The sequence below is a fragment of the Paenimyroides marinum genome, assembly GCF_900108395.1.
GTDB lineage: Bacteria > Bacteroidota > Bacteroidia > Flavobacteriales > Flavobacteriaceae > Flavobacterium > Flavobacterium marinum.
In genome coordinates this window covers 1-57671 of record NZ_FNXE01000011.1, presented here as the reverse complement: position 1 = coordinate 57671, position 57671 = coordinate 1, and the positions used below count along the sequence as shown (strand labels likewise).

54 protein-coding genes and 1 pseudogene (1 of these 55 running past the window's edge) are annotated in these 57671 nt (G+C 33.5%); 25 read left to right on the top strand and 30 right to left on the bottom strand.

The window, feature by feature from the left end:
• From BLW20_RS05435 to BLW20_RS05400, 8 genes are all read left to right on the top strand, one after another.
• On the top strand, positions 1-71 hold the 3' end of the coding sequence (locus BLW20_RS05435) for a DoxX family membrane protein (RefSeq protein ID WP_091097178.1). 523 nt of this gene lie to the left of the window's left edge; only the last 71 of its 594 coding nucleotides appear in the window; its start codon lies off the left edge, out of view; its stop codon occupies positions 69-71.
• Between the two features lie 371 nt (positions 72-442).
• A complete protein-coding gene (locus BLW20_RS05430; RefSeq protein WP_177165034.1) occupies positions 443-1390 on the top strand; it encodes a histidine kinase in 948 nt (315 codons plus the stop codon).
• Entirely contained in the window at positions 1377-1670 is a 294-nt protein-coding gene (locus BLW20_RS05425; protein WP_091097174.1) for a 2TM domain-containing protein, read from the top strand. The genes BLW20_RS05430 and BLW20_RS05425 overlap by 14 nt, the downstream gene beginning before the upstream one ends.
• 5 nt (positions 1671-1675) lie before the next feature.
• Positions 1676-2407, top strand: coding sequence for a LytR/AlgR family response regulator transcription factor (locus tag BLW20_RS05420; RefSeq protein WP_091097172.1), 732 nt, complete (start codon positions 1676-1678; stop codon positions 2405-2407).
• 41 nt (positions 2408-2448) lie between these two features.
• The gene (locus tag BLW20_RS05415) at positions 2449-2949 is read left to right on the top strand and encodes a thioredoxin family protein (RefSeq protein ID WP_091097170.1); all 501 of its coding nucleotides are present in this window, start codon (positions 2449-2451) and stop codon (positions 2947-2949) included.
• A gap of 119 nt (positions 2950-3068) precedes the next feature.
• Positions 3069-4277, top strand: coding sequence for a diaminopimelate decarboxylase (gene lysA, locus BLW20_RS05410; protein WP_091097167.1), 1209 nt, complete (start codon positions 3069-3071; stop codon positions 4275-4277).
• Positions 4278-4360: 83 nt separating this feature from the next.
• Positions 4361-5779, top strand: coding sequence for an alkaline phosphatase (locus BLW20_RS05405; RefSeq protein WP_091097165.1), 1419 nt, complete (start codon positions 4361-4363; stop codon positions 5777-5779).
• 14 nt (positions 5780-5793) lie between these two features.
• Positions 5794-6360: an anthranilate synthase component II gene (locus tag BLW20_RS05400; RefSeq protein ID WP_091097163.1), complete on the top strand. Its 567-nt coding sequence runs from the start codon at positions 5794-5796 to the stop codon at positions 6358-6360.
• A 79-nt stretch (positions 6361-6439) separates the two neighbouring features.
• On the opposite strand, the gene BLW20_RS05395 is transcribed toward BLW20_RS05400, so the two are convergent.
• The 8 genes from BLW20_RS05395 to BLW20_RS05360 all read right to left on the bottom strand — a co-directional run bounded on the left by BLW20_RS05395 (position 6440) and on the right by BLW20_RS05360 (position 13911).
• Entirely contained in the window at positions 6440-7984 is a 1545-nt protein-coding gene (locus BLW20_RS05395) for a hypothetical protein (RefSeq protein WP_091097162.1), read from the bottom strand.
• 64 nt (positions 7985-8048) lie between these two features.
• The gene (locus tag BLW20_RS05390) at positions 8049-8486 is read right to left on the bottom strand and encodes a DUF1456 family protein (RefSeq protein WP_091097160.1); all 438 of its coding nucleotides are present in this window, start codon (positions 8484-8486) and stop codon (positions 8049-8051) included.
• 49 nt (positions 8487-8535) lie between these two features.
• A complete protein-coding gene (locus tag BLW20_RS05385) occupies positions 8536-9288 on the bottom strand; it encodes an LVIVD repeat-containing protein (protein WP_091097204.1) in 753 nt (250 codons plus the stop codon).
• Between the two features lie 2 nt (positions 9289-9290).
• The gene (locus BLW20_RS05380; RefSeq protein WP_091097158.1) at positions 9291-9794 is read right to left on the bottom strand and encodes a hypothetical protein; all 504 of its coding nucleotides are present in this window, start codon (positions 9792-9794) and stop codon (positions 9291-9293) included.
• 36 nt (positions 9795-9830) lie between these two features.
• Positions 9831-11828, bottom strand: a complete 1998-nt coding sequence (gene uvrB, locus BLW20_RS05375; RefSeq protein WP_091097156.1) for an excinuclease ABC subunit UvrB — start codon at positions 11826-11828, stop codon at positions 9831-9833.
• An 81-nt stretch (positions 11829-11909) separates the two neighbouring features.
• Positions 11910-13175, bottom strand: a complete 1266-nt coding sequence (locus tag BLW20_RS05370) for an OmpA family protein (protein WP_091097154.1) — start codon at positions 13173-13175, stop codon at positions 11910-11912.
• Between the two features lie 94 nt (positions 13176-13269).
• Positions 13270-13551: a DUF3817 domain-containing protein gene (locus BLW20_RS05365; RefSeq protein ID WP_091097152.1), complete on the bottom strand. Its 282-nt coding sequence runs from the start codon at positions 13549-13551 to the stop codon at positions 13270-13272.
• A 3-nt stretch (positions 13552-13554) separates the two neighbouring features.
• The gene (locus tag BLW20_RS05360) at positions 13555-13911 is read right to left on the bottom strand and encodes a hypothetical protein (RefSeq protein ID WP_091097150.1); all 357 of its coding nucleotides are present in this window, start codon (positions 13909-13911) and stop codon (positions 13555-13557) included.
• Positions 13912-14078: 167 nt separating this feature from the next.
• Between BLW20_RS05360 and BLW20_RS05355 the strand changes: the two genes are divergently transcribed.
• Complete coding sequence (locus BLW20_RS05355) at positions 14079-14936, top strand: EamA family transporter (protein WP_091097147.1); 858 nt, start codon at positions 14079-14081, stop codon at positions 14934-14936.
• Complete coding sequence (locus BLW20_RS05350; protein WP_091097145.1) at positions 14937-15371, top strand: NUDIX domain-containing protein; 435 nt, start codon at positions 14937-14939, stop codon at positions 15369-15371.
• 15 nt (positions 15372-15386) lie between these two features.
• Here BLW20_RS05350 and BLW20_RS05345 read toward each other — a convergent pair whose 3' ends face one another.
• Together BLW20_RS05345 and BLW20_RS05340 are read right to left on the bottom strand one after the other, a co-directional pair.
• Positions 15387-16007: an L-threonylcarbamoyladenylate synthase gene (locus BLW20_RS05345; protein WP_091097143.1), complete on the bottom strand. Its 621-nt coding sequence runs from the start codon at positions 16005-16007 to the stop codon at positions 15387-15389.
• Complete coding sequence (locus BLW20_RS05340) at positions 16007-18343, bottom strand: ATP-dependent helicase (protein WP_091097141.1); 2337 nt, start codon at positions 18341-18343, stop codon at positions 16007-16009. The genes BLW20_RS05345 and BLW20_RS05340 overlap by 1 nt, the downstream gene beginning before the upstream one ends.
• Before the next feature lie 99 nt (positions 18344-18442).
• Here BLW20_RS05340 and BLW20_RS05335 point away from each other — a divergent pair, with 99 nt between their 5' ends.
• The 3 genes from BLW20_RS05335 (at position 18443) to BLW20_RS05325 (ending at position 20527) form a co-directional block, all read left to right on the top strand.
• Positions 18443-19003, top strand: coding sequence for a DUF7935 family protein (locus BLW20_RS05335; protein WP_091097139.1), 561 nt, complete (start codon positions 18443-18445; stop codon positions 19001-19003).
• A gap of 38 nt (positions 19004-19041) precedes the next feature.
• A complete protein-coding gene (locus BLW20_RS05330; protein ID WP_091097137.1) occupies positions 19042-19251 on the top strand; it encodes a hypothetical protein in 210 nt (69 codons plus the stop codon).
• Between the two features lie 79 nt (positions 19252-19330).
• Entirely contained in the window at positions 19331-20527 is a 1197-nt protein-coding gene (locus BLW20_RS05325; protein ID WP_091097135.1) for an NAD(P)-dependent oxidoreductase, read from the top strand.
• On the opposite strand, the gene BLW20_RS05320 is transcribed toward BLW20_RS05325, so the two are convergent.
• A complete protein-coding gene (locus tag BLW20_RS05320; protein WP_091097133.1) occupies positions 20528-20761 on the bottom strand; it encodes a hypothetical protein in 234 nt (77 codons plus the stop codon).
• Positions 20762-20770: 9 nt separating this feature from the next.
• Complete coding sequence (gene hemN, locus BLW20_RS05315; RefSeq protein ID WP_091097130.1) at positions 20771-22129, bottom strand: oxygen-independent coproporphyrinogen III oxidase; 1359 nt, start codon at positions 22127-22129, stop codon at positions 20771-20773.
• Positions 22130-22259: 130 nt separating this feature from the next.
• On the opposite strand from hemN, the gene BLW20_RS05310 reads away from it, so the two are divergent.
• The 3 genes from BLW20_RS05310 to BLW20_RS05300 all read left to right on the top strand — a co-directional run bounded on the left by BLW20_RS05310 (position 22260) and on the right by BLW20_RS05300 (position 26397).
• Positions 22260-22562 carry a DUF4834 family protein gene (locus BLW20_RS05310; RefSeq protein WP_245725279.1) on the top strand — a complete coding sequence of 101 codons (303 nt, stop codon included), beginning with the start codon at positions 22260-22262 and terminating at the stop codon, positions 22560-22562.
• Positions 22563-22642: 80 nt separating this feature from the next.
• A complete protein-coding gene (locus BLW20_RS05305; RefSeq protein WP_091097127.1) occupies positions 22643-25084 on the top strand; it encodes a YfhO family protein in 2442 nt (813 codons plus the stop codon).
• 29 nt (positions 25085-25113) lie between these two features.
• Positions 25114-26397, top strand: coding sequence for a glycosyltransferase family 4 protein (locus BLW20_RS05300; protein ID WP_091097125.1), 1284 nt, complete (start codon positions 25114-25116; stop codon positions 26395-26397).
• Positions 26398-26461: 64 nt separating this feature from the next.
• Here the strand turns inward: BLW20_RS05300 and pstB are convergent, their stop codons facing one another.
• The 4 genes from pstB to BLW20_RS05280 are packed head-to-tail and all read right to left on the bottom strand — an operon-like array spanning position 26462 to position 29707.
• On the bottom strand, positions 26462-27208 hold the full coding sequence (gene pstB, locus BLW20_RS05295) for a phosphate ABC transporter ATP-binding protein PstB (RefSeq protein ID WP_091097123.1): 747 nt from the start codon (positions 27206-27208) through the stop codon (positions 26462-26464).
• Positions 27198-28055, bottom strand: a complete 858-nt coding sequence (pstA, locus tag BLW20_RS05290) for a phosphate ABC transporter permease PstA (protein WP_091097121.1) — start codon at positions 28053-28055, stop codon at positions 27198-27200. Before pstA ends, pstB begins: the two co-directional genes overlap by 11 nt.
• A complete protein-coding gene (pstC, locus tag BLW20_RS05285; protein ID WP_091097119.1) occupies positions 28045-28935 on the bottom strand; it encodes a phosphate ABC transporter permease subunit PstC in 891 nt (296 codons plus the stop codon). Before pstC ends, pstA begins: the two co-directional genes overlap by 11 nt.
• A 1-nt stretch (position 28936) precedes the next feature.
• Positions 28937-29707 carry a PstS family phosphate ABC transporter substrate-binding protein gene (locus BLW20_RS05280; protein ID WP_245725278.1) on the bottom strand — a complete coding sequence of 257 codons (771 nt, stop codon included), beginning with the start codon at positions 29705-29707 and terminating at the stop codon, positions 28937-28939.
• Between the two features lie 228 nt (positions 29708-29935).
• On the opposite strand from BLW20_RS05280, the gene BLW20_RS05275 reads away from it, so the two are divergent.
• A complete protein-coding gene (locus tag BLW20_RS05275; protein WP_091097115.1) occupies positions 29936-30436 on the top strand; it encodes an outer membrane protein in 501 nt (166 codons plus the stop codon).
• Between the two features lie 42 nt (positions 30437-30478).
• On the opposite strand, the gene BLW20_RS05270 is transcribed toward BLW20_RS05275, so the two are convergent.
• The 4 genes from BLW20_RS05270 to BLW20_RS05255 form a co-directional block, all read right to left on the bottom strand.
• The gene (locus BLW20_RS05270; protein WP_091097113.1) at positions 30479-31324 is read right to left on the bottom strand and encodes an N-acetylglucosamine kinase; all 846 of its coding nucleotides are present in this window, start codon (positions 31322-31324) and stop codon (positions 30479-30481) included.
• A gap of 201 nt (positions 31325-31525) precedes the next feature.
• Positions 31526-32533: a type I glyceraldehyde-3-phosphate dehydrogenase gene (gene gap, locus BLW20_RS05265; protein WP_091097111.1), complete on the bottom strand. Its 1008-nt coding sequence runs from the start codon at positions 32531-32533 to the stop codon at positions 31526-31528.
• 3 nt (positions 32534-32536) lie between these two features.
• Positions 32537-33526 (bottom strand): 6-phosphofructokinase, encoded by a 990-nt coding sequence (gene pfkA, locus BLW20_RS05260; protein WP_091097109.1) that lies wholly within the window; start codon positions 33524-33526, stop codon positions 32537-32539.
• 53 nt (positions 33527-33579) lie between these two features.
• The gene (locus BLW20_RS05255) at positions 33580-38019 is read right to left on the bottom strand and encodes a translocation/assembly module TamB domain-containing protein (protein WP_091097107.1); all 4440 of its coding nucleotides are present in this window, start codon (positions 38017-38019) and stop codon (positions 33580-33582) included.
• A 174-nt stretch (positions 38020-38193) separates the two neighbouring features.
• Here BLW20_RS05255 and tsaD point away from each other — a divergent pair, with 174 nt between their 5' ends.
• The 3 genes from tsaD to BLW20_RS05240 are packed head-to-tail and all read left to right on the top strand — an operon-like array spanning position 38194 to position 41109.
• Positions 38194-39213, top strand: a complete 1020-nt coding sequence (gene tsaD / locus BLW20_RS05250; RefSeq protein WP_091097105.1) for a tRNA (adenosine(37)-N6)-threonylcarbamoyltransferase complex transferase subunit TsaD — start codon at positions 38194-38196, stop codon at positions 39211-39213.
• A 3-nt stretch (positions 39214-39216) separates the two neighbouring features.
• Entirely contained in the window at positions 39217-39921 is a 705-nt protein-coding gene (locus tag BLW20_RS05245) for a 16S rRNA (uracil(1498)-N(3))-methyltransferase (protein WP_091097102.1), read from the top strand.
• Positions 39922-39930: 9 nt separating this feature from the next.
• The gene (locus tag BLW20_RS05240) at positions 39931-41109 is read left to right on the top strand and encodes a class I SAM-dependent methyltransferase (protein ID WP_091097100.1); all 1179 of its coding nucleotides are present in this window, start codon (positions 39931-39933) and stop codon (positions 41107-41109) included.
• A gap of 14 nt (positions 41110-41123) precedes the next feature.
• Here the strand turns inward: BLW20_RS05240 and mqo are convergent, their stop codons facing one another.
• Genes mqo through BLW20_RS05225 form a run of 3 tightly spaced genes read right to left on the bottom strand, consistent with a single transcriptional unit; the run spans position 41124 to position 44253 of the window.
• Positions 41124-42614 (bottom strand): malate dehydrogenase (quinone), encoded by a 1491-nt coding sequence (mqo, locus tag BLW20_RS05235; RefSeq protein ID WP_091097098.1) that lies wholly within the window; start codon positions 42612-42614, stop codon positions 41124-41126.
• 39 nt (positions 42615-42653) lie between these two features.
• Positions 42654-43058 carry a Holliday junction resolvase RuvX gene (ruvX, locus tag BLW20_RS05230; RefSeq protein WP_091097096.1) on the bottom strand — a complete coding sequence of 135 codons (405 nt, stop codon included), beginning with the start codon at positions 43056-43058 and terminating at the stop codon, positions 42654-42656.
• A gap of 10 nt (positions 43059-43068) precedes the next feature.
• On the bottom strand, positions 43069-44253 hold the full coding sequence (locus tag BLW20_RS05225; RefSeq protein ID WP_091097094.1) for an AIR synthase related protein: 1185 nt from the start codon (positions 44251-44253) through the stop codon (positions 43069-43071).
• A 142-nt stretch (positions 44254-44395) separates the two neighbouring features.
• Here BLW20_RS05225 and BLW20_RS05220 point away from each other — a divergent pair, with 142 nt between their 5' ends.
• Both BLW20_RS05220 and BLW20_RS05215 read left to right on the top strand, forming a co-directional pair.
• The gene (locus BLW20_RS05220) at positions 44396-45088 is read left to right on the top strand and encodes a hypothetical protein (RefSeq protein ID WP_091097092.1); all 693 of its coding nucleotides are present in this window, start codon (positions 44396-44398) and stop codon (positions 45086-45088) included.
• A 4-nt stretch (positions 45089-45092) separates the two neighbouring features.
• A complete protein-coding gene (locus BLW20_RS05215; RefSeq protein ID WP_091097090.1) occupies positions 45093-45956 on the top strand; it encodes a hypothetical protein in 864 nt (287 codons plus the stop codon).
• On the opposite strand, the gene BLW20_RS05210 is transcribed toward BLW20_RS05215, so the two are convergent.
• The 3 genes from BLW20_RS05210 to BLW20_RS05200 are packed head-to-tail and all read right to left on the bottom strand — an operon-like array spanning position 45953 to position 50861.
• On the bottom strand, positions 45953-46702 hold the full coding sequence (locus BLW20_RS05210; RefSeq protein ID WP_091097088.1) for an SDR family NAD(P)-dependent oxidoreductase: 750 nt from the start codon (positions 46700-46702) through the stop codon (positions 45953-45955). The genes BLW20_RS05215 and BLW20_RS05210 overlap by 4 nt on opposite strands.
• Positions 46703-46739: 37 nt before the next feature.
• Positions 46740-49025, bottom strand: coding sequence for a DUF748 domain-containing protein (locus BLW20_RS05205; RefSeq protein WP_091097086.1), 2286 nt, complete (start codon positions 49023-49025; stop codon positions 46740-46742).
• 54 nt (positions 49026-49079) lie between these two features.
• Positions 49080-50861, bottom strand: coding sequence for an ABC transporter ATP-binding protein (locus BLW20_RS05200; protein WP_091097084.1), 1782 nt, complete (start codon positions 50859-50861; stop codon positions 49080-49082).
• Positions 50862-50997: 136 nt separating this feature from the next.
• Between BLW20_RS05200 and BLW20_RS05195 the strand changes: the two genes are divergently transcribed.
• Positions 50998-51882 (top strand): AraC family transcriptional regulator, encoded by an 885-nt coding sequence (locus BLW20_RS05195; protein WP_091097082.1) that lies wholly within the window; start codon positions 50998-51000, stop codon positions 51880-51882.
• A 4-nt stretch (positions 51883-51886) separates the two neighbouring features.
• Here BLW20_RS05195 and BLW20_RS05190 read toward each other — a convergent pair whose 3' ends face one another.
• A complete protein-coding gene (locus BLW20_RS05190) occupies positions 51887-52144 on the bottom strand; it encodes a DUF983 domain-containing protein (protein WP_245725277.1) in 258 nt (85 codons plus the stop codon).
• A gap of 200 nt (positions 52145-52344) precedes the next feature.
• Between BLW20_RS05190 and BLW20_RS05185 the strand changes: the two genes are divergently transcribed.
• Both BLW20_RS05185 and BLW20_RS05180 read left to right on the top strand, forming a co-directional pair.
• The gene (locus BLW20_RS05185) at positions 52345-54039 is read left to right on the top strand and encodes an RluA family pseudouridine synthase (RefSeq protein ID WP_091097078.1); all 1695 of its coding nucleotides are present in this window, start codon (positions 52345-52347) and stop codon (positions 54037-54039) included.
• Positions 54040-54087: 48 nt separating this feature from the next.
• On the top strand, positions 54088-55242 hold the full coding sequence (locus BLW20_RS05180) for a hypothetical protein (RefSeq protein WP_091097076.1): 1155 nt from the start codon (positions 54088-54090) through the stop codon (positions 55240-55242).
• Between the two features lie 28 nt (positions 55243-55270).
• On the opposite strand, the gene BLW20_RS05175 is transcribed toward BLW20_RS05180, so the two are convergent.
• From BLW20_RS05175 to BLW20_RS14755, 3 genes and pseudogenes are all read right to left on the bottom strand, one after another.
• Positions 55271-56395 carry a cysteine desulfurase family protein gene (locus BLW20_RS05175; protein WP_091097074.1) on the bottom strand — a complete coding sequence of 375 codons (1125 nt, stop codon included), beginning with the start codon at positions 56393-56395 and terminating at the stop codon, positions 55271-55273.
• Positions 56373-57296: an EamA family transporter gene (locus tag BLW20_RS05170; RefSeq protein ID WP_091097072.1), complete on the bottom strand. Its 924-nt coding sequence runs from the start codon at positions 57294-57296 to the stop codon at positions 56373-56375. The genes BLW20_RS05175 and BLW20_RS05170 overlap by 23 nt, the downstream gene beginning before the upstream one ends.
• A gap of 148 nt (positions 57297-57444) precedes the next feature.
• Positions 57445-57671, bottom strand: a pseudogene (locus BLW20_RS14755) (IS4 family transposase); the annotation flags it as partial.

Sequence of the window (57671 nt, the reverse complement as noted above, 5' to 3'; positions counted from 1 at the left end):
TTTTCCAATTTATTTACCACTTAATTTTTAATTATGATTACACACTGAACTATTTAAAAAACATTTTTTAATTATGAAAACATTTTTAAGACATTTAAAACAATTCAGCATTATTTTGATAATCTGTTATATTTTGGTGGTTATTTTAAATTATAATTTTAATAATTATTATGAAAATTATAGTTTTTTAAAATCATTTATAATTGTTTTCACTTATACGTTTGCAATTTATTTAGCGAACACATTAATATTATCGGGGTATTATCTAAAACGGAAAAAAAATCTTACAAATATTTTAATTGGAGGGTTTTGGGTTAATATACTTACTGTAATTGTTGTTTTTATTATAGAGATTATTGGAAATCTAATTTTTAGTGATTTAGGAATAATAGAAATTTTAAAACAATCTTTTAAACTTTCAATATTTACGAATTGGTTTTCAATGACCATTTCAACAACAGTATATATAGTGCTGCTTATTCGTAGAAAAGATAAAATTGAAATTACCAAGCAAAAAGATATTGCGATAAAAGCAACAGCATCTTTTGAAACGTTAAAAAATCAGCTCGATCCACACTTTTTGTTTAATTCATTAAATGTGTTGAGTTCATTAATTGAGGAAAATCCCGTTAAAGCTCAGGAATTTACAGTTGCACTTTCAAAGATCTACCGTTATGTTTTAGACCAAAAAGATAAAAATCTGATTTCGGTTGAAGAAGAACTAAACTTTGCAAAATTGTATGTTTCACTTTTAAAAATGCGTTTTGAAGATGCCATTATTATCAATTTTCAAACAGAATCTGATATGAATGATTTTAGAATTGTGCCTTTAAGCTTACAGCTTTTGTTAGAAAATGCCATAAAACATAACATTATATCAGACCAAAAGCCATTACAGATTGATATTTTTAAGGAAGAAAATTATATGGTTATTCAAAATTCTTTTCAAAAAAAACAAACTTTTGAAAAATCTACCGGAATTGGATTGCAAAATATTATTCAACGTTACAGTCTGGTTTCTAATTTAGAAATCGATATACAACAAACCGACAAGAATTATATTGTAAAGCTTCCGCTAATTTCAGGTGAATCGTTATACAATTTTCAGGAAGATCAATTCACAGAAGAAATTTTTAACAATGCCTACAACAGAATGTATCAGCTAAAAGAATTTTATGTAACAGTTTTTGCAGCTGTAATTGTAATTCCTTTAGCCATTATATTAAATTTTTTCTATGTGCCTCACTATAAATGGTCATTAGCGATAACATTTTTTATGTTGTTTGCACTAGTTATAAATGGAATTAAAACAATAAATTTCTTAAAGAATTGGGAAAATAAAATGATTAACAAACAAATTAATAAAAACAGAAATCATGGAAAATTATAGTCAAATTGAGCTTTTAAAAGCAAAAAAAAAGGTAAAAAAAGTCAAAGGATTTTACATACATTTAATCGTTTACCTTTGTGTAAATTCCTTTTTTATAATCATTACTTTAATAAAAAATAATGGAAATTATTGGTTTTTATTTCCGTTGATAGGTTGGGGAATAGGCTTGTTCTCTCACGCTGCCGGAACGTTTAATTTTATTCCTTTTTTGAATAAAGAGTGGGAAAATAAAAAGATCATACAATATATGGAAGAAGAACGAAACACTTTTAAAAAATAAACAAAATGAAAGTTGTAATAATTGAAGACGAAAAACCTGCGGCACGATTGCTAAAACGCAAAGTTGAAAGTTTAAACTGTAAGGTAATTGCTGTTTTATCATCTGTAAACGAAAGCATTGAATGGTTTTTAACCAATGAACATCCCGATTTGGTCTTGGTTGATATCCAGCTTTCCGATGGTTTATCGTTTGAAATTTTTGAACAGTTAACCATTAATAGCTCCATTATTTTTACAACTGCTTATGACGAATATGCTTTAAAAGCATTTAAGCTAAACAGTATTGATTATTTGTTGAAACCTATTGATGAAAATGAACTGAAAGCGGCGTTGGAAAAATTTACTTCGTTGCAAACGCCGTTTTCACAACAAAATTTACATGCAGTATATAACAAAGAGTACAAGAAACGATTTGTTGTAAAAACAGGAAACATTATAAAAATTATTGATAGCAATGATATTGAATGTTTTTACAGTGCATTTAAAAGCAGTTTTTTAACTACTACCGAAGGCAGGTCGTTTCCTTTAGACGATAGTTTGGAAAATATTGAAAAAGATGTGAATCCCGATTTGTTTTTTAGGGTAAACCGGCAGTTTTTAATTGCTTTAACAGCTATTAAGGAAATAAGCATCTACAGTAATTCGCGTTTGAAAATTATCCTGAATAATTATAAAGACGAAGAAATCATTGTTAGCCGCGAACGTGTACAAGCTTTTAAACACTGGATCAGTAAATAAAGTCTTGAAAATAATTAGTAATTTAGACTAAAATTTTAATAATGAAAAATTATATAATTGCCTTATTTTTTATTGGAGTTCTTTTTAATTCTTTTCACGCAGCAGCTCAAACTAAAAATACCGTTTCCGAAAAGAAGTCGTTAGAAAAACCATACAATCCAAACGATAATGCTCAGGAAAAAATTGATGCACTTATTAAAAAAGCAAAGAAAGAAAACAAAAACATTATTTTACAAGCCGGTGGAAATTGGTGCAGCTGGTGTTTGCTTTTTAATGATTTTATCAAAACTAACACTAAGGTTAAAAACGAACTGAATAAGAATTTTTTATATTATCACTTAAATTTTTCAACAGAGAATAAAAACGAAACTGTTTTTAAAAAATATGCACCAAACGGAGATAAGTTGGGATATCCCTTTTTTATTGTATTGGATGCCAATGGTAAGGTTGTAAAACTTCAGGAAAGCGGAAGTTTAGAAGAAGGCAAGGGATATAACGAAGAAAAAGTAATGAGCTTTTTAAAAGCAGCAAGATATAAATAATTACACATCTGTTAATTTAAAAACAGTTTCCTGAATTTTTTTAAAGAAAGGATTCAAAAAACTCCAATTTTACGCTAATAATTTTAAATTTGCACCTTCAACAACAATTTTAAACAAAAATGGATACAAATTTATTATTAAACATTGCACAACAGCATGGTTGTCCGGTGTACGTGTACGATGGCAACAAAATTGAATCACAATTTCAACGTTTACAAGACGCATTTAAGGGTGTTAAAAAATTAAAGATCAATTATGCGGCGAAAGCCTTGACAAACATTTCCGTTTTAAAGTTGTTGAAGAAGAAGGGCAGTGGTTTGGATACTGTATCTATACAGGAAGTTTTATTGGGTTTAGAAGCTGGTTTTGCACCGGAAGATATTATGTTTACACCTAATGGTGTTTCGTTGGAAGAAATTGAAGAAGCTGTAAAATTAGGTGTTCACATCAATATTGACAACCTTTCAATTTTAGAACAGTTTGGAACAAAACATCCCAATATTCCGGTATGTATTCGCATCAATCCGCATGTTATGGCAGGTGGGAACAGTAATATTTCTGTGGGACACATCGATAGTAAATTCGGAATTTCGGTTCATCAAGCACCGCACATTTTAAGAATTATCGAAAACACCAAAATGAAGGTTAACGGAATCCACATGCATACAGGTTCTGATATTTTAGATATCGAAGTATTTTTATATGCTTCTGAAATTTTGTTTGAAACCGCTAAACAATTTAAAAATTTAGAGTTTATTGATTTTGGAAGTGGTTTTAAAGTTCCATATAAAGAAGGTGATTTAGAGACGGATGTTGAAGAATTAGGTGAAAAATTAACCGTTCGTTTCAACCAATTTTGCAAAGAATATGGTAAAAACCTGACATTGGTTTTTGAACCGGGAAAATTTTTGGTTTCGCAAGCGGGTTTTTTTCTTGCAAAAGTAAATGTGGTAAAACAAACCACATCAACCGTTTTCGCGGGGATAGATTCTGGTTTTAATCATTTAATCCGTCCAATGTTTTACAATTCGTACCATCACATAACAAATATTTCAAACTATGGGGGCAAAGAACGCTTTTATTCGGTTGTAGGATATATTTGTGAAACCGACACTTTTGCAAGTAACCGAAAAATTGCTGAAATTAGCGAGGGTGATATTTTATGTTTTCATAATGCCGGAGCCTACTGTTTTTCAATGACATCAAATTATAATTCACGTTTTAAACCGGCAGAAGTATTGGTGTATAACGATAAGATACATTTAATCAGAAAACACGAAACGATAAAAGATTTGTTGCATAATCAGGTAATGGTTGATTTAGATTAATCTTTAAGTAACAAATATTTAATATATTTAAAATAGGCAAACCAATCAGAGTTTGCCTATTTTTGTATAAAATTATCTAAAAGATGAAAAGAAGAAGTTTTTTTAAATTAGGAAGTTTAGCAGCATTAGGTTCTACTATTTTAAATCCTATTGAAAGTTTTGCTTCAGCTAATGAAACAACGATAAATGCAACTAATAAAAAAGCCAAGAACATCATTTTTATGGTGAGCGATGGAATGAGCACAGGCACATTAAACCTTGCCAATATTTATTCAAACCGTATTTTAGGAAAAAGCAGTAACTGGCTACAATTATATCTTGACAATAAAGTTTCTCGCGGTTTAATGGATATGGCTTCAGCTTCATCAATCGTTACCGATTCTGCAGCCGCAAGCTCGTCTTGGGGAGGTGGTTTTCGCATAAATAACGGATCATTAAATGTTAGTCCGTCCGGAGAAGAACATTTGCCTATCTGGCAAAAATTTAAATTAAAAGGTAAAAAAGCGGGTTGTGTTACCACAGTTCCGGTTACTCACGCTACTCCGGCAGGATTTACCGTTTCATTAAAAAGCCGAAATGATCAATCGGTCATTTCTGAAGAATATTTAAGAATTGGCTACGATGTATTGATGGGCGGTGGACAACAGTATTTTGCCGCAGAACACCGCAAAGATAAAAAGGATATGTATGTTGCTTTTGAAAAGCAAAATTATGTGGTAGCAAAAAGCAAATCAGATTTAAAAAATACTGATAAATCTAAAAAACTATTAGGTGTTTTTGATTTTGATGCGCTTCCGTATCAAATCGACAGAAAACAATCAACGGAATTGACTAATACTATTCCTACGTTGGCTGAAATGACAGAAATCGCCATCAATCAAATGAAAGATCATAAAGAAGGTTTCGTTTTACAGGTAGAATCTGGTAAGGTTGATTGGGCGGCGCACGCTAACGATATTTCTGCCTTAATCCACGAACAATTGCAGTTTGATGATGCTATTGCAGTGGCTATGAAGTTTGCAGAACAAGACGGAAATACATTGGTTGTAATTACCACAGATCACGGAAATGCCAATCCGGGATTAATCTATGGGAAATTTGCGAACGATCATTTTGATAGTCTGTCAAAATACAATCATACCAACGAATATATTCTGAACAATATTAAAAACAATCAATCAGAAAGCCAAATTAAAGAGTTCATCAAAAGCACAATTAATGTGGAATTGGACGATGAGGATGCCAAAACTATTGCGTCTTATTACAACGGATTGAAAAAAGGTGATGACGGATTGTATAATTACAAACATTTGCCGTTTAAAGCATTTGCAGAAATCCAGAAAAAACACAATTCTGTTGGATGGATTTCAATGGATCACTCTGCTGATTATGTTGAAGTTGCTATGTTTGGTCCCGGAAATCATTTACATAAACCGTTTATGAAAAATACCGATATGCACTATTTGTTGTTAGAAGCAGCCGAAGTAGAAAATAAATTTTAGTGTATTTTTGCTGAATGAAAATTGCTGTTATTAATAATTACGATTCGTTTGTACACAATATTGTTCACTATTTAGAAAGTTTTGATGGAGTAGAAGTGTCTGTTTTTATGAACGATAAATTTTACCTGGAAGAATTAGAGAAATTTGATAAAATTGTGCTGTCACCAGGACCGGGGTTGCCCAAAGAAGCCGGATTGTTATTAGATGTAATTGATTGCTATAAAAACAAAAAAAGTATTTTGGGTGTGTGTTTGGGTCATCAGGCAATTGCAGAGTATTTTGGTTGTGAACTGATTAATTTAGAAAAGCCATTACACGGAATCTCTTCTCAATTACACTTTCTTGAAAACGACTATTTATGGTATAATTTGTCAAATAATAATTCTATCGGACATTATCATTCATGGTGTATTAATAAAGAAAATCTTTCAGAAAATATTATTGTCACCGCTACAGATGATTTCGGAAATATTATGGCAATACGCCATAAAGAGTATGATATCAGAGGAGTTCAGTTTCATCCCGAATCGGTTTTAACACCAAATGGAAAACAGATCATTAAAAATTGGATTAAAAATTAAAACAAAAACGATCTTATTGATCGTTTTTATTTCTTTTTCATTATTAATCGTAGCTAATCAAATTACTAAATAAGTGGTGTTATCTTCTTCTTTTCTTTTTATTTTTTTTGTCTTTTAATTTTTTTTGTGCAAAATAGGATAAAAAATCACCTGAGTAATTATCTTCACCAACTTTAAAGTATTCATTTTCAGAGGTATTAGACGTTACGAAAGGAGCTTTCTTTTTTTGATTTAGATTTGAGGAGCCTATAATATAAAATCCGTTTTGGGTTGGTAAAGTAACACCAGAATCTTGACCTTCATAACCGTAGAACGAAGCATATTCTAATGTCGTACCATTTGAAGATAAAATAGAAATATAAACATCTGATCTTCCTCCACCGTGTTTAGGTTGATGAGCATTTTTAGTAATAGGAAGATTCTTTTCACTATTCCCATTGGCAGGAGATGAAGAAATGAAAAGATTTTTTCCATCACTAAACACATATTCTCCGGCATTAATGTAACTAGTCCATATTCTTTCACCTTTTGAAGAAAATTTGGAAATAGTTTTGGGACTCTCGGATCCGAAGGGCTCACTTAGGTAGGCTCCTTCCGTTGTAATATTTTTATTTTTGAGGGAAGATTTTTTATGAGAGGTTAATATATAAGCTTCATCGTTAATCACTGTTAAACTATGATTATTTCTTAAAGTATTACCATATGTTACATTTGTGTCTTGTAACCCAAAATAAGTACTCCAAATTCTTTTCCCTTCAAAGCTAAATTTAGAGAGAAATACTTTAGAAAGAGTTTTTAACGAAGATTTTCCATCTGAAATAAATTCTTGAAAACTATTTGATGTTCCAAAATAGTTACTTATAGGGTTGGCTCCTAAATGTTCTCCGTAAATATATAATCCATCAGTACCTGCAACGATACTTCTTATTTTAGAGTTATCTTTTGTATAAAATGTACTCCAAATATGCTTGCCGTTTAAATCTAATTTACTTATTACATCTTGATAATCTACCGAGGTATTTAAATCACCTGTTTCTTGAAAAGAAGAAGAAGAAGCCACGGTATTTTTATTTCTTTTATTTAAAATATAAATATTATTATCAGCATCAATTGTTAAATGAGAGGCATTAGCTACTAAATCGTGAAAATAAGTACTCCATATAAGATTCCCTTCTAAATCTATCTTTGAAATAAAAGTAGGTCTTGATGATTCTCCAAAAATTACACTTTCACTATAAGCTCCAGATGTAGCAAGTTTTGAATTTGCTGTTCTGCCAGAAAGAACTAAATGATTGTCAGAATCAAATTTCATACTCTCAATATTAGAAAACCCTTCTCCATTATTTGGGATTTTATAAATTAATTTTGGTATGGGTTGATCCGGACAATATTCAAAAATTTCATCTCCATTGGCGTTTACCAAATAAAGACAGCCTGTTTTAGGATGAACTTCTGCTACAAATAAATAGGTTCTCACTATGGTCTTGAGAGAAGAAAATGGTTTTACAGTTCTGTTATATATCGGAATTAATGTTCCCCAATCTTGATTATATAAAGGTTGCCCATGCCCTTTGGATGTAATAAAAAAAATTGAAACTATTATAAAAAGTAATAATTTTCGCATAATGATTAGATTTGTGTTTAACTTAAAAAAAGATGTATTTAAATTTCAGTATTAAATTAACAACCTAATTATTTTCTTTAGTCTTTCCATTGTTAAACTTTACATTTCCCATAATATCTTTTTGAGTTAGGGGAGTAGTAGTTTTAGTTTTGGGGACTGGCTTTACTGTAGGTTTTGAATATTTTTTATCGGTTTTTATCTTGTTATTAACCAAGGGTTTGTCTGTTAACGGCTTTTTTGATGCGGCCACGGCAGCCAGAACTTCTTTAGGGTTTTTAGGATTTTCCTTTGTTCCCCGCAAGTAAATTACCAAACCATTTAAAAAATTTCGTAAAATCTGATTCTGACATTCTACATATTTGGGATGATCTTCATTCCTGAAGAAATTACCTATTTCTCCTTTTGAAATTCTGAAATCAACCAAATTTAAAATTTCTACAATCTGATCATCACGTAATTGCAACGCAACACGTAATTTCTTTAAAATATCATTATTTGTCATGGTTCTATTTTTAACAAAGATACAAGAAAAAAGCTTTCATAAAGAAAGCTTAATAAGTAATATCGCTAATTGCGGTTAGTGATAGAAAATCACCGCTGTTCCATTTAAATTGTGTGACTTTTTGTTCTCCAAAGGCATACATTATATCGTTATAAACTACAATATCCTTAAATTTATAATTTACTGATTTTACTAAAACCGGTTCTGCCGGATTGGTCGTATCAAAAATCTTTAATTCATCATCACAAATAATCAGATAATTTTCATATAATGCCAAACCTCTTGGATACGTCAAATTTCTTTGATGAATTAGTGCAGGATTGGTAACATCTGCAATATCATAAACCATTAAGGTATTTAAATTATTACCGCAACCAGTATTTGAATGTAAGGTTACATAAGCGTATCCTTCGTTTGCTACCACCGGATCACAAGCTGTAAAATGTTGAGCTGCCGACAAATATTTTGGTGTTTCAGGATTAGAAACATCATAAATAAACATGCCGTTTCTTGACCCCATAAACATTAAATCGCCTAAAGAATAAATGGTTTCTATATCATTGCCAATAGTTACTTTATTAACTTTTACAGGATTGTTTGTATCAGATATCTGAAAAACGTGTAAGTCTTGATTATCTACAGTGTATAAATAATTTCCCTTAATGGCAAAAACGGCCATAGATCCGCCTTTACCGACATTTTCAGATGACCCCGGATTTGCTGAATCAGATCCATCACTTGAACAAAAGGTTAAGGTTAAACTCGCCGCAAGAATAAAACCGAATTTTAATAACTTTTTCATACTTAATTCTTTTTCCAATCAACAATTATTTCATTTTCTCCTGAATTATAATACCCCGATCCATCAGGACTTAATTTTTGAGGAAACGTATTGGGTATGCGCTTGTGCACGTTAACGGTAGTGTTATTAACGGTTACAGCCACTAAATCAACTGCTTGATTAATGTAAATGGTGTTGTTTTTTATTGCCATATCAGTAGCCCCCGGAACTTCTAAAAATCCTGTTAATTGTGGAGCATTGGGATTTGAATTGTCATAAATGTGGAAACCTTTGTTTTCATCGGTTATAAAAATATACTGATCTTTAACATAGATTTTTCCGGCTTTTGTCATACTTCTGGGGTCTGACATTTTTATGGAATTTTCTAACTGCTGACGGCTCATATAAACAGGTTCATAAGGTGCGTAATACTTTGAAGAGTTATCGTCAGCCGTATAAAAACAACTTTGTAACATTAAGGTTACGGTAAGCGGTATGAAATATAAGCCTCTTTTTAAGTTTTTCATATATAATTGATTTTAGGCTAAAAATATTAAAAAAAATTATATAGTATTCTTTTTATCTGTTAATTCTTTTATATCATCTCGTAATTTTGCCGCTTGTAAGAAATCTAAATTTTTAGCTGCTTTTTCCATTTCCTTCCGTTTCTCTTTAATAGCTTTATCGATATCTTTTGTTGATTTATAAGTTACGGTTTCTTCTGCAACAGTCTTTAATACGGGCTCATTTTGTTCATAAGATTTAAACCGATCTGCCAAAGATTTTTCGATTTTTTTATTTAAAGCTTTAGGTTTTAGACCATGTTCTTTGTTAAAAGCCATTTGTTTATCACGTCTGTAAGCCGTTTCATCAATAGTTCGCTGCATGCTAACGGTAATTTTATCGGCGTACATAATAGCTTTCCCATTAAGATTTCTTGCCGCACGACCAACAGTTTGTGTCAACGAACGGGTACTGCGCAGAAAACCTTCTTTATCTGCATCTAAAATAGCTACTAATGAAACTTCGGGTAAATCTAATCCTTCACGCAAAAGATTCACGCCTATCAACACATCAAACAAACCTTTACGTAAATCCTGCATAATTTCGATTCGTTCCAATGTATCAATATCTGAATGAATGTATCTGCAACGAATACCAATCTTAGTAAAGTGTTTTGCTAATTCTTCAGCCATTCGTTTAGTCAAAGTGGTTACTAAAACACGCTCGTCAATTTCTGCTCTTTGGTGAATTTCTTCTACTAAATCATCAATCTGATTTTGACTCGGACGTACTTCTATTATCGGATCTAAAAGTCCCGTTGGACGAATTACTTGTTCTACATAAATACCTTCAGATTTTTGTAATTCATAATCAGCCGGAGTAGCAGAAACGTAAACCACTTGATTTTGCATCAGCTCAAATTCTTCAAACTTTAACGGACGATTGTCCATGGCAGCAGGTAATCTAAAACCATATTCAACCAGATTTTCTTTACGTGAACGATCGCCGCCATACATTGCGTGTACTTGTGAAACGGTAACGTGACTTTCGTCGATAATCATTAAATAATCTTTTGGAAAATAATCTAACAAACAGAATGGGCGAGAACCGGGCTCTCTTCCGTCTAAGTAACGAGAATAATTTTCGATGCCGGAACAATATCCTAATTCGCGGATCATTTCCAAATCAAAATTAGTACGCTCTTCTAAACGCTTTGCTTCTAAGTGTTTACCAATAGATTTGAAATAATCGACTTGTTTTACCATATCTTGTTGGATTTCCCAAATGGCTTTTTGCAAAACATCAGGCGATGTAACAAACATATTTGCAGGATAGATGCTCAATTGCGAATACTTTTCGATAACTTTTGATGTTTGTAAATCAAAGGTTTCTATGGCTTCAATTTCGTCACCAAAAAAATGAATCCGGAAGGGATCATCTGCATAACTTGGGAAAATTTCCACGGTATCTCCTTTAATTCTGAAAGTTCCATGAGAAAATTCACCTTCCGTTCTGGAATATAAAGATTGAACCAGTTGTTGTAAAAATTTTGTACGGGATATAAGTTGGTCTTGTTCAACATGAACTACATTTTTTTGAAATTCTGTTGGATTTCCTATACCGTACAAACAAGAAACAGAAGCCACTACTAAAACATCTCTGCGACCGGAAAGGAGGGAAGAAGTAGTACTTAACCGCATCTTCTCTAAATCATCATTAATAGATAAATCTTTTTCTATGTATGTTCCGGTTACGGGTAAATATGCTTCCGGTTGGTAATAATCGTAATATGACACAAAATATTCTACCGCATTGTGAGGGAAAAATTGTTTGAATTCTGAATATAATTGGGCCGCCAATGTTTTATTGTGTGCCAAAACCAAAGTAGGTCTTTGTACTTCTTGAATAACATTTGCAACCGTAAACGTTTTACCAGAGCCTGTAACACCAAGCAATGTCTGGAAACGTTCGTTATTTTTAATTCCTTGTGAAAGACTTCTTATAGCTGTGGGTTGGTCTCCCATTGGCTTGAATTCAGATTCAACCTTAAATTTCATATCGCAAATTTTTACAAATATAAGAATAAAAAAAGAGAGGTATAAACCTCTCTTTTTTATTAAAATGTATGAAACTATTAATTAGTTTACTTTGAAAGTTACTCTTCTAGCAAATTTAGAAGTAGTTTTGTTTTTACCGTCGAAAGAAGTATCTTCTCCGTTAGCAACAACTTTAATTCTATCACTAGAGATACCAGATTGCTCTAAAATTTTAGCTACGTTTTTAGCACGTTTTTCAGATAATCTTTGGTTGTAAGTAGGGTTACCAACTGAATCAGCAAAACCGTTTACTTCAACTGTAGCTTCTGGATTACTACGTAAGTAAGTAATTAAGAAGTTTGTTGACTCTGCATTTTTAGGAGCTGATTTATCAAAATCAAAATAAACAGCAACGTATCCTTGGTTGATCAAATCCTGAGCTGTATTTGAATCTGCAGCTGAGAAAGTATCACCTTTCATAGCATATCTTGAATCGAAGTACTCTTCGTAAGAATCAGGAATACCATTTTTGTTTAAGTCAATAGAACGACCTTTAGTATCAACCATGTTTCCAGCTGGAGTATTTGGTTCTAAATCTAAATAATCAGCTACACCGTCATTGTCAGAATCGATCATTTTATTTTCGATGTCTGTTACGCGGTTTTCTAAAGCTTCAACTCTGTTAGTTAAACCATCATTAGCATACCAGTCAGCATGTTGCTCGTTTCCACCTAAGTAGAAAGATAAACCTAATGTAGCGTTATAGAACGTACCGTTAAAACCTCTGTCGTTAGCGTCAACATAACCGGCTCCATCAAAAGTCATATCTTGACGAATAGTGTTGATCATGGAGAAATCTGCATTTAAAGCCACACGGTTTCCTAATTTAACTTGTCCTGTTAAACCTAAAATCATGTGTCCCATTTGGTCTTTATCATAGTCAATTGCTGTTGAACCATCTTTTCCTGGTTGCATCCAAGAATATCCTGCACCAGCATGAGCTTGTAAACCTAAAGTTCTTGTCCACTCTTCAAAATTCATGATACGACCTAAGTTAGCAACCCCTTGTAAGCTAGCTCTGTAGTGTGCAGTTCTAAAATAATCAGAATTTTCACCACTTTTCATATAGTCATAACCAAAATCAGCTTTAACACCAAATTTGTTATTAAACATATAACGTACACCAGCATCAGCGTGTACCAAACCAAAGAAAGTATCACCATTATAACCTGGTGTCATTGGAGCTGATGGTTTTGTTAAACCTCCGTTAACGTCGATTGACCATTTGTTGTAAGGTAATCCTTCTTGAGCATTCATATTAGCTAAACCTAATACTGTAGCAATTAAAGGCAAAGTTATTTTTTTCATAAAACTTTTTTTTAAATTATTAATAATAACAGAATATTTGTAATTATAAATTTTTGGTAAAATTAATCTTTTTTAACCAAAAACAAAATTTTTTTTAACTTTTTAACCATTTGTAGTCTGAATAAAATGTTCCAAACGGTAGAAGCGAGGCTAAAAGGACTAAACCAAGCTTCTTAACAGACCAATTATATTCTACTTTTAAGTAAAAAGCTATTATAACGTATAAAACAAAAAGTATGCCATGAACCATCCCAATAGGAAATAATAATTGTTGGTATAATTCAGGATTATTGATTTTGTTATACAACATATTATAAAAGAGAACCAAATAGGAAATTCCTTCTAAAGCACCAATAAATCTAAAAAAATTTAACATGATTTAAAATTGTTGGAATTGTTGATTGTATTCTTTTAAATCGGCAACATTATGTTTGTTTTCTAAATCTAACATAAGTGATATGAAATACGTAAAACTTTCATTTGCAGAGCTTTCTGATTTTATTTCAGTATTTTCCTCAATTGGTTCATCTGAAGGAATTCCAATTAAAAAATCATTATTTTTATCGATATGCTCACAAGCCAATCGCAAGGCTTTGACTAAATAAGGTTTTTCTTCAAGTAAAGCAAATTCGCGAAGTTTTTTCAATTCCGGAATAATTGCAGATGTATTGATTCCGTTTGCGTTTACTTCTGATTGTAATGCTTTAAGAATCTTTTGTGCGTTAGAATTTTCCACTTATTTTATTTTTTTAAACACCGCAAAAATAGTGATATTTGTGGAATTTAAAAATATATGTGTTTGATTTTATGTTATAAATATATTAAAGTATAATAATTCAATTTGTTATTATATTGAACTATAATTTATATTATGTAAAATAGAAATTGTAAAACGATATTTATATGACCTCTCTATTACTAAGCTTATCTTCTTCATTATTAGTCGGATTCTTTATTAAGTATCTGAAAATAAAAGATATAAAAAACTTGTTCCTTTTTGTTTTTGTGAATTACATTGTAGCAATAATTGTCTCTTATATTTTGTTTTATGATTCAATCACTTTATCCGCTTTAAAACAGTCTTTTTCATATATAACCGTTTTATTGGGGGTTTTAATGCCGGCAATGTTTTATTTCTTAAACAAATCTTTAAAGGAATCTGGGTTAGCTAAAACAGATATTTTCCAACGTTTATCACTCATTATCCCGGTTGTATTAAGTTTTAAGCTTTTTAACGAGGTTTTTACGTGGTCAAAATTTATTGCTATTGTTTTGGCATTCGTAAGTATCGTGTTTTTATTGTACAAAAAATCTACAAAAGATGGAAAATTTAACATAATTTACCCATTAATGGTCTTTTTGGGATATGGAACAGTTGATACCTTATTCAAAATTTTAGCACTTAATAAAGACATTCCATATATAGTAGCTCTTTTTTTGGTGTTTGTTTCTTGTGCAATTATCACCGGATCTTATCTTTTCTTTATAAAAGTAAAATGGAATTATAAATATATTTTTTACGGAATTATATTAGGTTGTTTAAATTTTTCTAACATTTATTTCTATTTAAAAGCACATAAAATCTTTTTTAACAGCCCTACCCTTGTCTTTATAACTATGAATTTAGGTGTGATTATAGGTGGAACATTTATTGGCAAGTTGTACTTTAAAGAAAAAATTACAAAAAATGCGGGCATCGGAATTTTATTAGCTATAATTAGTGTAATTTTATTAGCTTTAATTCAATTAAAGATCTTGTAAATGACTTATACTTCAAAAATATTTGTTACCGTTGATGTGGTTTTATTCAGAAAAACCGATGATAGTCACGAGCTTTTATTAATACAACGTTTAAATGAGCCTTTTAAAGGACAATGGGCATTACCCGGTGGTTTTGTAGATGAAAATGAAGATTTGGAAACGGCTGCAAAAAGAGAACTGTTTGAAGAAACAGATATCAAACTTTTTCAGGTAAAACAAATTAAAGCTTATGGAAACCCTCATCGGGATCCACGCGGACACATGGTTTCAGTGGCTTTTATGGGCGAAATTGATTCGTTAGCCCAAGCAAAAGCGAAAGATGACGCAAAATCGGTGCAATGGTTTTCTATTGATCAATTACCTGTTTTGGCTTTTGATCACGCAGAGATTATACGTGATGCGATTGAGAAATATATTACAAAACCAGCATATTAAGCTGGTTTTGTCTTTCTAAAGAATATCAATATCTCCTTTTCCTTCACGGATAATTTCTGGTTCGTAACCTGTTAAATCAATGATGGTCGATGCGGTGTTATCACCGTAGCCGCCATCAATAACAGCTTCTACCCTGTCCTGCCACTTTTCAAAAATCAGTTCCGGATCGGTGGTGTATTCAATGACTTCATCTTCATCATAAATAGATGTTGAAACAATGGGATTTCCTAATTGTTTGACCAGTTCTAAAGCAATGTTATTATCAGGAACGCGGATTCCGACTGTTTTTTTCTTTTTAAATTCTTTTGGCAGATTATTGTTTCCTTCTAAAATAAAGGTATAAGGTCCCGGCAACGCGCGTTTTAAAATTTTAAACGATGAAGTATCCAGATTTTTTACGTATTCCGAAATATTGCTTAAATCATTACAGACAAATGAAAAATTTGCTTTTTCTAATTTAATGCCCTTTATTTTTGCAATGCGTTCCAATGCTCTTGAATTGGTAATATCGCACCCCAGGCCGTAAACAGTATCGGTTGGATAAATAACCAATCCACCGTCTTTTAAAATCTTAACCACTTTCTGAATCTCCTTTTCATTAGGATTATCAGGATATATTTTTATAAATTTTGCCATTATTCCAAAATATTAAGTTTTGCAAAACGCAGCAACAATTTCTTGATTCCGCCGGTTTCAAATTTAATTTCGGCCTTTTTATCTGCTCCTGCTCCCTCTAAGTTAAGAATTTTTCCTTTACCAAAACGTTCGTGCATAATAATTTGTCCTTCTCTTAACGAATTATTTTGGTTTGATGAAGAATCTGAAATAGAAACCTTGCTCATTTCTTTTAATCTACGGATGTCATGATTAGGCTTAGGCTCTTCGTTATCTTTTACCCATTTTGGCGGAATCCCCGAAACAGGCTTTGTTTGACGCAGTTTTGATTTATCTACATCGCCAAAAATATCTTCGCTGATAGACGATTTGTAACGATAATTGGTTTCAGGTGCAGAAAGAAATTCGATATATTTTGGATCTATTTCCTGAATAAAACGCGATGGATCGCAATCAGTTAACTTTCCCCAACGATAGCGAGATTGCGAATAGGTCAAATAAGCCTGATGTTCGGCACGGGTCAAAGCAACATAAAATAACCGCCGCTCTTCTTCTAACTCAGCACGTGAATTAACGCTCATGGCACTTGGAAATAAATCTTCTTCCATGCCCACCACAAAAACAGTCGGAAATTCCAATCCTTTTGCCAAGTGAATGGTCATTAAAGCCACACGGTCATCATCGCCTTTATCATTATCTAAATCGCTTGCCAGTGCCACATCTTCCAAAAATTCAGCCAAACTACCACGGGCACCGTCCACTTCTTTTTGTCCTTCGGTAAAATCTTTAATACCGTTTAACAACTCTTCGATATTATCTAAGCGAGTGATTCCTTCTGGTGTGCCGTCTTTTTTAAGTTCCTGAACCAAACCGGTTTTTTTAACAATATAATCGGTTAAATAGTATGCATCGTGATTTTGATCGATTACCTGGAAATTTTTAATCATGGTTACAAAATCGCTGATTTTATTTTTGGTACCTGATGTTAGCTTTAGATCAATCTTATCAATATGCTCCATTACCTCAAAAATACTGCGTTTGTAATGATTAGCGGCTATGTTTAGTTTTTCTACGGTTGTGTTACCAATTCCACGTGTTGGGTAATTAATTACACGCACCAAAGCTTCCTCGTCTTTTGGATTGACCACCAAACGCAGATATCCCAACACATCTTTAATTTCTTTACGTTGATAGAACGACAAACCGCCATAAATTCTGTAGGGAATATCGCGTTTTCTCAAAGCATCTTCCATAGCCCGCGACTGTGCATTGGTTCGATACAAAATAGCAAAATCGCCGTTGTTCATCTGCTTTTGCATTTTTTCTTCAAAAATGGTTGAAGCTACAAAACGCCCTTCTTCGGCATCGGTAATGGAACGATGGATTTTAATTTTTGGACCATCAGCATTGGCTGTCCAAACCACTTTTTCTAATTTGGTTTTATTTTTGTCGATGATGGTATTGGCAGCTTCCACAATGTTTTTTGACGAGCGATAATTTTGTTCTAAGCGATAGGTTTGCACATTGTCAAAATCTTTCTGGAAGTTGAAAATATTGTTGATGTTTGCCCCACGAAACGCATAAATAGACTGTGCATCGTCGCCCACCACACAAATATTCTGAAAACGATCTGCCAACGCTTTTACAATCATGTATTGCGAATTGTTGGTATCCTGATACTCATCAACCAAAATGTAACGAAAACGATCCTGATATTTCAACAAAACTTCCGGAAAACGAATTAACAACTCGTTTGTTTTCAATAATAAATCATCAAAATCCATAGCACCTGCCTTAAAGCATCGTTCTACATAAGCTTGATAAATGTCACCAACACGCGGTTTTTTTGCCATGGCATCGGCTTCCATCAACTCCGGATTATTGAAATACGCTTTAACCGTAATCATATTGTTTTTGTAGTTAGATATTCTTCCTAAAACATCTTTAGGTTTGTAAATGTCTTTATCTAACTGCATTTCTTTGATAATCTGACCGATTAATCGTTGGGAATCCTGTGAATCGTAAATGGTAAAATTTGAAGGATACCCCAATTTATCAGCTTCGGCACGGAGGATTCTGGCAAAAACCGAATGGAAAGTTCCCATCCACAGATTTTTAGCTTCGGTACTTCCCACAATTTTAGAGATGCGCTCTTTCATTTCGCGAGCCGCCTTGTTGGTAAACGTCAAGGCTAAAATGTTAAAAGCATCTACCCCTAAGTGCATTAAATAAGCAATACGTAATGTTAAAACCCTTGTTTTACCCGAACCGGCACCGGCAATAATAATCATTGCCCCGTCTTTTTGTAAAACCGGTGCACGTTGCGCTTCATTTAATTGGTCAATATAATTTTGCATAGAGTCATTTTCAAGAAAAAACAAAGTTACTACTACTAAAAATAAGTAGCAAATAATATTATTTTAGGTTTATATTTGCTTTTTAAAAGTAGCAAAATTATGTTTTCAAATTTTACGGTAGACTGGAAAGAGTCGTTACTTATTTTATTGGGGCTAATAATTATTATATTATTGTATTATGTTTTTAACAGAAAGTCGATTGCTGAAGAAAACCACACCCGACAGTTGTTAAAGCAACAAATGGAACAAAGTCAAAATGTACCATTTATAAATGAGGAAAAACGTCAGGCAACTCCGCAAATCACGCAGGCTTACGAACGGTTGATTATATTAATGGAACGCATTGATTTGCATAAACTGGTAGTACGCATTACCCCTATTTCCTCTCTAAAACAAGATTATGCTATGTTTTTAATTCAAAACATTGATCAGGAATATGATTTCAATATTTCACAACAATTATATGTTTCAGAAGAAGCGTGGGCGTTAATTGCAACTGCTAAACAAACCATTATTCAACAAATTTTAAAAATGAGCTTAAAAAACAGTATCACCGATGCAAATGATTTGCAAAGAGCTCTTTTAAATATCAATGAGGCAAATTCAGTTACCGATTTAGCAAAAAACAGATTAAAACAAGAATTTAAAAGTTTGGTTTAATTTTTGATTAGATACTTTATACATATTAAATTTGCATTATGAAAAAATTACTCACTATTTTGGGAATTGTCTCAGGAATTGCTATTTGGGTAAGCTGTGAATCTTCAGACTCTTGTCATTGTGAAGTGTTTGAGAACATTGGAACCGAAGAACAACCGCAGTTAAGATACATTGGTAGTTTAGACGGTACTTGCGATGGTGTAAACCAAGAAGAAAATAAAGTTTACCAAAATGTAAGCTGTGACTAAAAGGCGTTTCTCTTGAAATGCCTTTTTTGGTTTTCTGATTAAAATTTCTTATATTCGCTAACTCCTAAAGTAAAAATATATGAAATTTGGAATTATCCGAGAAGGTAAAACTCCACCAGATAAACGCGTTGTTTTTTCACCACAAGAATTATTAAAAGTTAAAAATAACTATCCTAATGCTGCTTTTAAAGTAGAAAGTTCACCAATAAGAGTGTTTGCAGATGAAGAATATGCAGCATTAGGGTTTGAAATTAGTGAAGATATGACCGATTGTGATGTGCTTTTTGGAGTTAAAGAAGTTCCGGTTAGCCAACTAATTCCCGATAAAACTTATTTCTTTTTTTCGCATACCATAAAAAAACAGCCGTATAACAAAAAATTATTACAGGCTTGTTTAGAGAAAAATATCCGCTTAATTGATCATGAAACATTGGTTGATGAAAATGGTCACCGCCTTATAGGTTTTGGGCGTTATGCGGGTATCGTGGGAGCATATAATGCCTTTAGGGCTTTTGGAATTAAATATGAATTATTTAATTTGAAAAAAGCCGAAGAATTAAAATCGCAAAAAGATTTAATTGAACGTTTAAACCGAAATTATCTGCCGCCAATAAAAGTGGTTCTGACCGGTAAAGGCAAAGTTGGTTACGGTGCCAAAGAAATGCTTGACGGCATGAAAATGAAACAGGTGTCTGTAGAACAATTTTTAGCGAAAGAGTTTGATGAGCCTGTGTTTGTTCATATTGATGTGGAAGATTATTATAGAAGAATTGATGGTTCAAAAGGTTCAAAAAGCGATTTTAAAGAAAATCCCACAGCGTATGAAAGTGATTTTGAAAAATTTTCAAAAACAGCTGATATTCTTATTACTGGTCATTTCTACAAAGACGGATCGCCTGAAATATTGACCAACGAAATGTTGAACAGTGCCTATAATGCCATTAAAGTGGTGGCAGATGTTTCGTGTGATATTAATGGACCTATTGCTTGTACCATAAGACCTTCAACCATTGCAGATCCTATTTACGGATATTATCCACGTGAAAAGAAGGAAGTTCCTGTTGATCATCCGGCAGCAATTGTTGTAATGGCTGTTGATAATTTGCCTTGCGAGCTTCCAAAAGATGCCAGTGAAGGTTTTGGAGAAATTTTTATTGAAAAAATCGTACCAGCTTTCTTTAATAACGATAAAGACGATATTTTAAAACGAGCTACCATTTGTGAAAACGGTAAATTAACGGCTTCGTTTTCTTATTTAGAAGATTATGTGAAGTAATTATTTCATCATTTGACCTTTATAAACCATTGCCCAAAACAATTCAACTGTATTGGGCAATTCTATTTTATTTTTGTTAAATGATTTTATAAAAAACTCTAAATCTGTTGGCGTAAAAAACTGTTTAAATTCATTGCGGAGCTCGTTATTTTGCGAAACAAAACAAAGGTTCAAATGAGCATTTTCTGTAAATATCAGTTTGTATTTTTGTTCTATTTCCCGTATTAAATCCATATTTCCTAATTAAATAGTCATTGAAAAAAGTTGTGTTTTTGGCTGGTTTTTAATTAAATATTCATCAAATGCCATGCAAATATTACGTACAAATGTTTTTCCCAAATCGGTAACAGTTAATTGATCGTTGTTTATGATGATTAAATCATCTTTTAAAAACTCTGACAACCGTTTCATTAAAACATCTTCAGGAATAATACTGTAAACGTTTGACAAATTGGTTTTAAATTTACAAATAATATCAGAAATGGCATGTCTTAAAATTACGTCTTCTCCCAATAAAATATGACCTTTTACAACAGGTAATTCATTATTTTCTATTCGTTTTAGATAAGCGGTAATGTTTTTTTCATTTTGAGCAAAAGCTGTTTCACAATCAGCAATCGCCGAAGCTCCCAAACCAATCATAACTGTTGTTTTAAACGGTGTGTATCCCATAAAGTTTCTGTGCAATGTGTTGTTTTTAAACGATTTGTACAAATTATCTGAAGTCTTTGAAAAATGATCCATACCAATTTCATAATAATCATGTGATTGCAGCATGTTTCTGCCGGTTTCATATAACAATCGTTTTTCATCATCTTTAGGAATGTCGGTATCTTTAAAACCACGTTGTCCGTTGCCTTTTATCCAGGGAACATGCGCATAAGAATAAAACGAAATTCGGTCCGGGTTCAATTGCGATGTTTTTTTAATGGTATCCTCAATACTGTTTAACGTTTGAAAAGGCAATCCGTAAATAATATCGTGAGAAATAGATTGATAACCTATAGCACGAGCTGTTTTAGTTACTTCTTCTACTTTGCTGAAAGATTGTACGCGGTGAATGGCTTTTTGTACTTTTTCGTCATAATCCTGTACGCCAAAACTAACTCTTGTAAAACCTAAATCATACAAAGTTTGCAGGTGTTTTTGGGTGGTATTATTGGGATGTCCTTCAAAACTCATTTCTAGATTTGCATGTTTACCTGCTACAACGAAAATGCTATCAATCAATCTTTTTAATGCTGAACTGTTAAAAAACGTAGGCGTACCACCGCCTAAATGTAACTCTTTAATAATTGGTTTTTCAACTAATAAATCCAGGTATAATTGCCATTCTTTAAGAACGGCATCAATATAAGGTTGTTCAACTTCGTGGCGTTTGGTAATGTATTTGTGACAACCGCAAAATGTACACAAACTTTCACAATAAGGTAAATGTATATATATTGATATTCCTTCTGTTAAATTCGTTGATTTAAAGCTTTTATTTAAACTTTTAATCCATTTATTTTTTGAAAAATGGTCTTGATTCCAGAAAGGCACCGTTGGGTAACTTGTATATCTTGGACCTGGAATATTGTATTTTTTTACTAAAGAATTCATTGCCTATACTTTCAGGCAAAAGTATCTTTTCTGTAGATGATAAACACTGATATTTGTCATGTTGAAAAAGTAAAACGATTCTTCAACTTTAAGATTTCTATAAGAAAAAATAGGTCTAAAAGTGATATATTTGAACATCAAATTTGAATCATTAAATAATTATGCGGCTTTTATGAGATTTATAAACACAATTTTAATTATAGTATTGATTTACTATTTGTTTAAGTTTGCGTTTAAACTTTTTGCCCCTTATTTGCTAAACAAAGCAGTGAGTAAGGTTACAGAAAACTTTGAAAAACAACAACAAGCTTATCAAAATCAATACAACCGGCAAACAGAACCCAATACTTTTGAAACGGAATTAAAGCAAAACAAAATTCCTAAAGAAAAAAAGAAAGTAGGTGAATATATCGATTACGAGGAAATAGAATAGTTATTAAAGTCTTGCAATGCAAGACTTTTTTTTTATCCTTTCCCAAATAATAAGTACATTTAACCTCAAAATAGTGTACTATGAAAAATATTAAAAACTATGTGCCGCATATTTTAGCAATGGTGGGTTTTATAGTTGTTTCTTTAGCTTATTTTTACCCGGTACTTTCGGGTAAGCAGATCTTTCAGTCTGATATTGTTCAATATACCGGAATGGCTAAAGAATTGAACGATTTTCGTCAAACGCATCACGAAGAAACCTATTGGGTTAACAACGCTTTCGGCGGAATGCCAACCTATCAGTTAGGAGCAAAATATCCACATAATTACATCAAGCAGTTAGATTATGTAATTCGTTTTCTTCCTCGTCCGGCAGATTATGTTTTTCTGTATTTCATAGGATTTTACCTGTTGCTTTTAACCTATAAAGTAAAACCGTTAAAAGCTTTTATAGGTGCATTATTATTTGGGTTTTCCACTTACCTCATTGTTATTTTAGGGGCAGGACACAATGCTAAAGCACACGCAATTGCTTATATGCCATTGGTTTTAGCAGGTGTACATTTGGTTTTTAGAAAGAAATATATATTGGGAGGAATCCTTACAATGGTTGCAGCAGCTTTGGAAATTTCTGCCAATCACTTTCAAATGACATACTATCTGTTGTTGTTTTTAATTGGTGTATGTGTTTATTATTCAGTATATTACATTAAACAAAAAGAGATTTCGTCTTTATTAAAAATGTTCGGAGTTTTTATTGTTGCCGGAATTTTTGCGATTGGATTGAATGCCACCAACTTAATGGCAACATCAGAATACGCCCAATTCAGTACCCGAAGCGATAGCGAACTGACCATTGCACCCGACGGAGCTCCCAAGGCTTCTGCCAATGCCATGACCCACGAGTACATTACCGAATACAGCTACGGCATATTTGAAACCTTTAATTTATTGGTTCCAAGGATTATGGGCGGTGGAAACGGAGAAAATATCGGAACCAATTCAAATACGTACAAATTTGTTTCTAACTTTTTGTTATCGCAAGGATATGATCCTTCTCCGGCTCAGCAATTCGCAGACCACGCACCCACTTATTGGGGTAAGCAGCCCATTGTCGCTGCTCCGGCGTATATTGGTGCAGTAGTACTGTTTTTGGCTGTTTTATGCTTTTTTGTAGATAATCGTAAAGTAAAATATTATCTGGGTGCAGGAGCAATATGCTCTATTGTTTTATCGTGGGGACACAACTTCTTTTTAACTGATTTTTTAATTGATAATTTACCGCTTTACAATAAATTCCGGGCAATAACATCTATCCAGGTAATTGCCGAATTATGTTTCCCTGTTTTAGCAATTTTAGGGTTGCAAGCATTTTTCAAAACAACTAAAGAACAGCAATTAGATGCTCTCAAAAAATCGGGAATGGTATTTGCAGGAATCATTGCTCTTTTATTTGTATTAAAAGCTACCATGGGATTTGAAGGAGCGAATGATTCTTATTATTCACAGGTTTTTCAAGACGGAGGTTCAGGTTTTATCAAAGCTTTAATTAACGATCGTAAATCAATGTACACCGATGATTTATTAAGAACATTTATTTTTGTTGCTTTAGCAGCTGGAGCTTTATTTGCCGTTAACAAACAAAAATTACAAGGCAAAACAGCCGTTATTATTATTGGAATTTTAGGCGTAATTGATTTGGTTTTAATCGATACCAATTATGTAAATAAAGATAATTTTGTTGCTAAACACATGGTGGAACAGCCTTTTCAGGCAACACCTGCAGACCAGCATATTTTGTCAGATAAATCTCAGTTCCGGGTTTTTGAACAGCAAGGTGGTTTCAGCAGTGCACGCAGTTCGTATTTTCATCATTCGTTAGGTGGATATCATGCCGCTAAACCAAAAAAGATCCAGGATTTATACGATTACCAAATTGCACAGCAAAACATAGAAGTGTTAAATATGCTGAATATAAAATATGTCATAGGTAAAGATGAACAAGGTCAGGATATTCCATTACAAAACCCTGATGCAAATGGTAATGCATGGTTTGTAAAAAATATTCAGAAAGTTGCCAATGCCGACGAAATGATGAACGCTATGAAATCGTTCAAATCTAAGGAAACTGCTTTGGTTTACGACAATATCAATCTTTCAAAAACCAATTTCAGTGTTGACAGCCTCTCACAAATTAAGTTAACGAATTATCAACCGAATAAATTGGAGTATCAGTCAAACAATAAAGCTGATGGATTTGCAGTATTCTCAGAGGTTTATTATCCAAAGGGATGGAATATTACCATTGATGGAAATCCGGCTGAAATGATTGAAGTAAACTATACCTTACGCGGATTAAATATACCGGCAGGCAATCACACCATTGTGTTTTCGTTTGAACCGGAAGTTGTAAAAACCGGAAGTGCCATTTCACTAATCGTTTCTATTGTTGCATTATTGGTTATTGTTTTGGGGTTGTACTTTGGATTACGAAAAAAGATAAATAAAGCAGAAGAAATATAATTCATTCAAATTAGGAATTTTCCTTACTTATGAAAAAAGTACTTATCATAGCGTATTATTGGCCTCCGGCTGGAGGCCCGGGGGTACAGCGGTGGCTAAAATTTGTAAAATATCTGCCCGATTTTGATATAGAACCTATTGTTTATGTTCCTGAAAATGCCGCTTATCCCATAATTGATAATGATTTAGTAAACGAGGTAAGAAAAGACGTAACCATTTTAAAACAACCCATTAAGGAACCGTATAAATTGGCAGCGTTTTTTTCGAATAAAAGCACACAAACCATTAGTTCGGGAATTATAACAGAGAAGAAAAAGCAGTCTTTTATTGAAAAACTGCTGTTATATGTTCGTGGAAATTTTTTTATACCCGATGCCCGTATTGGCTGGGTAAACCCGTCGGTTAGTTATTTATCTGATTATATCAAAAAAAATCCTGTAGATATTGTAATTACCACGGGTCCGCCACACAGCATGCACTTGATCGGAATGGAATTACAAAAACGATTTTCTGTTCAATGGATTGCCGATTTCAGAGACCCATGGACATCTATTGGTTATCATAAAGAATTAAAACTGACAGAAAAATCTGCCCAAAAACACAAAGATTTGGAACGTGATGTTTTAACGAAAGCCAATGCCGTCATTATCACAAGTAACACCACAAAGAAAGAATTTGAAGCGATCACTTCAAAGCCAATTCATGTAATTACCAATGGTTACGATATTGAAACAATTGAAAAACCAGCATTAGATGAAAAATTTACAATAAGCCATATTGGATCGTTGCTTTCTAAACGCAATCCAAGAATTTTATGGAAAGCATTTAAAGAAATTTTAAAGGAAAATAAACAGTTTAAAAAAGATTTTCAATTACGGTTAATTGGTAAAGTAAGCCCCGAAATTATTGAGACAATTAAAGAATTCAGGCTCGATGATTATCTTGATTTAAAAGGATATGTACCACATACCGAAGCTTTAAAATACCAACGCAGTTCGCAAATATTGTTATTGATAGAAATAGACTCATTTGAAACCAGAGGAATCATTCCGGGAAAATTATTTGAATACATGGCTGCCGAACGACCTGTTTTAGCCATTGGTCCCAAAGAAAGTGATGTGGAACAAATCATAAAGAATACAAATTGTGGCAACTATTTTCACTATGATGATTTAGAAGCAGTAAAAGAATATATTCTCAGTTGTTATCATCAATATCAAGACAAGAATTTAAGAATTTATGGTATTGGTTTACAATATTACAGTCGCAAAAAACTTACGGAGAAATTATCAGGTATTCTGAAAAATATGTAAAACAAAGGAGTTTACAAATAATGTAAACTCCTTTTTTAACACCCAATGCAAAAAAATAATATAATTAACCAAAATGACCGTTAATGTAATTTGAGGTCATTTCATTTTTAGGGTGGTTGAAAATATCGCTGGTAATTCCTTCTTCTTTTACTTCGCCTAAATACATAAATACGGTTTTGTCGGCAATGCGTTGTGCCTGCTGCATGTTGTGCGTTACAATAACAATGGTGTATTTTTTCTTTAAATGTTTGATTAGTTCCTCTATTTTTAAGGTACTTACCGGATCTAACGCAGAACAAGGTTCGTCCATTAAAATAACTTCAGGGCGTAAAGCTACGGCTCGGGCAATACACAAACGTTGTTGCTGTCCACCAGATAAACGCGTGGCGGGCATTTTTAAATCGTTTTTAACTTCGTCCCATAAATAAGCTTCCTCTAACGCTTTCTGGATAACTTCTTTATCATGAGGCAGATTGTTGATTTTTAGTCCGTAAGCAATGTTTTCATAAATACTTTTTGGAAACGGATTCGCCTTTTGAAAAACCATCCCAATACGCTTTCTAATTTCGGTTACAGGCACGTTTTTGGCATATAAATCTAAATCTTCTAAACGTAAAATTCCGTTAATATGGGCATCGGGCGACAAATCATGCATGCGGTTAAAACTTCTTAACAAAGTACTTTTTCCACAGCCCGAAGGACCAATTAATGCGGTGATTTCTTTTTCTGCAAAAGAAACATTGATATTTTTTAACACTTGCTTATCTCCAAAACTAATGTTTAAATTTTCTGCTGATAATTTAGTTTTCATTTTTTCTGTATTTATAACGAATATAAAATGCCGTTAGATTTAATAAAAAGACCACAATTACAAGAACCAATGCTGTTCCGTAAGCAATGGGACGAACCTGATCTATTGATTGATGCTGTGTTGACAACATATATAAATGATAAGGCAGTGCCATAAATTCCTGATTGATATACCCGGTGCTTCCGTTTATGTAAAATGCTGCCCCTGTAAATAAAATAGGTGCTGTTTCGCCGGCTGCACGAGAAAGTGTTAAGACAACACCCGTTAAAATTCCTGACATTGCCGATGGCAATACCACATCTTTAATGGTTTCAAATTTTGTTGCCCCAACTGCCAGAGCTGCTTCCCGGGTACTGTTTGGAATCCTTTTTAAAGCCTCTTCGGTTGTTGTTATAATATACGGTAAAGACAGTAATCCTAAGGTTAAACCTGCAGCAATAAGCGATGTTCCAAATTGTAATGCCTGAACAAACAATGCCAAACCAAACAATCCATAAATAATAGAAGGTACACCCGATAAATTTCTGATCGCTGCACGAATGGTTCTTGTTAACCAGTTGTTTTCAGCATATTCATTCAGATAAATGGCACAACAAACCCCAAAAGGTATCGCAAAAAGAGCAGTAATCAATGTTAAAAGAACGGTTCCTATAATCGGCGTTAAAATTCCGCCCTTTGTCATTCCTTCAGAAGGAACTTTTGAAATAAATTCCCACGATAAAGAAGATGCTCCTTTTGATACAATTTCCCAAATAATGACGATGAGGAAAAAACATACAATAAGCGTGGTTGATAAAAGTGTTCCCCACTCTATAACCGATGATAATTTATTGGTTTTATACTGCATGATACTTTCTAAAACGGTTTATAAAAAATTCTCCGACCAAATTGGCAAATAACGTCATAAAGAACAATACGGTAGCAATGGCGTATAGGGCATAATAATGCGTGGTTTGATAAGGTACCTCGCCCATTTCAATGGCAATGGTAGCGGTCATGGTTTTAACAGAATCAAACATTCCGGAAGGAATTAACGAAGCATTTCCGGTTGCCATTAAAACGGTCATTGTTTCACCAATTGCACGCCCCACACCAAGCATTACGGCTGCAATGATTCCGGGTGCAGCTGCGGGAATAATTACTTTTCTAAGCGTTTGCCATTTGGTAGCTCCTACACCGTAACTGGCTTCTTTATATGCGTTGGGGACTGCGTGTATGGCATCTTCGGCAACCGTGATAATAGTTGGTAAAGCCATAATCGCCAATAAAATAGCTCCGTTTAAGGCATTTAATCCATTAGGTAGATCTGCCATATTTGCGATTCCCGGACTAACAACTACAATTCCTAAAAATCCGATAACTACAGACGGAATTGCCGCTAACATTTCAATAGCCGGTTTTAAAATATTCTTTAAACGTTTCCCGGCGTATTCCGATATAAAAGCTGCTGTACCAATACCTAACGGTATCGCAATAATCATTGCGCCCAGCGTAACAAAGGTTGTGCTAATGATTAAAGGCAACATTCCGTATTTAGGTACTTTCGCAGTAGGTGCCCATTCCATTCCTGTAATAAAATCTAATGGTTTGATATCTAAAAAAAACGAAACCGAATTGTAAACCAACATGGCAAAAATGCCGCCCAATAAAGCTAAAACCAAAAATCCTGTGGTTTTAAATATGCCTTTAAATAGTTTATCAATTAATATTCTTGTTCTGTATCTCATGCTACTTGTCTTCTATAATATAATATCCGTGTTCCTCTATCATTTTTTTGCCTTTCTCGCTTTTTTCAAAGTCTATAAACGGTTTTACCTTTTCCCACGATTCAGCTAAAACAAATTGATAAAGAGGTCGTTGAAAAAAATACAAACTGCTGTTTATTGTATTGGCATCGATAGGAGAATAAGCTATGGAAGTTGGATTTTCTTTAATCTTTAAAATTTTAATAGCAGTATTGGCAGCAGGATCGTGTGCAACATAACCTGCACCCACGTAACCTATCCCCGATTTATCTGCTTTAACGCCTTCTATAATCTGGGCATTTCCGGTCATTTCTTTTGCAGCATTAGAAAATTCAATTTTTAATTTTTTCTTTACAAAAGAATGGGTTCCGGAGCTGCTTTGCCGACCATAAATGTTGATAGGTAAGTTTTGTGATGTAATTTCAGACCAGTTTTTAATTTTACCATCTAAAATTTTGCCCAATGTTTCTAAATCAATTTCGTCTAAAGGAAGTTCTTTGTGAACAATAAAAGCGGTTGCGTCTTCAGCAAAAACAACTGTTTTTATTTCGATCCCTTTGTTTTTAAATTGTTCTATTTCTTCATCTGACAATGGTCGCGAAGAGTTGGCAATATCAGCCTGACCATTCAAAAGCGAAGTAATACCCAGTCCCGATCCCCCGCCCGAAATAGCTATACTGAAATCTTTGTTCATTTCAGTATATTTTTCAGCAAGGTTTACCGCAAGGTTTACTTCTGTGTCTGATCCTTTCATTTTTACCGAGCTGTTTTTACTACATGCAAAAAATGAAAAAAGACCAATTACAACTAAAAGTTTCTTCATAATTACGTTGAATATTTCATCAGTGCAAAATTGTTCTTTTAAAGTAACCTTAATGTTATAAATGTATTAAGCTAATGTTAATTAAGTCGCTTTAAATAATTAACATAAAATTTGTTTAATAGGCAAATAACTGATATTTTTGTATAAAAAGATAGAACTATGAAAAAAATCGTATTAACAGCTGTGGTTGCTCTAACAGCAATTGCCACTCAAGCACAGGAAGGTATTTCTAAAAACGCAATAGGTTTGCGTTTTGGAAGCAATGACGGTATTGGAGTTGAGGCTTCTTATCAACATTTATTATCTGATAAAAATCGTTTAGAAATTGATTTGGGATGGAGATCTTCTAATCATTATGACGCCGTTAAAGCTACGGGGGTTTATCAATGGATCTGGAACATTAAAGGTGGTTTTCACTGGTATGCAGGTGCAGGTGCAGGTTTAGGGTCTTGGTCTTATGACTACCATGTAGGACCTAACCATCATTACTCTAACAATGATTTCTTTTTCTTTGTTGCCGGACAAGTTGGTATTGAATACAATTTTAAATTTCCATTACAGCTTTTTGTTGATTTTAGACCGGAAATTTATTTAATTAACAATGATTATCACGATTCTTTTGGTCCGGATTTTGGAACGGGTGCTCGTTTTAAATTTTAATGTATAAATAAAAATAAAAAGGAATCTTTTAAGATTCCTTTTTTATTTTTGGTGTAATTCAATCAATCCTTCTATTGGTTTTTGATAAAACACACCAGCAGTTAAATTGTTTCTTTTTAAAAGCGATTTAAATTCAGATTGTAATAAAAAAGCGGTTGATCCTATAAAGTGAATAGGTACCTCTTTATAATCAGGATAATGTTTGATGTAATGATTAATAAAAAACAAGAAACGTTCCTTTATCATATCCTGTAAAAAAGAATGATCTTTATTTACAATTAAAAAAGGTAAAAATGATGCCAGATACGCATTGGGATTGGGTTCTTTATAAAAATTCTTTTTGATGTAATCAGCATCTAAATTGTAAGCTTCTTTAAATTTTTCTTTTAAATCGACCGGCATGGTGTTAAAATAATATGCCCTGATTAACCTGCGCCCAAAATCAACCCCGGAACAATCATCCATTGCCAGATAACCCAATGAAATCACCGCCTGTTCTACTTCTTTGCCATTAAAAAAACTACAATTTGATCCGGTACCATTAATGCAGACAATTCCCGGTTTTAAATCCTGGCAGGTGGCATAAACAGCTGCGTACGTATCTTCTAATATTTCAAAAAAAGTAGCATTTACAAAAACGTTTTGCAAAGCGGCTTTCATAATTTCTTTAGAATGCGCAGTGCTACAACCCGAACCGTAAAAATAAATTTCTTTTATTGATGTACGTAAATTCGCTATTTCTTCGTTGTTTAAAATCCGATCTATCAAAACGTCTGCATTAAGCACTTCAGGATTGAGTCCTAATGTATTGTAAACGCCTAAATGTTTTTTTTCGCTGAAAAGCAACCAGTCTGCTTTTGTTGAACCACTATCTACTACAAATTTCATAAAAAAAATTCCGAATTAAATCTGGATACAAAATACGTTATTTTATGTAATAATACCTAAAGAGATGAAAGAAAAATGAATGCTTTTCTGCTGTAGAATGTAAAATGTATATTGTAATGTTGAATTGTTAGATATAAAAACTGTGTCAAAGTTTTAAACTTTGACACAGTTTGAAGAATAAGTTTTACTTTTTATAAGAATTTATTCTTTTAAACCATTCACATAAACTATCAAGTCTAAAAGTTTTGCGGAATATCCGTATTCGTTATCATACCACGATACAATTTTAAAAAATGTATCGTTCAAAGCAATTCCGGCATCGGCATCGATAATAGATGTCCGCGTATCAGAGAGAAAATCCTGTGATACCACCGGTTCATTTGTAAAGCCCAAAATTCCTTTATAATTGGTTTCAGATGCTTGTTTAAAAACATTCATTAAATTTTCGTAAGTAGTGGGTTTTGCCAGTTTAACCGTTAAATCAACCACAGAAACGTTTGGTGTGGGAATACGAAATGCCATTCCTGTAAGCTTTCCTTCTAATTCCGGAATTACTTTTGTAACCGCTTTTGCGGCACCTGTACTTGCCGGAATGATATTATTTAAAGCGGAACGACCTCCACGGAAATCTTTTTTAGAAGCTCCGTCAACAACCAATTGTGAAGCAGTGGCTGCGTGAACCGTAGTCATTAATCCTTCGATAATTCCAAATTCATCATTCAAAATTTTAGCAATGGGCGCCAGACAGTTTGTGGTACACGATGCGTTTGAAAGAATAACATCGTTAGGGGTAATTTTTTCTTCGTTAACACCCATAACAAACATTGGAATATCATCAGACGGAGAAGAAATTACTACTTTTTTGGCACCGCCCTTTAAATGTTCTGAGGCTTTATCCATTGTTTTAAAAACACCCGAACAATCTGCGATTATTTCTGCTCCAACCTCGTTCCATTTTAATAATGCCGGATCTTTTTCAGAGGTAACCCTGATTTTTTTTCCATCAATAATCAGATGATTCCCTTCAATTAAAATTTCTTTTTTAAACGTTCCATGTACCGAATCGTATTTTAAAAGATAAGCCAATAAATCAATTTCCATTAAATCGTTTATAGCTACCACTTCTATATCGTTTCGTTCAAATGATTCGCGTAAAACCAAACGACCAATTCGCCCGAAACCGTTTATCCCAATTTTTACTTTTTCCATAATTTATATTGATAATATATCTGAAATTCTAATTAATTCTTCGTCTATTTTATTTTCGCCTTTTATTGCTTTTTCCAGCGGAGTATAAGCCATTAAATCGTTTTGCAGACCAATCATGATGTTTTTTTTGCCTTTTAGCAACGCTTCTACAGCGGCCACTCCGGAACGGCTTGCCAACACCCGGTCAAAACAACTTGGTGAACCACCCCGCTGAATGTGACCAATTACAGAAACCCGCACATCGTATTCCGGTAAATGTTCTTCGACATAATCGCTTAATTCAAAAACATTTTTACCTGATTTTTCGCCCTCTGCCACAATAACGATACACGATGATTTACCTGAGGCCTTGCTTCTTTTTAGTTTCTCTAATAATTTGGGCAAACCAATATTTTCTTCCGGAATCAAAATTTCTTCTGCCCCTGCTCCTATTCCTGAGTTTAATGCGATAAAACCGGCATCGCGTCCCATAACTTCGACAAAGAAAATGCGTTTGTGCGATGTAGCTGTATCTCTGATTTTATCAACGGCATCAATCACTGTATTTAAAGCCGTATCGTAGCCAATGGTGTGCGAAGTGCCGTAAATATCGTTGTCAATAGTTCCGGGAATACCAATTACAGGAAGGTTAAATTCTTTAGAAAGCAACATTCCGCCGGTAAAACTTCCATCACCACCAATAATAATTAAGGCATCTATTCCGTATTTTTCTATGGTATGATGAGCTTTTTTACGACCTTCTTTTGTCATAAATTCTTTCGAACGGGCTGATTTTAAAATGGTTCCGCCTTTGCTGATAATATATTTTACATCACGTGGTCCCATTTCTTTTAGATCGCCTTCCATCAAACCCTGAAAACCCCGAAAAACGCCAAAACAAGCTACTTCATAATAAGTACAAGCCCGAACCACAGCTCTTATTGCTGCGTTCATTCCCGGTGCATCGCCACCAGACGTTAAGACCGCAATTTTTTTTATTTTATCTGATTTCATAATTATTTCTAATAGCTTAAAGATACAAATAAAAAGTAAAAAACCAGAATCTATTAAGACTCTGGTTCATTTTCTGTTTTTTCGGAAGTTGCTTCCCGACGCTTTTCCTGAAACTTTAAAAATTCTACGCCGTAATCGTCGTCAGGAATGCTATTATTGTTATTTTGTTGCTGTTTTTGTTTTTCCTTTTCCTTCTCACGTTTATCGGCACTGGTGAGTATTTTTTTAAGCAATTCTTTAAAGGTGTTAAAATCGACTTCATACGTTAAACCAACGCCTTGTTTATAATTTATACCTTCACCAATATAATTAATATTATTTTCACGGTTAAAAACCCTTGCACGCAACGATCCGTCATCGTTTAGAAGCAACTGTATTTCTACATCGCCCACAATAACGTTATCTTCACGTCCGCCAATCGGAACTCCCAATTTACTGTTTACCAATATACGGTCGCTTATTTGTGTGGATAATGTTACACCTACTCTTGCTTCATCTACTTCCTGTAAATACGGATTTCTTTCACTTTGTGAATAGTTTAAACCTACCCGGAATTTTCCTTCAGCATCAGAAAATAAATCGTCGAACAAGCTGCTGGCACGTTCAAACAAACTACCATAAACTGCATTTCCACCAGTTGTTGCAGTGATAAATCCGCCGGTTGCAAGCAATGCCATTGCCTGAGTTTCACGAGTGTCTTTATCGGCTAATTTATATTCTATTTCTGATTTGATGCTTGAACTTACGTTTGGAAAATTAATTAGGAAATCAATTTCAGGATTGCTTAAATTTCCTTGTAAAACAATATTTACTTCTGTATCCACTTTACGGTTGATTTCAGAACTTTCTATAATCAATCCCGGATTTGCCTGTGTTTTGTAAACGGCCTGTAAATCCAAAATGGCATTTAAAGGTTCACCGTCCCAACGGATGGTTCCGTATTTTACCACATCGAGTTTTTTATCGATGATTCCGCCGTATTTAAAATTATATTCTCCTTCATATACCTGAAAATCGCCCCACATATTAAATCTTCCTAAGGTATTAATTTCCATAGTGATAAATCCGGCTCCGCTGCCTTTCATTCCGTGTCCTGAAGCTCTGTCTAACAAAATTTCAATTTCGGCATCGGGCGTAACATAGAATTCAAAATTAAGCTGAACACCTCCAAAACGATTGTTGTTTATCACGGTTTCAATACCTTTTAAACGGTTGGCTTTTTCTTCGGGCGATAAAAAATGCACAAAATTATTATCACCAACACCGCCTGCATCATCTAACGGAATTTTTATTTTTGTACCTTTTTGAGATTTGGCTTCAATGCTTACTACCAAACTTTCAACCGGACCTTTCACTGTTGCATGCCCATCTATAAAAGCTGTTCCGTAATAAGGTGTGCCTTCTTTATAATCGATATCCAGTGCCAAAAGGTTGGTTGATTCTAAACGGGCGTCAATATTCCAGTTTTTGAGTTTATTGTGAGAAATGGTTCCGTTTAAAAGTCCTTTTGTTTTGTATTTAGAATCGGTAATATTTACGTTTCGCAATATAAACTGGCTTTCGGTTACATCGAGCGGCGTATTTTCGTCAAACAGATAATCAACACCGGTAAAAACAGGACGCATTCCGGCATTTGTTAAATACAGTTTTCCTTCGATATCGGGATCTTTATGTGTACCCTGAATGGTTGCCCTACCAGATGCATCGCCCCGAACATCAGACATAATCGATGACAGAAACGGAGCAATGGCTTTTAAGTTGAATTTGTTAAAACCGGCATCCAAATTCAATTTGCTTTGCCCCTTACTTACCGAAATTAGTCCGTTCATATAGAAATTCTCTGTAAAATCATTGATAATGTTTGATTTTACATTGAAATTTTGCAATGATTCATCTCCTTCTACTTCAAAAGTAAACAAGCCCAGCAATACGTCATTTATTTCTAAATCTTTTACGTTTAGTTTTGATTTGGGTTTAAAAATGTTGTTTTCCTGAACAAACGAAATGTTTCCGTTGATCAACCCGGCAAACGTTAAATTGTTTAAATCGGGCGTAATTTTGTCGAGTTCCACATTTTCAAAATCCAGATTTAAATCTTTATAAACGTCTCCGTTCATGCTTCCGTTCAGTAAAACCATTTGTTCGTTGTGTGATAATTGAATATCTTCAATAGTAAAATTGTTAATTTCCTTATTAAAAATGATTCGGTTTTTATCGTTGTTGAACTCATTTAAATACCAAACCGATTCTTTAAACTGAATCTCTGATTTATCAATACCTACAACCGATTTGTTTTCTTCATCAATGGTATGATAGAAGTTTAAGCTATAGCTGTCGTTTGCCTCAGATCCGCCTTTAAATGTTGTATCTGCATACAACGTATCGTTTTTCTTGGCGTTGTTTAGAACAAAATCGTAGGCTTTGTAGAATTTTAGATCAATGGTGTCAATGGCTATAAAAGCGTTTTGATTTTCGCGCAAACTGTTGACGTCAACCTGCACATTACTGAATTTGTTTTGACCGTATTTCACAAACGGTGTATTCACAAGCAAAATAAACTCTCCCGTATCGGCAGTAATTTTTCCGGAAACTGAAGTGTCATCGGCAATTTCGAGTTTTGGAACAAGCAGATCGACAATTTTATTGTGAAATTTTAAATCGTATTCTATAAACTGATTGGTAGCGATATCGTTAGGCGAATAATTTTTATAAAGACTTCCTAACGAATTTTCTACGATTTCTTTTAATTGATTGTATTTGAAATTTCCGCGTACATAACCATTTACAATATCATTTGATGTCACATCTATTTGACGAATGTTATTTTCCTGAAATTCAGATTTTATAAAAAGATGGTCAAAATTATAGGTTTCAACCGAATTGGTGTACGATGCGTTTTCTGCTAAAATACTTCCCTCAAACACATCGACATTCTTTCCAGTACCGTTTAACTCAAAATGACCTTTGAAAACACCCAGGGAATCTTTTACAATTTGCAACGCATTCATATTTAAGCGTTCAATATCCGCTTTAAAATCCACCGTTGTTTTATCGTTTGAAAAATCAAGTGTTCCGTTAAAATTAAGCAATGCGTTAGGATCGTTGCTAACCAACGTTCCTGTATAAGCCGGAAGTTTTAGGTTTCCATCAATTTCAATGTCTTTGTAAGAATAATTGTTAAAGGTAAATTCCTGAACGTGACTTTTTAAAACGGTATTAAAATGTTCCGGATCAAAACTTTTACCGTCAACAGTAGCCGTTAAGGTTGCTATTCCTATGTTTTCTTTTTCTATTACTTTGCCAATATCAAAATTTTCTAAAGCAATGTCTCCTTTATAGCTTGCATTTTGTTTTTGATTAACGTTCCACAATTCCACATCGGCTTTAGCAAATCCAAGGTTTGAAGTTGCCTCTATATCGGCATCAACATAAAAATTTTCGTAAGCAACAGTTCCTTTTAAATTTAATTGCCCTAAATTCTCTAATTGAACCGGCAAGGCACTCCCCAAAACGTTTGGCAACAAAGCCACTGCGTTTTCCCGTGAAATATTTAATCGGTTTAAATGGGCATCAATCCTGAAAGGATTGGTTTTAACAAACAAATTTTTTAACGTAAAATTTCCTATAATTTCTGAACCAAATTTGTCAGACAACTGCATGTTTTTCAGCTTAAAATCATTCAACGTTCCGGTTGCTTTTGACGTTAAATACAGCATATTGTTGCTACCAAATTCCTTATAAAAGAATTTTAAATCGTTTGTTGCAATTTTAGATTTATCAAAATCAATAGCTAAATTAACTTTTTCGGTAAAATATTTTAAATCACCTTCGTTATACCGCATTGCAATTGCTCCTTTAATAAACGATTCTTCGGTTTCAATAGCAAAAGGGTTTAAGTCCATAGATTTTTTGGTCATTGCAAAACTGGTAACCAAATCTTTAACGTAAATCCCTCTTTTATCTTTTAATGCCAGCCGGCTGATATCCGCATTGATGTTTGGTCCACGCACGATTAAATTATTCAGAGCTCCGTTCATTTCGGTAAAATCTACGGGCGAATTCCCGGTATTGTCATCGGTAATCTTAAACTTTCCGTTGGTTAGTTCTAAATGATCAATTTTCATTAAAAATTTACCGCTACCGGGTTTTCCGTCATCAAAAACAGCAATAAATTTATCTAAATTGGTAAGGGTGTCGCCTTTGTATTTGTGAATAAAAAAATCAACATCTTGTATTTCTGTACTACCAAAAATCAGCTTTCCTCCGGTTAGTTGTTTAAAATCGGTAATATTGGTATATAGCCGGTCAATGTATGCCAAATCGTTATTGTGTTCATCTAACACGTGTATTTTTTTTAGCAGTACTTTTCCATCTAACTGTACGGCAACCTGTCCAATCGATGTTCGGATATTAAAGTGTTTATTAATTTTTGTGGTGGCGTAATGTGCTAGTTCTGTTTGAATGATTGGAGTAGTAATTACTACGGCCGCCAATATAAAAACCAGTGCCAACCCCAACAACAACCCAAACAGTATTTTAAAAAGTTTTTTGATAGCCTTATTTGTTTTAAATTTGCTTATTAAATACGAAACAAAAATAATAATTTATGTAAAGTGAATGTGGTATTTACTCCACATTTTAAGCATAAATTATGCCGATTTTTTACAATGCAGCAATTAAATTATATTTTAGCCATTGAAAGTTCGTGCGACGATACCGGAGCCGCCGTATTGTGTAACGAAAAAGTACTAAGTAATGTTGTGGCAAAACAGGAAATTCACGAGTTATATGGCGGTGTAATACCCGAGTTGGCATCACGTGCACACCAGCAAAATATTGTTCCGGTAATTGATGTTGCTTTACAAAAAGCAGGAATTTCAAAGAGCGATTTAAGTGCTATTGCATTTACGCAAGGTCCGGGTTTAATGGGATCTTTACTGGTGGGCGGTTCTTTTGCAAAATCGTTAAGCATGGCATTGCATATTCCGTTGATTGCCGTAAACCACATGCATGCTCATATTCTGGCTCATTTTATTGATGAAGAAGGCTTTGACAAGCCTACATTTCCATTTTTGGCGATGACAATTAGTGGCGGACATACACAAATTGTGAAAGTGAATTCGTTTGTTGATATGGAAATTTTAGGCGAAACTACTGATGATGCTGTTGGTGAAGCTTACGACAAAACCGCAAAAATATTAGGCTTTCCTTATCCTGGTGGTCCTTTAATTGACAAGCACGCGCAAAACGGAAATCCAAAAGCCTACGCTTTTACCAAACCAAAAGTTGATGGATTGAATTTTAGCTTTTCGGGATTAAAAACGCAAATTTTATATTTTATTCAGAAAGAAGTTAAAAAAAATCCGGATTTTATCAAAGAAAATATTGACGATATTTGTGCCTCTGTTCAGCATACCATTATTAGAATTTTAATGGATAAGATTAAACTGGCTGTTGAACAAACCGGTATCCGGCAAATAGCTATTGGAGGCGGTGTCTCAGCAAATTCCGGCATTCGTAAAGCGTTAAAAGAAACCGAAACTAAATACGGCTGGAAAACGTTTATACCTAAATTTGAATACACAACAGATAATGCCGCTATGATTGGTATTGTTGGTTATCATAAATTTAATTTAGGAATTTTTAGTGATGATGAAGTAGTTTCTAAAGCAAGATTAGAGTTTTAAATTATGCAATTATTTTATGCACCCGACATACATACTGAAACAACAGAGTTTACTTTTGATAAAGAAGAAAGTAAACACATTGTTAAAGTTTTGCGTAAATTAGAAGGTTCTATTTTACACATTACCAACGGAAAAGGTTTTTTATTTGTTTGTGAAGTTATTTTAGCATCTGAAAAAAAATGTGTGGTTAAAATAAACGAATCGCAATTTACTGAACCAAGAGAATTTAAAATTCATATGGTGGTTGCTCCTACAAAAATGAACGATCGTTACGAATGGTTTTTAGAAAAAGCTGCCGAAATTGGTGTTGATGAAATTACACCGATTATTTGTGATCATTCTGAACGAAAGATTATTAAAACCGAACGTTTCGATAAAATTTTAATCAGTGCAATGAAGCAATCGAACCAAATGTATCTGCCTGTTTTAAACGAACCGATTAAATTGAACGATTTTTTATCGAAAGAATTTAGCGGACAAAAGTTTATTGCACATTGTGAAGAAACCGATAAAGTTGAATTAAAAAACCGAATTGAAACACAACAGAATTATACGTTGCTGATTGGTCCTGAAGGAGATTTTTCTACCAACGAAATCAACAAAGCATTGGCAAATGGATATTTGCCCGTTGCTTTAGGAAACACACGTTTACGTACCGAAACTGCTGCAATAGTTGGTTGCCATACTTTTGTTTTAGCTAATAATTAATTTTAAATTATGATATTATCATCTGATTTAAAACAATTTATAAACAATAACTTAAAGCAAAACATTAATATTTTGGCTTTAAAAAAAAATCCGTTTGTTGACTATGAATGGACTTGGATTTTAAATCAGATTCAGGCAAAACAGAAAGCTGAAAAGAAATTACCGACTTGGTTTGCAAATGACAATGTTATTTTTCCAAGTACATTATCTATCGAACAAACGTCATCAGAAACCTTGGCAAAGTTTAAAAGCGAATTAATTTCGGGAGAAAAAATAATCGACTTGACTGGTGGTTTTGGAGTTGATGATTATTACTTTGCAAAGCGATTTAAAAAAGTTGTTCATTGTGAATTTCAAGAAGATTTATCGGCAATTGTTCAACATAATTTTAAGGTGTTGAATGTAGATAATATTGAAACTATTTCAGGCGACAGTATTTCATATCTTGAAAAATCGACTGAAAAATATGATTGGATTTACATTGATCCTGCCCGAAGAGATGATAAAAAATCAAAAGTTTTTTTATTGAAAGATTGCACTCCAAACGTAGTTGAACTACAGGAATTTCTTTTTGAAAAATCTAAAAATATTTTAATTAAAGTAGCTCCGTTGCTTGATATTTCATCAATTTTAAACGAATTAAGTAACGTTAAAACCATTTACGCCATTGGTTTACAAAACGAAGTTAAAGAGCTTTTAATTGTTCAACAAAAAGGGTTTATAGATCAGTCGGAACTTATTGCCGTCAATATTTCAAATGATGGAACCATTCATCAAGATGCTTTTCCTTTAAATGTTATTGTAGATTCGCAGTTATCACTTCCGTTAAATTATCTTTATGAACCATTCAGCAGTTATCTTAAATTGGGGGTTTACAACAGTATTGCCACAAAATTCAATGTAAGTAAATTGCACAAACATTCACATTTATACACATCGAACAAATTGATTGATTTTCCAGGAAGATCTTTTAAAATAGAACAAATTATTCCTTACAATAAAAAAGACATTAAGTTTTTAGAAAACACAAAGTGTAATATCACAACCCGGAATTTTCCTTTAAAAGTAGAAGAAATCCGTAAAAAACATAAAATTAAAGATGGTGGCGATTTGTACGTTTTTTTTACTACTGATTTAAATAATGATAAAATTGTGGTAGTTTGTAAAAAAATAACGACCGATAATTAAATCGATCGTTTTCTTTAATATTTTAATTCTAATGTTTTAGAAGTTTCTGCTCTTAATTCTTTTAATAATTCTGGATGATCGTTTAATTTTAATCCAAAAGAAGGAATCATTTCTTTGAATTTTGCCTGCCATTCTGGTGATTTATACTCATTAGGGAAACATTTTGCAATTAATTTCAACATAATGTTTACTGTTGTTGATGCCCCCGGAGAAGCTCCTAACAATACCGCCAAACTTCCATCGGCAGCATTTACCACTTCGGTACCAAAAGCCAGTTCGGGTTTGCCTTCTTTATTGCGTTTCATTGTTTGTACACGCTGACCTGCTATTTCCAGTCGCCAATCTTCTTTTTTAGCATTCGGGAAGTAACTTTTTAAAGCTTCAACTTTTTTGTTTTCTGATGCCATTACTTCAGAAATCAGATATTTGGTTAGATCTAAATTATCCAATCCGGCACCAACCATTGTTCCAATGTTTCCGGTAGATATTGATTTAAACAAGTCCCAATAAGATCCTGTTTTCAAGAATTTGGTCGAAAACCCAGCATAAGGTCCAAATAACAACGATCTTTTACCATTTACATAACGTGTATCTAAATGCGGAACCGACATTGGCGGTGCACCAACCGATGTCAATCCGTAAACTTTTGCAAAATGTTGTTCGGCAAGTTTTTCATCTTCACAAACCAGCCATTGTCCTGATACCGGAAATCCTCCATAAGATTTCCCTTCAGGAATGCCCGATTTTTCTAACAATAAAATAGATGCTCCGCCTGCGCCAATAAATACAAATTTGGTAGTAATGGTACGTTTTTCGCCTGTTTTTAAATCTTTGATAAAGATTGTCCAACGGTTGTCTTGTGTGCGTTTTAAATTGTAAACTTCGGTATTAAAAGAAACCGTTACACCGTTTTGGCTTACCTGATGTTTAATCATTTGTCGGGTCAATTCCCCAAAATTAACATCGGTACCCAAATTCATATGTGTTGCGGCAATTTTTTCTTTATAATCGCGGCCTTCCATAATCAAAGGTGCCCATTTTTTAATTACTTCACGATCTTCGCTAAATTCCATAGCTTCAAACAACGGATGTTTTTTTAAAGCTTCGTGTCTTTTTTTAAGGAAATCAACGTTGTTATCGCCCCAAACAAAACTCATATGTGGTACAGTATTCACAAATGATTTTGGAGACTGGATGATGTTTTTGTTTACCAAATACGACCAAAACTGTCTTGATTCTTCAAACTGTTCGCAAATATTCAATGCTTTGGTGGTATCGATTATTCCGTTTTTTTCCGGGGTATAATTTAATTCACAAAAAGCGGAATGCCCTGTTCCGGCATTGTTCATTGCATCTGAACTTTCTTCGGCAGCACTGCTTAGTCGCTCTAAAATTTGAATGGTTGTCTTTGGATTCAGTTCTTTTAACAACAATCCAAGTGTAGCACTCATAATTCCAGCTCCAATTAATACTACATCGCTTTCTGTATTTTTGTTTGTTGACATTTTAAAATGATCTTATTTTAAACTTCTGTTATATTTTCTTTAAAACCGATTGCTGCTCATATAATCCTGCAATAAAATGGTGGCTGCAATTTCATCAATTAACGCCTTGTTTTGTCTTTGCTTTTTCTTCAATCCGCTATCAATCATTGTTTGAAAGGCAATTTTAGAGGTAAAGCGTTCATCCATTCTTATAATTTCTATTTGCGGATACAAGCCAGCTAATTTCTCAACGAACTTATTTATTTCGGCACCAATTGACGATGCCTCGTTATTTAACCGTTTGGGTTCGCCAACAATGATTTTAGATACTTTTTCGGTTTTAAAATAGTTTTCAAGAAACGAAAAAATAGTCTTTGTTTCAACAGTTGTTAAGCCCGATGCAATGATTTGCATTTCATCAGTTACGGCAATTCCGGTACGTTTTCCGCCGTAATCAATTGCCATTAATCTGACTTTATTCGTATTCAAAAGTTCCGTAAACTGAATTAATGGTTAATTTTTTGCTGTTAGAAGCTTCTACCCTTCCAACAATTTGTGCATTTACGTTGAACGATTTTGAAATAGCAATAATGTCTTCAGCAATTTCTGGATTCACGTATAATTCCATTCTGTGACCGCAGTTAAACACCTGATACATTTCTTTCCAACCGGTTTGCGATTGCTCCTGTATCAGTTTAAATAACGGAGGAACTTCAAATAAATTATCTTTTATCACATGAACGTTGTCAACAAAATGCAATATTTTTGTTTGTGCACCGCCTGAGCAATGTACCATTCCGTGTACTTTTTCAGAGGTGTATTTTGATAAAATAGCTTTAATGATTGGTGCGTACGTTCGTGTGGGAGATAACACTAATTTACCTGCGTTTACTGGCGACCCTTCTACTTCATCGGTTAATTTTTTACCGCCCGAATAAATCAATTCTTTTGGAACAGACGGATCAAAACTTTCGGGATAATTTTCAGCTAAATAATGTGCAAAAACATCGTGGCGTGCAGATGTTAAGCCGTTGCTTCCCATTCCGCCGTTGTACTCGCTTTCGTAAGTTGCCTGACCAAATGATTCTAAACCTACGATTACATCACCTGCTTTAATATTGGCATTGTCAATTACATCGCTGCGTTTCATACGTGCTGTTACGGTAGAATCAACAATAATGGTACGAACTACATCACCTACATCGGCTGTTTCGCCCCCCGTAGAGTGAATGGTAACCCCGAATTTTTTCAATTCATTGATTAATTCTTCCGTTCCGTTGATAATTGCTGAGATTACTTCGCCGGGAACCAGGTTTTTATTTCTTCCAATAGTTGATGAAAGCATGATGTTGTCAGTAGCACCCACACACAACAAATCGTCGATATTCATAATCAGGGCATCTTGTGCGATACCTTTCCAAACAGATAAATCACCGGTTTCTTTCCAATACAAATAAGCTAATGATGATTTAGTGCCTGCCCCGTCGGCGTGCATAATCAAACAATAATCTTCATTATTTGTTAAATAATCAGGAACTATTTTACAGAAAGCTTTAGGAAATAATCCTTTATCGATGTTTTTAATAGCGTTGTGCACATCTTCTTTTTGGGCAGATACCCCACGTTGTGCATAACGGTTTGTACTGTTATCTGAACTCATACTTATTGTTGTATTGTTGTGCAAATTTACATTTAAAAAGAATGTTTTGCAATGGAATGGGGAAATATTTAAACTATTATGGTTTTAAAAAAATAACATTCATATTTTCTTTATTTTTGAATTGGATATTTTTTATAATTCTATGAGTATATTTACTTATCATTTGGTTAAAGTTTCTGTTTTTACTTCTTTAAAAATGATTTTGTTTTCGTCGAAATCAAAAAATATTGACGGTTTGGTACATATAGAATATATGAATTCCATGACATTGGGTGCTTCTATCCTATCGCCTTCAAGAATATTGATCAGACAAATTGCCGTTTTTGCTCAATGGGAAAACGAGAATGCCATAGATGAATTTCTCAAAAGTAATACGTTTGGAAAAGTTTTGGCAAAAGGATGGTACATCCGGTTATTATTGACAAGACCGTGGGGGAAAATCAGTGGATTTAAAATTAACGGTGAATTATTAGAAGAAAATCCATCTAATATGCCGGTTGTTGCTGTAACCATTGCACGTATGAAATTCTTTGAAATTCCCCGGTTTATCTATTGGGGTAAACCGGTTGAAAAATTAGTTCGAGATCATCCCGGAACTATTCTGTCATCTGCTTCAATAAGATTACCCAGAACAGTTTCTACTTTTTCTATCTGGAAATCACAAAAAGAAATGACAGCTATGGTTTATGGGCACAGTGCGGTGCCAAACCCTAAAAGACATATCAACGCAATGAATGAAAGAGAACGGAAAGATTTTCATTTTGAATTTACTACTTTAAGATTTAAACCTGTTTCTGAATTTGGTAAATGGAACGGAAAAACCTATATAAGTTAGAAAAATGGCAGTAGCTTATCCCTTACAAAAATTTCAGGACTGGTTTACCCAACAATGGGTTATCATCAGAGGAAAAAAAATTGAGCCAAAGGATTTTCCCTGGCTTATTGGTCCATTTGGAACCATTAATGCCTTTGGAGAGGATTTAATCTGTCAATTAGCTGAAAAAGAACAGTTAACTATTCAAAGAAATGCATCATCACAAGGAATTTTAGAATCAATAGGCTTATTCAACTTTGCGGAAACCGATCTGGAGAAATTATCAAAAAAAGTGATTGATTTCTATGAGAATACATCAGAATATAATCTAAGTCTTACTGTCAAATGGAATCCTTTTTTTAAATTCTTTGGTCTTTTGCTGAACAGTTTTTTTAGTGATCGGATCAATCAGTTAAATGTTCCGCTTAAAGCCAACCAAAACATAAAACCATTAAAAAGCGAAATCGTAACTCTGTCCGACTCAAAAACTCATAAAATAAAATACACGATATGGTTACGGACTTCAGAAAATAAAATAATGTACTCGGGTATTTACGGAACCTGTAAATTACCTTCGGGTAAAAGCTGTATCAAAGTAATTTTTCCTTTACCCCAAGGCAATGCTACCGTTATCATGATTCCAAAAATAGGGAAAGACGGTGCGCTTATTCTTGAATCATCAGGCAAAAAAATAGGTGATCCCGGATTTTACTTTCTCCTTAAAGATGCCAAAAATGTTCATTGGACAAAATTCATAGCTTCTTTCCGCGACCGGTTGATCATTAACGAAGAAAAGGATATCATTTATGCAGAACAAACTTTAACTTTATGGAAGCAAACTGTTTTAAAATTTAACTACACCATACAACGTAAAAACAGTACCAACTAAGAATTATTCCGCAAAATGGTTGTTGCATCGGCTTGTGTTTTAGGCAAAATCGTAATATCTGCCAATTGCACGTGTTTAGGCTGATTGATTGTAAAAGCAATGCTTTCGGCAATATCTTCTGCCTGTAAAGGTTCAAAACCTCTGTAAACATTATTGGCTTTTTCTGTATCGCCTTTAAATCGTATCAATGAAAATTCAGTTTCTACGGCTCCGGGTGCAATAGATGTTACTTTAATGCCCAATGGTAAAAAATCTAACCGCATGCCTTTGGTCAGTGCTTCAACCGCCCATTTTGATGCACAATAAGTAGTGCCGTTCGTATATGCTTGTTTTCCGGCAATAGAAGATAAATTTACAATATGCGCGTTTTGTGATTGTTGCAAATACGGAAGGCACGCTTTGGTCACATAAATCAATCCTTTTACGTTACTATCAATCATTGCATCTAAATCAGCTAAATCGGCGTCTTGAAAACGTGCCAATCCATGTGCGTTTCCAGCATTGTTGATTAAAACATCTATATTTTTCCATGCTACTGGGATCGAATCAAATGCTTTAAAAACTTCTTCTTTCTTTGATACATCAAACGTTAACAATAAACAAGGAGTTTCTTTCAATTCGTTTTGTAATTGCTGAAGTCTTTCTAACCTTCTGCCACAAAGAATCAATCTGTTATCCTTAGCCAAAGCTTTTGCGGTTGCATAACCAATTCCTGAACTGGCACCGGTAATTACAATTGTTTTCATTTTTTACGAATGTTTTTACAAAGGTACTAAGACATTTTTAAATAACCGTTTGTTTTAACCCTTGCATAATGCACAACCATAAAAAATTAAAAAACGATTTTTGTTTGGTGCGTTCTACCGGCTTTATTTCTGCTTTTTTAAAGCCATCGGTATCTGTTCGTACTACTATATTAGCAGCGGTAGTTAAAAATTTTCTTTCTTTATTTTCTTTGTTGAACAACGTCATTTTCAGATTTTTGAAATTCATGGCATAGTCGCCTGTTGCACGGTCGTTATTTCCACTGAAATTAAAAGACATCTGATCAATTTCTCCGTCTGCTTTTACATTGAGATATGGTTTTAAAAAGGGATTCATTGCCGGTGCCGGAAAATTTTTCAGATTTCCGTTAATATTGAATTTCTCTGCCGTATCCATAATATTAAACTGCCAGCTTGCAACCAAATCGCCCTGACCCATAAATTTTGTGCGGACAAAAATCTGGGTTTTTGGTCCGGATGATCGTTTGTATCCACTGTAAAGATTTGATGCCGTTAAATTGAAATTTGAAAAAGTCAGTTTACCGGGGTCAGTACTCGTGGCAGAATCTTCTTCGTAAGACAATTTAGAATTTTTTACTTTTAAGGTTTCTACTTCAAACGGAAATGTTACATGACGCAAACGGTAACTGTACAAATGATTTTCTTTTGGATTAAGCGGAACAGTGATGTCGCGGTAAATTTTTGCATCCATAGCATTTAAAACCAATTCTTTAAATTTTATGTAGAATTCTTCCTGCTTATCAAATCCCCACTGATAATTATTAAACTGAATGGTATTTGCTTTTAGATCGTAATAATCCTGGGCATACTTTAAGCTTGCAGCGTGTTGTTTGCGCGAAATTTTCGGTGTCATTTTAAAATCTTTAACCGTTGCGTTGCTTTCGTTTAAAACCATTCCTGCAGATGAAATAACATACGTTTTCCCCGAATCAAAACGGACTTTACCTGTTGAAAGCTGTGGATTTTTATAGGTAAAAGGAATTTTCTCTATTACCGTTTTATCGTCTACACGAATATCGCTTAAAGTTAAATTAAAGTCGTTTACCGTTAATTTATTGTGTTTGCCCGATGGATCTTTTAAAAAATATTGTGCCTTGTTAACCAATACTTTATCTATTAAAATAAGGTCGTTTAGGGTATTTGAATGATTTTTTTTCTTACGGGATTTATCTTTGGGAATATGAATAAATACGGGGTTATTTAACTGAAATTCAGCAATTGACAATTGCTCATTGATACGGTTTGAAATCTTTTTTATGTTGATATTCACATTATTCACCTCTAAAATACCCAATGAATTAAACGATGATTTTTTGATGTTTAATTCTTCGATATCCAATCTAAACGGAATGAGCGGCTGAACCCTGTTTTCGGCATCTTTTTTGGCTTGCTGAACAACTGTCTGATTTTTCTGATCTAAAATCCTTACGTTAATGGAATCAATAGAAATGCTGCCGACATTCACAAATAAATTGGTATTTTCATAGCCCCAATCGGTATTTTTTAAGCTAAGTTTAGGCACTTCGACCAATAATCTCGTGGTTGCTTCGGTTGGATTGTCTTTGAATTCTTTTGAAGATTTATAGGGCAGCATTCTAAAACGATCAATCGAAACATTTTCTTTATCAATGGCAATGGTCCCGGTTTTGGCAATCTGCAAATCGTTGAGTACGCTGTAAACAGAATCAATTTTAAATTTATAATCGGTATACGTAAACGGAATATCTTTTTTGGCGGTGTATTTTCCCATGTGAATTCCGTTTATTTCCGCGTTAAAATTATAGATTTCGTGCAAAAGAGAATCGTTTGTGGCATTCATCATTGTTAAATGGGTATTCTGCACACTGATTTTATCAATATCAATAATCGATGTCAGTTTTGACTCACTTGGAAGTGTGTCGCGAATCGCCGGTTTCAGTACTGTTAAATCAGCACCGATAACCGAAATGGTAAAAGCTTTCAGGTTTTTATTTTTAATAAGCTCGTAAAAATTTACCCCAGTAACGCTGATGCGGTCCACTTTACCAAAAAAATCAATATCCTTTTTAATACTGGCATTTTTCTTAGGTTTTAACTCCGCATGTTCAACCGACAGGCTGTTGCTGAAAATAGAAAAGTTAATGTCTTTATACACCAAATCGTAAGCAGTATCATTCTTAGATTCAATGATTTTTGGCAGTTGATTAGTAATAATCAGATTAATGGCAACATTTGCAATGACAGCCAGCAGTAATGCACCCACAGCAATCATGCCAAGAATTTTTATTGGTTTGGTGACTTTCATAACAACAATTTTTATCTAAAAATAGTAAAAAAATCAACAACTTTTAACAATCACCTAATTATCATACGTTTTTGCAATTTTTTCAATATTTAAACTGCGTGCACTGGCATCAAAGATTTCTTTATATACTCCGTTTTGTTTATAAATTTCTTCGTGAATGCCTGCTTCGGCAATTTTACCTTCTTTCATGGCATAAATCACATCAGCATCGATAATTTGCGAAATACTGTGCGAAATAATTACCACCGTGCGGTTTTTCTTAATGGCATCAAGACTGTTTTTAATCTGTTCGGTAGCAATGGCATCTAAACTCGCCGTGGGTTCATCTAAAAAGATAATTGGCGGATTTTTAAGAAACATTCTGGCAATGGCAATTCGTTGTTGCTGACCGCCCGACAAAGCTGTTGCTTTGGTTTCGTACTGGTGGGGTAATTTGATGATTTGTTCGTGAATATAAGCCTTTTTAGCTGCCTCAATGACTTCTTCATCGGTGGCATTGACTTTTCCATACCGAATATTATCAGCAATAGATCCGTTGAAAATATGATTTTTTTGAAGCACCAGTCCGATATTCTCCCGTAAAAAATGGGTGTCATAATCCTCTAACGGAATTCCGTCTAACAAAATCTCTCCCGAAGAAGGTTTATAAAACTTATCCAAAAGATTGATAATGGTACTCTTCCCTGCACCGGAAAGCCCCACTAAAGCTGTAATTTTATTGGCTTTGATTTCCATGTTAATGTCAAACAAAGCCTTGGTTCCGTTAGGATATGCAAACGAGACGTTGTTCAGTTTAAAATTGCCTTTTAACGGAATATTCTTTATAGTGCCTGAAGTTTCTTTTTCCTGATCAGCATCTAAAATTTCAAAATAACTTTCAGAATAAATCATGGCATCATTCATTTCGTCATATATCCTGTGCAGTTGTCGAATGGGTGCTGAAACATTGTTAAACAACAAAATATGAAACATAATGGAACCAATAGACATAATGCCGTTTAACACAAAATAAGCCGTTAAAATAATAATGATTACTACGCCAAACTGTTCAATAAACGATTTTAATCCATCAAAAAAGAAACTTGTTTTGCGTGTTTGCAGCTGGTTGTTTGTCAACTCATTTTGTAACTGCAACTGTTTTTTTGATTCGATATTTTCCCTGTTAAACGATTTTATTACCGTTATAGAATCAATGATACTAATGATTCCCTGAGATTTTGATTCGCGGAAACCACGCAAGTTTCTTCGCCAGCCACTTATTTTTTGTGCTTGTTTTCTGGTGACGATAAAATAAATGGGTACAATAGATAAACCGACCAAACCTACGTAGAAATTCGCCTGAAACATAAAAAACAAAGCAACAATGGCATTGGCAAACAGCGGTAATATATCAATGAAAAAATTTTGCACCAAGCGGGTTAAGCTTTCAATTCCCCGGTCAATTCGTGTTTGCAACCGTCCCGATTCATTATCGTTTGACGTAAAAAAAGACAACCGGTAGGTTAAAATTTTATCTATTATTGCCTGTGCCAGATCTTTAGAAACATAAATACGCAGCTTTTCACCGTAATATTTTTGACCAAAAGTAATGAAAGCATTTAAAATTTCTTTACCAATTAAGATTAATGAAATAAAAAGAAGTAATTTTAAGCCAAGTTGTAAAGCGTGTTCTTGCGGAATTAACAGCGTAAGTTCATCAACCGTGTAACGCAAAATCCATGCATTTATCTGTGCTGTTAACGATCCTATAAAGGTTAGCAGTAATGTGCCAAAAACTAATTTTCGATAGGGCTTAACATACGGTCGTAAATTTTTAAACAAAGTATCGATTTGCATTTTTTACTTTAAAAATAAAAAAAGATTGTCAAGAAAACCTTGACAATCCTTAAAAATAAATATGAAATACAAAAGTTTTGATTTTGTAACGAATCAAATATATTGATTTTTAATTAATTAGAAAAATATTTAACAAATGAGCGAAATTGAACTTCTGAAAATTAATGATTTTGAAAATAAAGAATTCGACCATTCGTTTTACGCCAATAGCATTGGCAACCATTTATTACAACACCATTCCAGAATAGAAAAAGCACACAAGCATAATTTTTATGCGGTATTTTTATTTACACAAGGTTCTGGAATTCATGAGATTGATTTTCAGAAATACGATGTAAAACCGGGTTCGGTGTTTTTTTTATATCCCGGTCAAACACACTCTTGGGAACTTTCTGATGATGCAGATGGCTGTCTTTTTTTTCATACAGAAGATTTTTATGAAATGACTTATGTTTCTAATTCTATCAAAGATTTTCCATTTTTTCAATCGAATTATTCTGATAAGTGTATTTATTTAAATAAAGAACAATCGTTGGTTATTGAAAATTTCTTTAAACATATTTTAAAAGAATATACAGCTGATGAATGGAAAAAGAGACAGCTTATACTATCATTTATCACGCAAGTTTACATCTGTTTAAATCGTTATTTAGAGAAAAACACCGAAATAAAAACCTCTAATTTTCGACATTATCAAGCTGTTTTTTCAAAGTTTGAAAAGCTAGTTGACAAACATTTTAAAAAAATAAAATCAGCAAGTGAATATGCTGATTTATTGAATATTACCCAAAAACACTTAAATAGAATAGTTAAATCAATAACCAATAAAACAACCACCGAAATAATTACAGACCGAATTATTTTAGAAGCAAAACGGCAGTTACTTTACACCGATTTAACCTTAACAGAGATTGCTTTAAAACTTGGATATACCGATTACACCTATTTTTCAAGATTGTTTAAAAAAAATGTACAGATTAAAGCATCTGATTTTAGAAAACTATACAAAAACAAAACATAAAATATTATTCCTCGTCTTCTTCGTTAAAAAACATATTCAACCACATAATACGTGATATTTTGTAATTAAATGTCGATAATAAAAACAAAACAATCACAATACCAATAAACATTTCCATAAAAGACCGGTTAAAAATCAAACCTAATACAATTACAGCAACCATTTCAGCAACAGTCCAGGCATAACTTACATACATTGCACCAAAATAAAATCCGGTTTCGCGGTGAAAAGAATAATTACACTTTGAACATCGATTATTCATTACAGGCAATTTAAATATTAATGGATTTCCGTTGCTTTTAAAAATCTTAGTTTGCCCACATTTTGGACAAGTACCTTTTATAACTCTGTTAATGTAAGACATTTCTTCTTAATTTTGCACAAATATACTGCTATTTCGTGGGTAATCAATTTCAAAAAAACGCAAATAGTTGTACAATTCGGACATTTAATCCATTATCAATGAATTTTTTATCATCAACAGAAATTCCGTGTTTCATACCTTTTAAAGAAGATATTTCACACATAGCTTTGCCCTCAAAATTAAATTTTCCTTTTTATTATGATGTGCATCCATTATGTGAAATAGCTGCAAAGCAGGTACAGATTTTTTTAGATCAATCAAGTAATCTTCCACATAATTTTGGATTAAATAATCACACGGAATTATTGCCTATTGGTAAGATGTTTGGAGTTTTAATAGTTGAAAATAAAGGTACTATTGGTTTTTTGGCAGCTTATTCAGGCAAACTTGCAAACAGCAACAACATTGCTTTTTTTGTACCTCCGGTATTTGATATGCTGACTCAGGATGGATATTTTTTAAAAAAAGAGGAAGAATTAAACGATATAAACCGACAAATTGAGCTTTTAGAAAATGATATTAATTTATCAGCGTTTCAAAAAGATTTAGAGGAAATTAGAACTACTTCAAAAATAGCGATTGATGATTTTAAAGCGTTAATGAAACAGCATAAATTGCAACGCCAGAATAAGCGCAACAAACTTAAAAATGGTTTTTCACGAGAAGAACAGCAACAGTTAGAAGCTGAATTAATCAAACAAAGCTTATACGATAAACATTTGCTTCGGACTTTAACCAATGATTTTCTTACAAAAGAATCAGAATTAAATGAAAAAATCGCCGTTTTTACTCAAAAGATAGATCTTTTAAAAGACGAACGCAAAACAAAATCAAATGCATTGCAAAACTGGTTATTTACCAATTATACCTTTTTAAATTCAAAAAAAGAAGAAAAATCGCTGTTAGAAATCTTTAAAAATGCACTTCACTCCCAACCTCCTGCAGGTGCTGGTGAGTGTTGTGCTCCTAAATTGTTTCAATACGCCTACAAACATAATTTAAAACCCATTGCTTTAGCAGAATTTTGGTGGGGACAATCTCCTAAATCAGAAGTGCGGAAACACGGACAATTTTACCCTTCATGCTGGGGAAAATGCGAACCTATTTTGGGGCACATGCTACAAGGTTTGCAAGTAGAAGAAAATCCATTTTTAAAAAATCCGGCAGAAAATAAAGAACTTGAAATTGTTTATGACGATCCGTATATTGTAGTGATTAACAAACCTGCAGAATTTTTATCGGTTCCGGGCATTCACATCAGCGATTCGGTTTATGAACGCATAAAAAACAGGTATCCACACGCTACCGGTCCGTTGATTGTACATCGGTTAGATATGTCAACTTCGGGTTTAATGGTATTGGCAAAAAATAAAGAAATTCATGAAAACCTGCAAAAACAGTTCATTAAACGCAAAGTCAAAAAAAGCTATATTGCTTTACTAGATGGATTTGTAACGCAAGAATCGGGTACTATTGACCTACCTTTACGGGTTGATTTAGATGATCGTCCAAGACAAGTTGTGTGTGAACAATACGGAAAAAAAGCCATTACAGTATTTAAGGTTTTGGCGAAAAGTGAAGATTCTACCCGCATACAGTATTTTCCCGTTACCGGCAGAACGCATCAATTACGCGTACATTCTGCCCATAAATCAGGTTTAAACGCTGCCATTAAAGGCGATGATTTGTATGGAAAAAAAGCCAATCGGTTACATTTACACGCCAATCAGCTCGAATTCTATCATCCTGTTTCAAAAGAATGGGTATCTTTTTCAGCGGCACCCGATTTTTAAAAAGAACGTCGCAAAGTTTTTGTACATTTGTTACTCTTATTTACAGTTATGTACACAGTAGAAGTAAAGAATAATAAAACCCGAAAACAGTTTTTGAATTTTCCTGCGAAGTTGTATGAAAACGATCAAAACTGGATTCATCCATTAAATCAGGATATCGAAAAAGTTTTTGATCCAAAGAAAAATAAAGTTTTTAAACGTGGCGGAAAAGCAATTCGCTGGATTTTATTTGATGGAAACGATCAGGTAATTGGAAGAATTGCTGCTTTTGTCAATCCAAAATACGAAGGAAAAGCAGCAGTTGGTGGCATTGGCTTTTTTGACTGCATCAATGATCAAACGGCGGCAAATTATTTGTTTAATCAGGCAAAAGAATGGTTGCAAAGTCACGAAATGGAAACAATGGACGGTCCAATTAATTTTGGTGAACGAGACCAATGGTGGGGATTGCTGGTAGAAGGTTTTCACGAACCATTGTACAATATGAATTACAATTTTCCTTACTATATAGAGTTATTCGAAAATTACGGATTTAAAACATACTTTAATCAAGAATGTTTTTCATTGCCTATTACACAAAAATTACAACCAAAATTACACGATCGGCACGATGCTATTGCCAAAGACAAAGATTTTAAAGCAGAACATTTACAACTTAATAACTTAGACAAATACATTCAGGATTTTGTAACAATTTACAATAAAGCCTGGGCAAGTCACGGTGGTGGAAAAGACATGCCTCTTTCGCAAGGAAGACTGATTTTTAAAAGCATGAAACCTGTGATTGACCCAAAAATCGTTTGGTTTGTATATTACAAAAATGAGCCGGTTGCTTTTTGGTTAAACTTGCCCGATTTAAATCAGTATTTTAAACATTTAAACGGAAAATTCGGGCTCTTACACAAACTCAAATTTCTGTGGTATAAAACATTCAAAAAAAGCCCACGTGCAATAGGTATTGCCTTTGGAGTGGTACCTGAATGGCAGGGAAAAGGTGTAGATAATTTTATGATCATCGAAGGACAAAAAGTTATTACCACCCTTTCTTACAAAAATTATGAAATGCAGTGGATTGGTGATTTTAACCCAAAAATGATTAACGTAGCAAAAAGTTTAGGAGCCGATTTAAGCAGAAAACTTAGAACGTATCGTTACCATTTTGATGAATCAAAACCAGTGGAACGACATAAACGATTAAATTAAAAGAGGCTCTTTTTGAGCCTCTTATTTTTTATATCCCCTTCAAAACATCTATTAAGTAGTCTATTTCTTCTTTAGTGTTTTCGTGACCAAATGACAATCTCAAGCTTGGTTTTTTAATTTCGTTTTCATCTAAAAACTCTGCTAAAACGTGTGAAGGTTTTTGACTACCCGATTGACAGGCACTTCCGCGTGAAACGGCAATTCCTTTCATGTCTAACTGAAACAGCATCATTGCTGCTTTTTCCGGTGAAAAAGGCAAACGTACGTTTAATACGTTGTAAAATGTAGATCCGTTTCCGTTAAATTGAATACCTTCAAAAGTTTCTTGCAATTTCGATTTGCAATAATCACGTAATTCGGTAATTTTTTCACGATCTTTGTTTAAGTCCTGATAAGATAGCTCCAATGCTTTTGCCATACCAACCACCTGATGTGGTGCTTCGGTTCCGGCGCGCATTCCTTTTTCTTGTTCACCACCCACAATCAATGGTTTTAAAACATTTTTCTTACGGATAAATACAAAACCGGCTCCTTTGGGACCATGGAATTTATGTGCCGAAGCTACAATAAAATCAACAGGAATCTCATCTAAAGGAATTTCAATTTTTCCTACAGATTGCACGGTATCTGAATGAAACAAAGCATGGTATTGTTGTGCCAACGCGGCGACACGTTTTAAATCCAATACCGTTCCCACTTCATTGTTTACGTGCATTAAACTGATTAAAGTTGGCTGCTCCTCTTTCAGTAATTCTTCTAACTGATTGTAATCAATTTCGCTGTTTGGCAAAATGTTCAAATAATCAATTTTTGTACCGTATTCTTTTTCCATTTCTTTGATAGAATACAGCGTACAATGGTGTTCCATACGGGTAGTGATGATTCGTTTTACACCCAAATCGCGAACTGATGAACGAATAATCCAGTTGTTTCCTTCTGTTCCGCACGACGTAAAAATGATTTCGCTAGCCGTAACATTAAATTGTTTTGCAATATTTTTTCGGGCAGATTCGATTAATGCTTTCGTATGTCGTCCGATTGAATAGGTTGATGACGGATTACCAAAATCGTTTGTCAAGATTTTAATCATTTCTTCAACCACCTCAGACCGAACCGATGTTGTTGCAGCATTATCTAAATATATTTGGCTCATTTAGCTTGTAATTTTTTTTTGTTAAATTGGTTAATACGCGGTAGTTAAAAATAAAGACCGAAAGCAAAATTAAGAAATATGCGGCAAATTGTAAAGTATTCACATACTCTTTATAATAAAAGATTGCCAACATAAACGCAATTATGGGATTTATGTACAGCATAATACCAACGGTTGATGCCTGTGCGCCTTTTAATGCATATAAATTTAAATACAACGGAATTAAAGTAAACAATGTGGCAATGATGAAAATATATCCATAAAAAGATGGATTTGACGGTATGCTGAATCCTTTTACGAAATAATACGGCAGCGATAAAATAAAGATGATAACTATTTGAAAAACCAGAATATTTAATTTGTCAAAATAGATATTAGACCGTTGTGAAATTAAATACAAAGCGTAAGTCAACGCAACAATCAAAGCAAAAAATAAGTTGTTCGAATTGTTTAAAAAGCAAATGCTGCACCCTATAAAGCTGATTATTATTGAGATCCATTGTAATTTTTGTAGTTTTTCCTTCAATAAGATACTCGCCAGAAAAGCCGTTATAATGGGACAAATTAAATAAGCAAAAGACGCCGATTGTACATTGACCTGATTGACCACATAAATAAACAAAAACCAGTTTAGCCCTAATAAAATTCCACCAATAACCGTTAATGACAGTCCTTTTTGCTGCTCTTTTTTAGATAGTTTTTTAAAATATTTTAAATCGTTTACAAGTGATTTCTTTCTAAAAACCAGTGTAAAACAGACTATTAAGACCAATGAACATAAAATTCTGAAAAACAAAATATCAAACGACGCAACGTAAGCGATGGGCTTTAACGCCAAACTAAAAAAACCCCACAATAAAAACGCCGTAAAGGCAAACAGATAATATTTTAAATTTTGCATTGAAAAATAAAAATGCAAAAGTAGTTTAGATGTTTCTTAAAAAAAAATCATTAGCGTCCGATAAAAACTAATTCTCAGATTCCCCTCCTTACATTTGACTGATTGTTAGATGTTTAGTTTTTCATTTTCGCCGAATTTCAAAAACAAGCTACCAATTAAAAGACAATTGCTCACCGTCATCTTTGTCAATAACCCAATCTTTCTCTGGGTTTTCCAAAAATTTCATCAGGTTGATGTAATTGAATAAATGAATTTTGCAAAAACTTACCAAATTTGAAAATGCCCACTTTCGTTTCAATCTTTTTTTGATGACTGCCAGCAGAAGATTTACGATTAATACACAGTAAATCTGTATTTTGATGGCGTTTTCATTAT

Excerpts from the sequence above, each read along its gene's own strand:
- pstC (WP_091097119.1), bottom strand. The coding sequence starts at position 28,935 with ATGAGATACAGAACAAGAATATTAATTGATAAACTATTTAAAGGCATA.
- BLW20_RS05345 (WP_091097143.1), bottom strand. The coding sequence starts at position 16,007 with ATGGCAAAATTTATAAAAATATATCCTGATAATCCTAATGAAAAGGAG.
- BLW20_RS05200 (WP_091097084.1), bottom strand. The coding sequence starts at position 50,861 with ATGCAAATCGATACTTTGTTTAAAAATTTACGACCGTATGTTAAGCCC.
- ruvX (WP_091097096.1), bottom strand. The coding sequence starts at position 43,058 with ATGGCAATTGATTACGGCGGAAAACGTACCGGAATTGCCGTAACTGAT.
- BLW20_RS05180 (WP_091097076.1), top strand. The coding sequence starts at position 54,088 with ATGTACACAGTAGAAGTAAAGAATAATAAAACCCGAAAACAGTTTTTG.
- BLW20_RS05350 (WP_091097145.1), top strand. The coding sequence starts at position 14,937 with ATGACTTATACTTCAAAAATATTTGTTACCGTTGATGTGGTTTTATTC.
- BLW20_RS05420 (WP_091097172.1), top strand. The coding sequence starts at position 1,676 with ATGAAAGTTGTAATAATTGAAGACGAAAAACCTGCGGCACGATTGCTA.
- BLW20_RS05325 (WP_091097135.1), top strand. The coding sequence starts at position 19,331 with ATGAAATTTGGAATTATCCGAGAAGGTAAAACTCCACCAGATAAACGC.
- BLW20_RS05220 (WP_091097092.1), top strand. The coding sequence starts at position 44,396 with ATGAGTATATTTACTTATCATTTGGTTAAAGTTTCTGTTTTTACTTCT.
- BLW20_RS05370 (WP_091097154.1), bottom strand. The coding sequence starts at position 13,175 with ATGAAAAAAATAACTTTGCCTTTAATTGCTACAGTATTAGGTTTAGCT.
- BLW20_RS05215 (WP_091097090.1), top strand. The coding sequence starts at position 45,093 with ATGGCAGTAGCTTATCCCTTACAAAAATTTCAGGACTGGTTTACCCAA.
- tsaD (WP_091097105.1), top strand. The coding sequence starts at position 38,194 with ATGCAGCAATTAAATTATATTTTAGCCATTGAAAGTTCGTGCGACGAT.
- lysA (WP_091097167.1), top strand. The coding sequence starts at position 3,069 with ATGGATACAAATTTATTATTAAACATTGCACAACAGCATGGTTGTCCG.
- BLW20_RS05270 (WP_091097113.1), bottom strand. The coding sequence starts at position 31,324 with ATGAAATTTGTAGTAGATAGTGGTTCAACAAAAGCAGACTGGTTGCTT.
- BLW20_RS05305 (WP_091097127.1), top strand. The coding sequence starts at position 22,643 with ATGAAAAATATTAAAAACTATGTGCCGCATATTTTAGCAATGGTGGGT.
- BLW20_RS05225 (WP_091097094.1), bottom strand. The coding sequence starts at position 44,253 with ATGAGTTCAGATAACAGTACAAACCGTTATGCACAACGTGGGGTATCT.
- BLW20_RS05355 (WP_091097147.1), top strand. The coding sequence starts at position 14,079 with ATGACCTCTCTATTACTAAGCTTATCTTCTTCATTATTAGTCGGATTC.
- BLW20_RS05365 (WP_091097152.1), bottom strand. The coding sequence starts at position 13,551 with ATGTTAAATTTTTTTAGATTTATTGGTGCTTTAGAAGGAATTTCCTAT.
- BLW20_RS05425 (WP_091097174.1), top strand. The coding sequence starts at position 1,377 with ATGGAAAATTATAGTCAAATTGAGCTTTTAAAAGCAAAAAAAAAGGTA.
- BLW20_RS05390 (WP_091097160.1), bottom strand. The coding sequence starts at position 8,486 with ATGACAAATAATGATATTTTAAAGAAATTACGTGTTGCGTTGCAATTA.
- uvrB (WP_091097156.1), bottom strand. The coding sequence starts at position 11,828 with ATGAAATTTAAGGTTGAATCTGAATTCAAGCCAATGGGAGACCAACCC.
- BLW20_RS05405 (WP_091097165.1), top strand. The coding sequence starts at position 4,361 with ATGAAAAGAAGAAGTTTTTTTAAATTAGGAAGTTTAGCAGCATTAGGT.
- BLW20_RS05210 (WP_091097088.1), bottom strand. The coding sequence starts at position 46,702 with ATGAAAACAATTGTAATTACCGGTGCCAGTTCAGGAATTGGTTATGCA.
- BLW20_RS05190 (WP_245725277.1), bottom strand. The coding sequence starts at position 52,144 with ATGAATAATCGATGTTCAAAGTGTAATTATTCTTTTCACCGCGAAACC.
- BLW20_RS05385 (WP_091097204.1), bottom strand. The coding sequence starts at position 9,288 with ATGAAAAAGTTATTAAAATTCGGTTTTATTCTTGCGGCGAGTTTAACC.
- hemN (WP_091097130.1), bottom strand. The coding sequence starts at position 22,129 with ATGAATTCTTTAGTAAAAAAATACAATATTCCAGGTCCAAGATATACA.
- gap (WP_091097111.1), bottom strand. The coding sequence starts at position 32,533 with ATGGAAAAAGTAAAAATTGGGATAAACGGTTTCGGGCGAATTGGTCGT.
- BLW20_RS05280 (WP_245725278.1), bottom strand. The coding sequence starts at position 29,707 with ATGAAAGGATCAGACACAGAAGTAAACCTTGCGGTAAACCTTGCTGAA.
- BLW20_RS05335 (WP_091097139.1), top strand. The coding sequence starts at position 18,443 with ATGTTTTCAAATTTTACGGTAGACTGGAAAGAGTCGTTACTTATTTTA.
- pstA (WP_091097121.1), bottom strand. The coding sequence starts at position 28,055 with ATGCAGTATAAAACCAATAAATTATCATCGGTTATAGAGTGGGGAACA.
- BLW20_RS05175 (WP_091097074.1), bottom strand. The coding sequence starts at position 56,395 with ATGAGCCAAATATATTTAGATAATGCTGCAACAACATCGGTTCGGTCT.
- BLW20_RS05400 (WP_091097163.1), top strand. The coding sequence starts at position 5,794 with ATGAAAATTGCTGTTATTAATAATTACGATTCGTTTGTACACAATATT.
- BLW20_RS05380 (WP_091097158.1), bottom strand. The coding sequence starts at position 9,794 with ATGAAAAACTTAAAAAGAGGCTTATATTTCATACCGCTTACCGTAACC.
- BLW20_RS05205 (WP_091097086.1), bottom strand. The coding sequence starts at position 49,025 with ATGAAAGTCACCAAACCAATAAAAATTCTTGGCATGATTGCTGTGGGT.
- BLW20_RS05330 (WP_091097137.1), top strand. The coding sequence starts at position 19,042 with ATGAAAAAATTACTCACTATTTTGGGAATTGTCTCAGGAATTGCTATT.
- BLW20_RS05320 (WP_091097133.1), bottom strand. The coding sequence starts at position 20,761 with ATGGATTTAATACGGGAAATAGAACAAAAATACAAACTGATATTTACA.
- pfkA (WP_091097109.1), bottom strand. The coding sequence starts at position 33,526 with ATGAAATCAGATAAAATAAAAAAAATTGCGGTCTTAACGTCTGGTGGC.
- BLW20_RS05185 (WP_091097078.1), top strand. The coding sequence starts at position 52,345 with ATGAATTTTTTATCATCAACAGAAATTCCGTGTTTCATACCTTTTAAA.
- BLW20_RS05195 (WP_091097082.1), top strand. The coding sequence starts at position 50,998 with ATGAGCGAAATTGAACTTCTGAAAATTAATGATTTTGAAAATAAAGAA.
- BLW20_RS05245 (WP_091097102.1), top strand. The coding sequence starts at position 39,217 with ATGCAATTATTTTATGCACCCGACATACATACTGAAACAACAGAGTTT.
- BLW20_RS05170 (WP_091097072.1), bottom strand. The coding sequence starts at position 57,296 with ATGCAAAATTTAAAATATTATCTGTTTGCCTTTACGGCGTTTTTATTG.
- BLW20_RS05415 (WP_091097170.1), top strand. The coding sequence starts at position 2,449 with ATGAAAAATTATATAATTGCCTTATTTTTTATTGGAGTTCTTTTTAAT.
- mqo (WP_091097098.1), bottom strand. The coding sequence starts at position 42,614 with ATGTCAACAAACAAAAATACAGAAAGCGATGTAGTATTAATTGGAGCT.
- BLW20_RS05300 (WP_091097125.1), top strand. The coding sequence starts at position 25,114 with ATGAAAAAAGTACTTATCATAGCGTATTATTGGCCTCCGGCTGGAGGC.
- BLW20_RS05340 (WP_091097141.1), bottom strand. The coding sequence starts at position 18,343 with ATGCAAAATTATATTGACCAATTAAATGAAGCGCAACGTGCACCGGTT.
- BLW20_RS05395 (WP_091097162.1), bottom strand. The coding sequence starts at position 7,984 with ATGCGAAAATTATTACTTTTTATAATAGTTTCAATTTTTTTTATTACA.
- BLW20_RS05275 (WP_091097115.1), top strand. The coding sequence starts at position 29,936 with ATGAAAAAAATCGTATTAACAGCTGTGGTTGCTCTAACAGCAATTGCC.
- BLW20_RS05430 (WP_177165034.1), top strand. The coding sequence starts at position 443 with ATGACCATTTCAACAACAGTATATATAGTGCTGCTTATTCGTAGAAAA.
- BLW20_RS05240 (WP_091097100.1), top strand. The coding sequence starts at position 39,931 with ATGATATTATCATCTGATTTAAAACAATTTATAAACAATAACTTAAAG.
- pstB (WP_091097123.1), bottom strand. The coding sequence starts at position 27,208 with ATGAAAACTAAATTATCAGCAGAAAATTTAAACATTAGTTTTGGAGAT.